This window comes from Proteiniphilum sp. LBM24028 (assembly GCF_056629195.1).
The window spans coordinates 3,517,963-3,575,633 of sequence record NZ_CM152817.1; the positions used below are offsets into that span (position 1 = coordinate 3,517,963).

A 57,671-nucleotide genomic window follows, 5' to 3' on the forward strand; every position below is an offset into this window, starting at 1 on the left:
AGAGTATGGCTGGAATCTCAACTACGGAGGAATCGCATTGATGTGGCGCGGTGGATGTATCATCCGTTCCCGCTTTTTGGGGGACATCAAAAAAGCATTTGACAACAACCCCGCACTGGAGAATTTGCTGCTTGACCCCTTCTTCAAGAATGCGGTACAGTCGGCCGAAGAGAGCTGGCGCAGAGTATGTGCCACGGCATTGTTGAACGGCATTCCCGTACCGGCCATCACCTCGGCTATGTGCTACTACGACGGTTTCCGCAGCGAGCGTCTACCGGCAAACCTGTTGCAGGCACAACGGGATTACTTTGGCGCTCATCAGTATGAACGCCTCGACAGTCCACGTGGAAAATTCTTCCATACCGACTGGACAGGTCGTGGTGGAAATACTGCTTCTACAACATACGATGTATAATTGTAAATAAACTGCGACAGACTGGTCCTCTTCATCCGATGTAACCGGCAGGTTATGCGAGGGTGACCGGTTTGTTGCAGATAAATGATCGACACAAAGCAATGATTTATTACGAAAAAGGTTCCTCTCAAACAGATTTGTCGGGTGACGATCTGCAGAAGGGGCTGTATGAAGCATTTGACAAACTGGGGGAACGGCAGAAAATTCTGGCCGTTCCGCCTGATTATACCCGTCTTCCCAGCAGAGCGGGAGAACTGACAGAAATGACATGGAAGTACTATGGTGAAAAACTGACCGATATCCTTCCTGCATTGGGTACACATACGCCCATGACAGCACACCAGATCAGCCACATGTTCGGCGAAACACCGGAAACACTTTTTCGGGATCACGACTGGCGCAACGACGTGCTCACCATGGGTGAGGTACCGGCAGAATACATCCGGGAGGTATCGGAAGGAAAGGTCGATTTCTCCTGGCCGGCTCAGGTTAACAAGCTGCTGGTGGAAGGTGGGTTCGATCTGATTCTTTCCATTGGACAGGTCGTCCCGCACGAAGTAGTGGGTATGGCGAACTACAACAAAAATATCCTGGTGGGTACCGGGGGAAGCGAAGGAATCAACAAGAGCCACTATATCGGTGCCGTCTATGGCATGGAGCGGATGATGGGGCGTGCCGATACACCGGTACGGCGCGTGTTCAACTATGCCACCGAGAAATATTTGAAAGATCTGCCCATTATCTACGTGCTCACCGTGGTAGGTGTCAATGAAAAGGGAGAACAACAGACATACGGATTGTTTGTGGGAGATGACCTCGAAGTGTTCGACCGTGCCGCAAAACTGTCACTGGAAGTCAATTTTGTGATGGTCGACAAGCCGTTACAAAAAGTAGTAGTGTGGCTCGACCCCACGGAATTCAAAAGCACCTGGCTGGGGAACAAATCGATCTACCGTACCCGGATGGCTATTGCCGATGAGGGAGAGCTGATCGTCCTGGCACCGGCACTGAAAGAATTCGGAGAGGACAAAACAATAGACCGGCTGATTCGCAAGTATGGTTATTTTGGTACACCACATACCTTGAAGGCGGTCTCCGAAGATCCGGAACTCCGCGATAACCTGGGCGCAGCCGCGCACCTCATTCATGGTTCGTCGGAAGGTAGATTTTCCATCACCTATTGTCCGGGCAAAGGAACTGAAAACCTCACCCGGAAAGAAATTGAAAGCGTGGGATTTCAGTGGGGAGACATCGATGAGACCCTGCAGAAGTATGATGTTTCCCTCCTCAAGGAGGGATTCAATACCCTTCCGGACGGGGAGGAAATTTACTACATTTCCAGCCCGGCACTCGGATTATGGGCATACAAAGACCGGTTTGAATAATCCACATTGCCCGAAAATAAAGCTTCTGGAGAGGAAATGGAATCATTCATTTTTCTCCTAAGGCTTTTTTTTATATATCTTTGAACCTCCGTATCTGGATCGGTAAATTGAAAAACAACAATTAATATAATTATCATGACAACAAGAAGAGAGTTTCTCAGAAATGCAGCATTGGCATCTGCGGGATTGGCCATGGGAGGTATATCGACCAAAATGAATGCCGCAAGCTACAACAGGGTGGTGGGTGCCAATAAGAAAGTGAACCTTGCCCACATTGGTGTCGGCAACAGAGGGTGGGAGATCATGAACGATTTCGATAAAACCGGACTGGCCAACGTGGTTGCCCTGTGCGATGTTGATCTGGGTGCAGAACACACAAAGAAAGCACTTGCCAAATTCCCCAACGCGAAACGCTTCCGGGACTTCCGCGAGATGTTCGACAAGATGGGCAACGAGATTGAGGCGGTGGCCATTGCCACGCCCGACTTTGCGCATTTTCCTGCCGTGATGATGGCGATGTCCGAAGGCAAGCATGTATATGTGGAGAAGCCGCTGAGCCGCACTTTCCTGGAGTCGGAACTGATCATGAAGGCAGCCCGGAAGTATCCCAAAGTGGTTACCCAGATGGGAAACCAGGGGCACTCCGAGGCCAACTACTTTCAGTTCAAGGCCTGGAAGGAAGCCGGCATCATCAAGGATGTGACGGCGATCACGGCCCACATGAACAACCCGCGCCGGTGGCACGGCTGGGATCCGGACATCAAGAAGTTTCCCGCCGCAGAACCGGTTCCCGAAACACTGGACTGGGATACCTGGCTAATGGCGCGCGACCATCATGATTTCAACAAGGATTTCCACTACGGGCAGTGGCGTTGCTGGTATGATTTCGGCATGGGGGCGCTGGGCGACTGGGGCGCACATATCATTGATACGGCCCACGAGTTTCTGGAGCTTGGACTGCCGGAGGAGGTAACCCCTCTGTGCCTGAGCGGACATAACGATTACTTCTTCCCGATGTCGAGCACCATTGAATTTAAATTTCCGAAACGTGGCAAGATGCCACCGGTGGTGATTACCTGGTACGATGGATTGGATAACATTCCTGCCGTACCGGATGGGTACGGCGTGTCAGAGATCGATCCCAATATTCCGACTGTGGCGGGTGGAAAGATCCAGCCGGCGAAGCTGAATCCCGGGAAAGAGATCTACAGCAAAGAACTCACCTTCAAAGGAGGCTCGCACGGCAGCACGCTGAGTATTATCCCCGGTGAGAAGGCGAAAGAGATGGAGAAGAAGCTTCCGGAAGTGCCGGAGAGTCCTTCCAACCACTTCGCCAACTTCCTGCTGGCTTGCCAGGGCAAAGAAAAAACTCGCTCCCCGTTCGAGGTGTCTGCACCGTTGAGTCAGGTGTTCTGCCTGGGTGTGGCAGCACAGCGGCTGAACCGTAAAATTGTGTTCGACAGAGAGACCAAACGAGTGACCAACGACGCCTTTGCGGATGCCTTCCTCACGGGTGAACCGCCCAGAAAAGGCTGGGAAGATTTTTATAAGATTTGAGTCGGCGGTACGGATTTAAAAAAACGGGTGCTAAAGACCAATTGTTCGCAAAAAAAGAAATTTATTGATCCATAACATAACAAGAAGAAAATGAAAAAAAACAGTTTGTTAATTTTAGTGATGACAGCATTACTCGTATCCTGTTCACAAGGACCGAAGTGGCAGGAGTTGTTTAACGGAAAAGATCTGCAAGGGTGGGAGAAGTTGAATGGTACTGCCGAGTATAAGGTGGAAGACAATGCCATCATCGGCATTTCTCAAATGAATACGCCCAATACCTTTTTGGCGACAACCGAAAAATACGACGATTTTATTCTTGAGTTTGAATTTAAAGTAGACGACGGATTAAATTCGGGTGTGCAATTCAGGAGCAATAGCCTGCCAGATTACAGGGATGGTCGCGTTCATGGTTATCAGTTTGAAATAGATCCTTCCGATCGTGCATGGACGGGCGGTATTTACGACGAAGCGCGGCGCGGATGGCTTTATCCGATGAATTACAACCCAGAAGGAATGAAGGCATTTAAGCACAGTGAGTGGAACAGTGCCCGTATTGAAGCCATTGGCAATTCTATCCGCACCTGGGTAAACGGTGTCCCTTGCGCCAATATCCTGGATGATACCACTCCGTCAGGGTTCATCGCCCTGCAGGTACATTCCATCGGGAAGGCCGAACTGGAAGGAAAGACCGTTGCGTGGCGCAATATCCGCATCCTTACGGATGAGCTTGATAAGTACAAAACAGCCGACGATGAGAATGTAATGCAGATAAACCAGGTGGCCAATACAATCTCTGACCGTGAAGCTGCCGATGGATGGAAATTGCTCTGGGATGGCAAGACCACCGAAGGATGGCGTGGTGCCAAGAGAGACGATTTTCCCGATCTGGGATGGTCGATTGACAATGGCATGCTGAAAGTACACAAAAGTGATGGTGGTGAGTCAACGAACGGCGGTGATATTGTTACGACCCGTCCTTACAAAAACTTTATGCTGAAAGTCGACTTTAAGATCACCGAAGGTGCCAACAGCGGGATCAAATATTTTGTCGATACCAACCTGAATAAAGGAGAAGGATCAGCCATAGGTTGCGAATTCCAGATTCTGGATGATCAGAATCATCCGGATGCCAAGATGGGGACCAATGGCAATAGAACGTTGGGGTCACTCTACGACCTGATTGCAGCTCCTGCGGACAAGCCATTCCGGAAGGGATTCTTCAATACCGCCATGGTGGTCGTAGAAGGCAATCACGTGGAACATTGGTTGAATGGTGTGAAAATTGTGGAATATGACCGCAACAACGATGCATGGAACAAATTGGTACAGACCAGCAAGTACAAGGACTGGCCCAATTTTGGTAATGCCGAAGAGGGTTTGATTCTTTTACAGGATCATGGAAATGAAGTCCTGTTTCAGAATATTAAAATAAAAGAATTGTAATTAGGTGTGCAATACATCATTTCCCATGAGACCGCCGGCCACCCTCCGGCGGTTTTTTGATATCTCTATATAAACTCATTTTTCAGTGATTCCACCCACTTTTCCAAACGCTCCTGCGTAAGGTCGTACTCGTTGTCCTCATCAATGGGTAAACCTATCCACGTACCCTCAATTACCGCGGTGGAACTGTCGTAGGTGTATCCTTCATCTGCTACCTGACCCACAATCCGTACTTTATCCTTTATTTCATCATATACCACTTTCATCGATTCTGCAAAACTTGTCGAATAGGATGCACTGTCTCCCAGCGCAAAAATAGCTACTTTTTTTCCGGCCAAATCCATCCTCGCAAATGAAGGAAGGAAACCTTCCCAGTCGTCCTGCAAGTCGCCTATACCTGTTGTGGATGTACCTATTACATAGTAGGGATAGTCTTTTATTTCATCGAGTGTTACTTCCAATACATTAAATATGTCTGCTTTGCCGTCGAAGAGATCCTGTACCTGCCTGGCTACCGATGCAGCATTTCCGCCTGACGAGCCGTATAATATGGCTATATTATTCATTGTTGTTTGTCTTTGCTTAGTGGATAAACATTTTAAGAAAGAAAATGTTTGTAAGGAGGACAGACAAGCATTTTTTTTCTTTTGAGTTTTACTGAAAATGTGTTACTTTTGCATCCGTTACGGCGCGGTAGTTCAATGGATAGAATAGAAGTTTCCTAAACTTTAGATTCGGGTTCGATTCCCGGCCGTGCTACTGAGGATGAATAATAAATTAAGGAAGGGGCTGTCTCAAAAGAAAGGCAGCCTCTTTTTTTAGTATCAAATTTTTCTTAAAAAAACCTCCTCAAATATTGTTATTTAAACCACTTTTTCATATCTTTATGTCTATATATCAAACACATAAGATATGGCTAAGCCTAAGTTTAAATCCTATAATCAAGGTCAAGTAAGTCTTTTCCCTCCCACTCTGGATGAAAAGGTCCCTCAAAACTCTCCTGCCCGTATCATTAATCAAATTGTGGATAACCTGGACTTGAGTAAAGTCTTCGACACGTATAAAGGTGGGGGTACAACTGCCTATAATCCACGCATGATGCTTAAAGTTGTTCTATACGGCTATCTGAACAATATTTATTCAAGTCGTAAGATCGAGCAGGCACTTACTGATCGAGTTAGTTTCATGTGGCTCTCAGGCAATCAAACACCTGACCATAACACCATAAACCGTTTTCGTTCATCCCATTTAAAAGACTCAATACATGAGGTCTTTACCCAGGTAGTGGTTATGCTTGTTGAAATGGGTTGTTTAAGCCTTGAAGTGGCATATGTTGACGGGACCAAAATTGAATCACGAGCCAACCGCTACACTTTTGTCTGGCGTAAATCCATTGAAAAATACAAAGAGAGACTCGAAGAAAAGATACTTAAAGTCCTTGGAATGATTGAGGAGGGTATCGCCCAGGATAATAACCCTGAGGATGATCCACCTACACCATTCAACAGCGAAGAGTTAAGAAAGCGTGTTGCTCAGATTAATAAAGAGAACCGGAGCAAAGAAGAACAAAAAGCAATAAAGACACTTGAGAACAAGCTTTTACCTAAACTTGAAGAGTATGAGCGGCATTTAGATACTCTGGCAAATCGTAATAGTTATTCCAAGACAGACTGCGATGCAACCTTTATGCGTATGAAAGAGGATCATATGCTCAATGGACAGCTAAAGCCTGCATATAATGTTCAGATAAGTACAGAGAACCAGTTTATAAGCCATTATGATTTTTATCCAAACCCCACCGATACATTAACACTGATTCCCTTTTTGAATGGATTTGAGAATCGTTATAATATTTTGCCCGTCAAGGTTGTGGCTGACTCAGGTTATGGTAGTGAAGAAAACTATGAGTTTATGCAGGGGAATGATATTGAGCCATTTGTAAAGTTCAACTACTTTCATAAAGAACAGAAAAGGGCATTTAAAAAGAACGGCTTTCTCTCTCAAAACCTTTATTATAACGCGGATGAAGATTACTATGTTTGTCCCATGGGTCAGCACATGAACAAGGTAGGAAAGAAAAGAAGCAAAACAGCTAGTGGGTACACATCAACAGCAACTATTTACGAGGCGAAAAACTGTAAGGGTTGTCCTTTGAAATGTCTCTGTAGTAATGCAAAAGGCAATAGAAGGGTGGAAGTAAATCATAACCTTAACCGCCATAAACAGAAAGCAAGGGAACTGTTGACATGCGAAGAAGGAATTTATCATCGAAGTCAGCGTCCTATAGAACCGGAGTCAGTGTTCGGCCAAACTAAATCCAACAAACACTACAATAGGTTCAGACACTTTAATAAAGACAAGGTTTTGATGGACTTTGCAATCTTCGCTATCGCGTTTAACCTCGGAAAACTACACTTGAAGGGATTAGCCGATAAAGAAATACTCTATTTTTTGGAGAAATATGGTCATAAAGGAGATATTATTCTGTTTTTTATAAAAATAGAGATCAACTCTAAAAGTTTCTCATCAATTAATAACAACAATCAGAAAATAGCAGCATGAAAAATTAAAAAAGGAGCTGTCCTTTTGGAACAGCCCCTTTTCTTTTTAGGGCAATGCAAGAGAAATAGCTCTTCAAACATATTTCATAATCATTTACTCCCACTTCATTCCCCACGACAAGCAACTGATTACGTATACAAGTTGTGTGCGTGGGTCTTGTGTGTTTAGCTGTTCAAAGTTTAGAAAAACAGTTGAAATGTAGGCCGGTGTCATATCTCCTGCTCTTTGTAGGTCGGTATGCAGCTCTGCCAGTTGTGGAAACTCTTTTCCCATATCGGCTAGAAAATCGATAAATTTGCTGTTTGTTGTCAAACTTGAAATCAATTTGCAATCGCATGTGTCACGGGAAGTAGAAATACCGGTAACCCAAATGGAACGAAAAGTCCCGATATGGAGTGCGTCCAGCAGTTTTGTACGCGCTTGGATGGATAGTGGAAAACTTTTTGGGCCTTCCAACATCATAAAATCCACCAGTTGTTTGTTAAACATGGTGTAGGCCTCAGATTTCGCCTTGACGGAAGCACCGGACTGAACACCGATTTCTTCTTCAAACAAATGTAACAACGTTTGCAAATCTGCCACCTCCTGTCCGGAAAAATGAACGGTTACGGAAGAGTAATCTGCCAGGTTATCTGACGGTTTCCCGCATCCCAATACGAGAAAGGCAATAAATAGTAAAATACAAGGAAACTTTCCAATCATTTTTACGGAATCTTTACTGTATGTGATATCTCAATCCTCTTCAATCCGCATGAAATCTTAAGAAGATTTGCTGCAAATTTAGCAATATATGTAATCCGAGGCAATATTAAATATTGAGAGTGACCGATGGAATTATGCGGGAAGACTTTTTCATCACCTTCTCCGAAGAATCTGAAGGCAGATGAAAGATACTCTTCAGCCACCCGGCCAGTCGACGTCCGGGTGACGACGTGACCGTTCCTACCGCCGGTTTCTGTGGTGTTGCCAAGGAGCGGATGGAAACGAAAAAAAGAAATGTACTGCTACGATTGGTCCTTCTGTACGAAAAACTGTCGAAGGAGGCGATCAAGAATGCATTGTTGAAAGGGTTACCCTCGCACCCGAACCCATTTAAGGAATCCCGCTTCGATCTAAAGCGGGATTTTTTGCGTTTGTTTTGTATCTTTGTCGGGAGTGTGAATGATAATGAAAAGCAAGTAATATTGTAACGATGAAAAGGAATCTTTTATTGATCTTTTGTGCCATGATTCTCCTGATGATGACCGCCTGCGGACAGAAGAGTGCTGAGAGCGAATGGATTTCACTCTTCAACGGAAAGGATCTGGCCGGATGGACACCCAAAATCACCGGCTATGAAGCAGGTGACAACTTCGGTAATACCTTCAGGGTGGAAGATGGATTGCTCAAGGTCCGCTATGATCAATATGATCAATTCGATGGACGTTTCGGGCACCTCTTTTATCAGGATGAACTTTCGCATTACAAGCTGCGGGTAGAGTATCGCTTCGTGGGAGATCAGTGTCCCGGAGGAGAGGGATGGGCTTACCGCAATTCCGGTGTCATGGTTCATGGTCAGCGTCCCGAGACGATGATGTTCGATCAGGATTTTCCCACCTCGGTGGAGGTACAGCTTCTGGGAAGCGACTCGCTGGTTGAAAGGACCAATATGAACGTCTGTACACCCGGCACCAATATTGTAATGAATGGTGATCTAAGGCTGGAGCATTGTATCAACTCCACTTCCGGACTCTTCTTCGGTGATGACTGGGTTACAGCAGAAATCGAAGTCAGAGGCAATGAGGTGATCTATCACGTAATAAATGGTGATACCGTGCTGCATTACAACCATCCACAATTGGATGAGCGGGATGCTACCTATGCACGGCTGATTGAGTTGAATGGAGGTGACAAGATGTTACACAAGGGGACGATTTCACTACAAAGCGAAAGCCACCCCGTCGACTTCAGGAAGGTGGAATTACTTATTCTGGAATGATTTTCCTTATTGAGCAGCGACATTGAGCGCTATCTTGCCTCGTCACCAGGTAAAAAAAGAGAAGCCGTCTTTTGGGGACGGCCTCTTAGTTATTGTAATCGAAATAGCGGGCTTAGTCTAACTGCGGTCCCGAAGGGATCAGCGCGAGGGCTGCTTCGTTATCACAGTATTGCTTGAAGTTTTCTATATACATGCCTGCCAGCTTTTTGGCTTTGGCTTCCCACTCGCTCTTATCGGCATAGGTGCTTCGTGGATCCAGAATGTCTGAAACGCCGTTCAGCTTCACGGGAGCAGTGAGGTTCATGACAGGAACATGGAATGTTTCAGCCTTTTCGATTGATCCGTCGATGATGGCATCAATGATGGCGCGGGTATCTTTCAGAGAGATGCGTTTTCCTGTTCCGTTCCAGCCCGTATTTACCAGGTAAGCTTTAGCATCATGCTCTTCCATTTTTTCGGCAAGACGTTGTGCATAGATGGTGGGGTGTACAGTTAGGAAAGCTTCACCAAAAGCGGGTGAGAAAGAAGGCTGTGGCTCAGTGATACCACGTTCGGTACCTGCCAGCTTTGAGGTAAATCCGCAGAGGAAGTGATATTGTGCCTGATTGGCATCCAGAATTGATACCGGGGGCAATACACCGAAAGCATCGGCAGAAAGATAGATGATCTTTTTGGCATGCCCTGCACGTGAAGGAAGCACAATCTTGCTGATGTGGTGGATCGGGTACGACACACGTGTATTTTCGGTAGTGGAGCCATCGGCGTAGTCGATGTTACCTTCATCATCCACTGTCACGTTTTCCAGCAAAGCATCACGGCGGATAGCTCTCCAGATGTCCGGTTCGTTTTCTTCACTCAGGTTGATTACCTTGGCGTAGCAACCCCCTTCATAGTTAAATACCCCGTTGTCATCCCAACCGTGCTCGTCATCTCCAATCAGAAAACGCTTCGGATCTGCAGAGAGTGTCGTTTTTCCTGTTCCCGACAAGCCGAAGAAAATTGCCACATCGCCATCTTTGCCTACATTGGCAGAACAGTGCATGGAAGCAATACCGCGCAAGGGCAGGTAGTAATTCATTAGCGAGAAGATGCCTTTTTTCATTTCACCACCATACCAGGTACCGCCGATCACCTGCATTTTTTCTGTCAGGTCGAACAAGGTGAAGTTTTCGGAGTTCAACCCGAATTCCTGCCATTTGTCGTTGGTTGTTTTGGAGCCGTTTAGGCAAACAAAATCGGGCTCGCCGTAATGGGTCAGTTCATAGTGTGAAGGACGGATAAACATGTTGGTCACGAAATGTGCCTGCCATGCCACTTCTACAATGAAACGCACTTTCATGCGGGTATCTTCATTTGTTCCGCAAAAAGTATCAACCACGTAGAGTTTTTCAGATTTAGAAAGCTGCTCTGTCACACGTCCTTTGCAATAATTGAATGCTTCTTTGGTGCAGGGACGGTTGATGGTACCATCCCACCAGAGCGTGTCCCGAGTTACGTCATCCTTTACAAAATATTTGTCTTTAGGTGAACGACCGGTGAATTTCCCGGTGTAAACAGCTGTGGCTCCGGTTTTTGTTAATTTGGCCTTTTCAAATCCCTCGTTTGCCGGATTCATTTCATCCTGAAACAGCGTCTCGTAGGAAGGATTGTGTACGATCTCAAAATCGCCCACAATACCATACTTGCTTAAATCTAAATTTACCATCTTGAAAAATTTTGGGTTTATTATTTATGATTGTATAAAACTCTTTTTTGATAAGTCCTAAAACAGTCGTACAAAAATATATAAATTCCTTCAAAAATAAAAGGAATTAAAGAAATATTTCTTTAATTGTAGCTCTTTTTCACCCGAAACACAGCTATGAACAAAAAAAGGCAGAAAATGTTCAATAAAAAGAAGAAAAACAATACCTTTGTTTTCCGGAAACAAAAAAGTATAGTCAGACAGAGAATGATAAAAATATACAACTTTTCGGATCATAAATCATTGCTTAATTCTTTTGTCCGTGAAATCAGAGACATCACAATTCAGGGAGACAGGCTTCGTTTTCGCCGGAATATTGAACGTATTGGTGAAATTATGGCGTATGAGATCAGCAAGGAGTTAAAGTACAGAAACCTTGAAATTACTACACCGCTTGCGGTGACAGAGGTAAATGTGCCGGATGAAGATATAGTTATTGCCACTATTTTGCGTGCCGGGCTTCCTTACCACCACGGAATGCTTAACTATTTCGATGGAGCGGAAAATGCGTTTGTTTCAGCCTACAGGAAATATAAAGAAACCGGTCATCAATCTTTCGACATTCACATAGAATATATAGCTTCCCCTTCCATTGACGGAAAAACATTGATCCTGACCGATCCGATGCTGGCCACTGGCAGCAGCATGGAACTTACCTACAGGGCGCTGCTCACCAAAGGTACCCCCTCCCATATCCACATTGCCACTATCATTGCGAGCCGGCAGGCCGTAGAGTATTGCGTAAAAATCTTTCCCCCCGAAAAGACTACAATATGGGCTGCAGCCATCGATCCGGAATTGAATGAGTCCGCCTATATTGTTCCGGGTATCGGAGATGCGGGGGATCTGGCTTACGGTGAGAAAATCTAATTGTAGAATTTTTTTTCGAATGCGCTAAAACCGGCCTGTTTCAGGATGAGACGGCGCCACACGGCCGACAGGAAGCCGCTTCCGTATCCAGTGGTTTGTATCCATGCGGCAACGATACTGTAACAGGCTATTTTGAACGATTTATACAGCCTCAGAGAATCTGTAAAGATGGCAAGGCTATAGAGAAGAGGAATAGCCAGCAGGAATGGGTAAAGCGCTGAAAGAAATAAGATAATTGTCATGACGATGACAAAAAGAGCGGGAAGGGCATGTACCGCTTTCAGTGAGCCGGGATGTTCCAGATACAGGTTTATGCGGGCTATACCGGAATTGTGGACTTGTTTAAAAAACTGTCGGTAGGTGGATCTTCTTTTATGATATACATAGGCTTCCGTAATGAGTGTTGTCCGGAAGCCGGCATCCAGCAACCGGAGACTGAAATCTATATCTTCACCGAAACGCATGCTGCCATAACCACCTAAGGCCTTAAATGCCGGTCGTGATACGCCCATGTTAAAACTGCGGGGGTAAAACCGGTCCATCGATCGTGACTTCCCTCTGATGCCGCCGGTTGTGAAAAAAGAAGTCATTGAATAGTTGATTGCCTTTTGTACAGTAGTAAATGAAGGCAGTGCGGCATCGGGACCCCCGTATGCATCTGTAAAGTTTTCTTGCAGCGAGCGGGAGACGGTCTCCATGTAATGTGGCGGGATAACACAGTCTGAATCGAAAAAAATAAGATAATCATTTTTTGCCCTCTCGGCACCTGCATTTCTGGAGAGACCAGGCCCGGAATTTGTTTTGTAAAAATAGGTAATATCCAGCCTGTCACGATATTTATCTACTACCGCATCGCTTTTCAGGGTAGAACCATCCTCCACAATAATCACTTCAAACTCCATGAAGGTTTGCTCACAAAGACTTGAAAGCAGTTCGTCCACTTCTTCGGGACGATTATAGAGCGGGATGATGATAGAGAAAGACATGCAATATTCATTTAAAACATACAAAACTAACGATTTTATTTCTAACTTACGTAAAAAAATCCCTGTCCTTATTTTTTCATCGTATTGTTTCACGAGAAAAAAACTCAACAGTTAAAAATATGTGAAAATGTTTGAATATTTAAAAAAACACTGTACCTTTGTCATTCTATATGATTTTGGGAAATTTCACGAAAATGAGACGTATAAAACCAAAAAGAATAGAATCGATAAAATAGGGTTGTATGGGTAAATGGACTAAAATATGCATCTATTGTTTCATTTTATGGAGCGCTATTTCATGTAATAGGGAGGGAGGTACCTCTATTAAAGGAAAAATAACCAGTCTTGATTTTCCCTATATTCTTGCATCTTATTTGTCGGCCGACACACTTGCCATCGATACCATTGCCATCGACAGTAGGGGAAGATTTAACTACAGATGTCATATTGATACACTGACTACCTTTTCTCTCTATTTGAATAATTACGAAAGTGCTGCGGTTGTTTTTGCCAATTCGGGAGAGAAGATCAGTGTGGATGGCGATGCACGGTTGCCTGATCTCATCAGAATAAAAGGAAATGAGATCAACAATGATCTTACCACTTTCAAGATAAACAACACCGACTTGCTTACCCAGCGGGGACAATTGTTGGCGAACCTGCTCATGGAAAAGAAATCTGACGTTGTTACAAACAACTCAATTACCCGCCATGACGAGATCGCGAAGTTGAATGTACTTAATCATGAACTGACGCTGAAGGCGGAAGAATTCATCAAAGAGCATCCGGCAAAATTTTCCAGTCTTATTCTGATCAGTAACTTTTTCATGAACAGCGATAATCCGAAGGCATTGAAAAGGGTATTGGATTATATAGAGGGTGATATAGAAAAAACACAGTTTGCAGCGAGGTTACGTTCTTATTCCGATAAGATAAATCTTTCTGCCGAAGGAGCGCAGATGCCTTATTTCCGGTTGACTGATAAAGATAATAAAGATATTTATTCTCACGATTTTCAGGGAAAATTTCTGCTTCTGTCATTTATCTCTACTGCAGGAATTGAATCCCGGGAAACGGTCGCACTTCTGAAAAATGAATATGCCAACGTGAACAAAGACAGTGTGTCGTTTGTCACGATTTATATAGATTCCGATATTTACCCCATTAACTATGCTGTGAATGACTCTATTCCGTGGACCGTTGTCCCTGAAAAGAAAAGTTGGGGATCAGATATTGTGGAAACTTTCAATGTGCAATTCATTCCTTTCAATGTGCTGATTGCACCTGACGGTACCATTAAGGTACGTAATGTTCCCGCCCAGGGAGTGGTGGATGTGATCGGAAAAAATTCCGGAAACTAAGTATCATACAACGTATGTTGCATGCTGGTCAAATTGTTTGGAGCGGCTGTACAGGGTATCAATGCCACGCTCATTACCATTGAAGTAAACTGTTCGAGAGGTATCCGTTTCATGCTCGTGGGGCTTCCGGATACATCCGTAAAAGAGAGTCATGAAAGAATTGTCTCTGCCCTGGAGGTCAATGGCTTGAAATTCCCCCGACAGCAGATAGTTATCAATATGTCGCCTGCCGATATCCGTAAAGAGGGTTCGGCGTACGATCTGCCTTTGGCTGTTGGTATTCTGGCAGCTTCAGGTTCCGTTAGCCCTGAAAAGCTGAATGATTATGTGATGATGGGAGAGTTGTCGTTGGATGGTAGTATTCTTCCGCTCAGAGGAGCTCTTCCTGTTGCCATCATGGCAAAAGAAAAAGGGTTCAGGGGATTTATCCTGCCTTCAGCCAACGCGAAAGAAGCGGCTGTAGTAAAAGGATTGACAGTATATGGCATGGACAATATTCGTGAGGTAGTCGGTTTTTTTAACGGGCTACACATCCCGGCACCCACCCTGGTAGACATAGTACGTGAATTTCAGGAAGGAGGTAATGCTTTTGATTCCGATTTCTCTGATGTGAAGGGACAGGAAAATGTGAAACGTGCACTGGAGGTAGCTGCTGCAGGCGGGCACAACATAATCATGGTGGGGCCGCCCGGGTCGGGTAAATCGATGATGGCCAAACGCATGCCGTCTATTCTTCCGCCTTTTTCGCTGGATGAAGCACTTGAGACTACCCGCATACACAGCGTAGCAGGCCAGATGGGGCTGCATAAGTCGCTGATGACCCGGAGGCCGTTTCGTTCGCCACACCATACCATCTCCGATGTGGCCATGGTGGGAGGTGGTGCTTATCCGCAACCGGGTGAAATCAGCCTGGCGCATCATGGTGTGCTTTTTCTCGATGAGTTGGCAGAGTTTAACCGGAATGTACTAGAGGTTATGCGTCAGCCACTGGAGGATCGCAGGATCACCATTTCCCGCGCCCGTTTCAGTGTGGATTACCCGGCCAGCTTCATGCTTGTGGCTGCCATGAATCCCTGTCCCTGCGGTTTTCACAACCATCCCGATAAAGAATGTGTATGTCCTCCCGGAGCGGTGCAACGCTATCTGAACAAAATATCGGGACCATTGCTCGACCGGATCGACATACAAATTGAAATTACACCCGTCCCTTTCGATAAGATTTCAGACCGTACATCGGCCGAGCGCAGTGATCACATCCGTATGCGCGTGGTGAAGGCAAGGGAAATACAGCAGGCCCGTTTTCGTGGAGTAAGGGGTATTTATTGCAATGCCCAGATGAGCGGGAAGGCGCTGCACAAGTATGTATCCCCCGACAATGCGGGATTAAGTCTTCTGAAAACGGCGATGGAACGCCTCAGCCTCTCTGCCAGGGCTTATGACCGTATTCTAAAGGTGTCACGGACCATCGCCGATCTGGAGGGGAGCGAACAGATCAAGCCGGTTCACCTGGCGGAAGCCATTAATTACCGGAATCTCGACAGGGAAAGTTGGGCGCGATAAGGTTACCTCTTTTCGAAATGATGGTCGTCGTAATACTTTGAAAAAGAATAGCCCCATCGAAATCCTCTTTTCAGGAACTCTTTTACCACCGGGTGTCCTGGATAGAATGTGCCGTTTATCGTGGTATCCTGTACGGCACCTGTTGGAATATTTGGCTGGTCACCCTTTTTCCAGCGTAAAGGATTAAATCGCGGATTTATATCGATGGCCATGCCGGAGGCATGTCTGGAGTAGGAGGTGTTACGGTAGCAGAAACTATAGCTGTTGTTATCGGCCATCGAGAGGCTGTCGTTCCAGTCGTAATGGACAACAGGAATGACTTTTTCTATCACAAATCCCTTGTCGAGCATGAACAGGAACATATGCACCAAGTCAGATGAGATTTCTTGATTCGAGAGAATCTGTCCCCTATGAATTTTTCCGTCTGTGGAGAGATAGGGTACGTTGAACAAGATCAGCTGGTCAATGATCTGTCGGGGTGCTTTGCTGCCGGCAATCGCTTCCTCAAAGGTATAATTGACATCAATGATGGTATCTTTCTTCTGCACACTCGTTTCTAAAGGGGCTTCCTTTGTTTCTGCAATTGGGTGCGATTCTTTCTTATTGTTTGTGCAGGAAAGCAGAAATGCACTGGTGCAAAGAAGAATGAAACTTGTTTTCATCAGCTGAGTTCCAGTCCGAATTCATCGGATAGTTTCAGAAGCGCCGGGTTTTGCTGTACCATCTCGTCGAATATTTCGCGCGAAGTAAGCGGTTTTTTGATGGCGTTATCTTCAGCAATGCGGATGGTCATGGTGATCTCCCCATTCTGCAAAGTTTCCCTGAGATAGGAAAGAATGGAGAGGCTGTGGTCGGTAAGGTACTGCTTGTTTAGCTCCGTATTTACTTCTACCTCAAAAATCACGTCGTTCAGCATTCTGGGCAGGTAAAGTGACATTGTATTTTTAAGCAGCACCTCCTCCTTTAGTGTTGCAGCATAAGATTCCCATGCAGTAACCAGTTCCTCCTCAGTGAACAGATTGGTTCCATTTTGCCGGACTTCTTCACCAATATTGTTTACTTCCTCTTTTTGGGTCTGATTAATTGAGGCGAGCGATACGCCCATATCCGCCATAGAGAGGCTTCTTATTTTGGTAACAGCCGGTTTATCATTCTCTTCAATGGATTGAACCTCTGTGTTGCGGTTCTGCACCTGGGATGTTTGCAACTGTCTCTCATCCTTTTGTTGCCGCCTTTCCGACTTTTCGGAAAGAATAACATTTTTTCCGGATTGTGGCAGAGTAGTCGCAGTGGGGGAGATTTTCCCCTGAGGTACTATTGGCTCAATAATCTTTTTTTTTTCTCCACTTCCTGCCGCGTTACCTTCCTTAAGCTGGCATAACTTAATCAGTGTAAGTTCCAGTAACAATCGTTTGTTCTTGCTGAGGCGGTAGTTTAGGTCGCAGTCGTTGGCAAGTTCAATGGCTTTATAAAGGAAGTCATTGCTACTTTGCTGTGCCATGGAGATATACTTTTCCCGGATAGAAGATCCCACCTGAAAAAGCTGTGCTGTAGCCCGATCTTTGCATACCAGCAAGTCACGAAAGTGGGAAGAGATGCCACTGATGATATATTGCCCTTCAAACCCCCTGTTCAGGATGTCATTCAGAATGAGCAGACAGTTTACCACGTCTCCTGCGAGGATCGCTTCAGAGAGTTTGAAATAATACTCATAATCCAGCACATTCAGATTTTCAATAACAGCCCGATAAGTGATATTCCCTCCGGTGTAGCTGACTGTCTGATCAAAAATGGACAGTGCATCGCGCATGCCTCCGTCTGCTTTCTGCGCGATGATATTGAGTGCTTCCGGCTCGGTTTGCACTCCTTCCGATTTTGCCACATATTGGAGATGTGTTACGATGTCGCCAATATGGATACGGTTGAAGTCATACACCTGACAACGAGACAGAATGGTGGGGATGATCTTGTGCTTCTCCGTGGTTGCGAGGATAAAAATCGCATGTGCCGGAGGTTCCTCCAGCGTTTTCAGGAAAGAGTTGAAGGCGGACTGCGACAACATATGTACTTCATCTATGATGTACACCTTATACTTTCCGATCTGTGGCGGCACCCGCACCTGGTCTATCAGGCTGCGTATGTCATCTACGCTGTTATTGGAGGCGGCATCCAGCTCGTGTATATTGTATGATCGTTGCTCGTTGAAGGCAACACACGATTCACACGCATTGCAGGCTTCATATTCGTGTGTAGGATTCAGGCAATTGATTGTCTTGGCAAATATACGGGCACAGGTGGTCTTTCCCACGCCACGCGGCCCGCTGAATAAGTAGGCATGCGCCAGCTTATTGCCCGCGATAGCATTTTTCAATGTCGTAGTCAGTGCTTCCTGCCCCACGACAGTGCGAAAGGTGGAGGGCCTGTATTTTCTTGCAGAAACAATGAAAGTATCCATGACTGAATAGCACAAATCGTAAATCACAAAAGTACGAAAAATATCGGTTTTTTACTACCTTTACGCCAAATTGCGACAAAGAGATTACGATGAAGAATTTCATTCTTATTATGTTGATCATGGCTATAGCGCTGCCAGCCACGATCTCCTGTTCTTCGAGCAAGACCCAATCTGAAACAAGGGCAGATATCGCGGAGCCCCGGCAGTCTATTGTTTCAGATACTTTCGTCTTGCCGGTAATTCCTGAAGCACTGACCGATCCCGGAGACCGGGCAAAATATCTGTCGTTGCATTTTTGGGACCGGTTCGATTTCACCGACAGGAAGTTGCTTGGACGTCCTGAAATTACCGAACAGGCTTTTGTGGATTACATAAATATATTACCCCTTCTCTCCAAGGAGGTTGCGGATAAGTCTCTCCTTTACACGCTGGGCAAGGTAGAGACCGATACGTTGTTTTACCGTCATTTTGCATCCCTGTTTGATAAATACTTTTACGATCCAAATTCTCCGTTTCGTAATGAAGAGTATTATCTTCCCGTTTTACAGCAGCTTGTGCAATCGTCCTTGTTGCCGGAAGAGGATGTTTCACGTTATGTCTTTCAGCTCGATATGGCATTGAAGAACCGTATCGGACAGAAGGCAAACGATTTTTATTACACGCTCGAATCAGGATTAACCTTCTCATTATACGAACTGAAAAGTGAATATACGCTGCTGATGTTCTCTAACCCTGGATGCCCAACCTGTGAAGCCGTGATGGCAAGGCTCAACGGTTCAAAACCATTAAACGATGCACTGGCTATGAACACAACTTCCCGGACCATGCTCACTATACTCACCCTGTATCCCGATAACAATCTCACCGAATGGTATAAGTATCTGCCAGAAATGCCGGTTAAATGGATTCATGCATACGATAAAGGAATGGAAGTGACGCAAAGGAAACTCTACGATATCAAGGCAATTCCCACCCTTTATCTGCTTGATAAGGACAAAAAAGTAATTTTAAAAGATAGTTCAATAGAAGCTATCGAATCATTTTTCTCGGTAACTCATTGATATTTAGAAGTCTTGATTCTTTCAAATGTTAAATTTAACATTTGAAAGGAAAGTTTTCATACATAAATGCTCCTGTTTCAAAAAAGTGACGTACTTTTGCAAACTTCAAACAAAAGCTTTTAGCGAAAAGCATTGTAATTAAGGGATATGGCATCCTGCGTGAAGCACCCGCCAGATCCAAGTAGAAACCAAAATAAGTATATATGAAGTACGTGAACTTTTGCCTTGGAGCGATATTCTCGCTCGTATTGACCGCAGGTTCTGTTAGTAACAACACCCCCTCCACAGGTTATTATCCAGGGGAATTGATTCCGGATATTACAATCACGGATCTGTCGGGTGATGTCCACCGCCTGCATGATTTTAAAGGTAAAAAAGTAGTGGTGAATTTTTGGGCTACATATGATGCCCTATCCAGAGCCAATAATGTTCAGTTGCACAATTATCTGCGAAAGCATCATGCTGATATTTCCTTTCTATCGGTTGCTTTCGATGAGAACAAGCATGTAGCCGAGAGAACATTTGTTTTGGATAATCTCGACACTACTTCCCAGTTTTGTGAAGTGAAGGGTACCAATTCGGATATCTTTCATGATTTCAAACTGAATCGTGGTTTCAGTAACTACTTAATCGATGAAAACGGAGTCATTAAGGCAATGAATGTTACTCCAGAAGATTTAGAAATCATTCTTTAAGATTGATAGATAGGTATGTAAGAGCGGGTACTGTTATTTCAGTGCCCGTTTTTTGATTCTTCGGGGGCTCTATCGTCGTCGTGACCGGTAATGGATGTGACTACAGGGAGTCGATAACAAAGGCAGGATCCAACCTGGAATCCTGCCTTTAATCATAAGATATTTAAGATGAAATCAATATCCCGGATTTTGATACATCTTCTCAGGATTCAATTTTACTTCATCAAAAGGAATGGGATAGTAGATATCCTTGGTTCCAAAGTTAAGCAAATTTGAGATTCCGTAGTCGTCCTGATTCTTTCCATGCATATACTGTACAAGCTCATTTGGCGAAAAGAAACGTAGCAGGTCATACCACCTGTGATTTTCAAAAGCCAGCTCCACGCGTCTTTCATGCAAAATAGCCAGTTTTAAAGTGGAATACTTCTTTTTATAATCTGCATTGTTTTGCATCTCCTCATAAGATGGCATTCGGGCTCTTTCTCTTACCTGATTCAGGTAGCCAATTGCAGCGGTATTGTTTCCCAAATACATCTCAACCTCAGCAAGCATTAATATGATATCGGCATAGCGCATCACAATCCAGTCATTGCCCCCGTATCCCAATGTGCCGGCAGCGGTACTGGTATCGCGAAATTTGGTAATAAACCAGTTACGGGCAACGGCATTCGAGGCGTATTTTACAGACCACTCCTTACGCAAATCGCCCTCCTCATATTCTTTTACGAGATCGGGATTCACAAATGTTCCCGCTCCCGTTGATTTATACTGGGAATTGATGGTTTCTCCTTTGGCCTGATTTGCCTGTGCTACAGAAGAGTAATAATCTTTATCGCCTTGTATATAGACAATCTGAAAAATAATCTCCGGATTTGTGGATTTCTTTTCCACATCAAACACATCTTCGTAAGGAATCTCCCTTAATTGGGTGAATTTTCTCACAGCATATGCTTCAAGCAGATACTTTTTGGCGTTGTTCAGGTAAGCCTGTTTGTCTCCTTCTTCCAGTGTGGTATACATGGTGAGATAAACCTGTCCCAAAAGACCGTTAATGGCAGCTTTGCTTGCCTTTCCCTTCCCGGAAATTGGCTGGTGATCGGGTAGATTGCTATTTAGTGCATTGGTGAGATCTTTCACAATCTGAGCGTATACGGTTTCCTTCTTTTCTCGGATAGTATGGTTTTCTATTTCATCGGTAGTAAAGAGATAGGAGGTTACCAAAGGCACATCTCCCCATTTCCTTACCAGTTGAAAATATATCAGGGCGCGCAAGAAGAGTGCTTCCGATCTATAACGGGCTCGGGTAGCGTCATCGACAAAATTTACCGTCTCAATTCCATGTAACGCAAAGTTGGTTCTGCTGATTGCTTCAAAATGGGCTGACCAATGATTCTTGAGATAGGTATTGCTGGGAAGCAGTGAGAAATCGGTAAACTGAAAAGGTTCACCGGATGAGGATTGATTGTCTAACCTTCCCATGTTATCCGATCTCTCTTCGGTGTATGCAGTGCTTCTTTCCCCTAAGAGGTAATTTGACCGGATTGACTGGTAAGCTCCGTTTAAAGCCCTCTCAACATCATTTTCATTTTGAAAATAGGATTCTACCGAAGTCTTGTTTGGATTTTCCTGATCCAGAAAATCATTGCAAGCAAATGATGCGAGTATTAATCCGATAAATATAGGCAATCTAAATAAATATTTTTTCATTTTTATAGCTGATTTATTCATTAAAATGTAATTTGAACACCCACATTATAGCCTCTTGCAAGCGGATATTTACCATAATCCACACCGGGTGTTAAGTTTGATCCGTTGTTGTAATCTACTTCCGGGTTATATCCCATATATTTAGTAAGAGTAAAGGCGTTATCTACCGCCAGGTAAATACGTGCATTTTTAATGCTATTCCGGCTGGCTACATCGATTTTAGGTATTGTGTAACCCACCGTTAAATTGGTCATTCGTAAGAACGATCCGTCTTGCAAATAAAATGTAGACAGACGTGTACTATTGCTTTGCGTACCTCCCCGTGAAGCTTTGTAAACCTTTCCGTTTCCAGGGTTTTGTTCATTCCGGTAACGTTCGGTTACTATTTTGTATTGATTTCCGGAACCTTCCATATTAAAGATGTAATAGTCCTGTCCATCCAGAATCTCATTGCCTGCAGAGCCATTGAATGATGCACTGAAATCGAGGGCTTTGTATCTCCCGCTCATATTTACCCCGAAGGTAAAGTCCGGGTGTGGGGATCCGATGATCTGTTTGTCGTCGTCATCTACGACTCCGTCACCATTCAAGTCTTCAAAATAGAGATCTCCCGGTTGAAGCTGGATGCTCTGTGAAAGCGAACGAGCCGGGCCTTTCAGTTGATAACCTTCCGGAAACGACTTGGTTGCTTTGTTGTAGAATTTATCATCTTCGGCGATATTGGCCATATCAGACTCCCGAACCATTCCTAGTACTTTAAAACCGTAAAACATTCCAATGGGTTGTCCTTCCATGGTGATATGCGTTTTGTAGGATCTTTCGGCACCATTGGTGATGATGGTGCTGGCTCCCCCAAGATCCAGTACCTTATTTCGGTTTATAGAGAGGTTGGCTCCTACTGTAAAGTTGTAATCTCTGTGAGCGAGTATACGTCCGTCAAGCTGTAAGTCGAAGCCACGGTTTCTGATTTTTGAATCTCTGAGGTTTGTGAGCATGCTGGTTGCACCAGAGAGCGCAGAAATAGACTGGTTAAATAACAGGTCGAAGGTAAGTGAGTTATAGTAGTTTGCGGAAACTGCCAGGCGTCCATTGAACAGATTCAGGTCTGCTCCTGCGTTGAACTGTGAAGTAGACTCCCATCCCAAATACTCGTCTTTAAAGTCCTGGGGGTACATTGCCGATACCACGGTCCCATTTCCAAATACAGAACCAATGGGTGAACTCATCACCTGGATAAAGTTGTAGTTACCGATGTCGTTATTTCCACTGCGTCCCCAGCTGACTCTGAATTTTAGAGTGGAGGTATCGCCGAATATATTCCGATAAAATGATTCATTTGAAACGTTCCAGGCTGCGGAAATGGATGGGAAATAACCCCAGCGATTTTTCGGACCGAAAAGGGAGGAAGCGTCACCCCTGAAAGAACCTGTCAGATAATATCTATTCTGATAGTTGTAGTTTAACCGCGTGAAATAGGAAACCATTGTCCAGATCGATTTACCGGTAGTATCTACCAGGGAAAGATCGCTCGGGTCAGCACCGTGGCCGGTCACTTCTGTAATATGATCATCCTGAAATCCTTTTGCATTTACTTCCAGGATATCAGTTTTATGGTATTGCAAAGAATAACCACCCACACCACTGAAATTGTGTATATTATTAAATGATTTATTGTAGTTTACGGTGAATTCACCCAAATAATCAGTCACGTTTGTATTTTTTGCACGTGCATAAGCTGCGGCCTTGGCTTGAGGTGAATAAGGAGGATTGGAGCCCGATGAGAGGCTTGTTGGCTGATAGAATTCATATTTTTCCGTGAAGTCATAAGTTCCCAGGTTTGCCTTGAAAATGAGATCGTCTATCAGTTCATAGGTCCCGAAAACGTTATAGGTATTCCGGATACCGTTTCTGTTGATTTTTGTTTCAGAGGCAAGCGCTACAGGATTTTCAATGGACTGTAAAGCATACATGCTCGACAATGCACCCATTTCATTTTTGGCAAATGATCCGTCTTCATTATACGCTTTAAAGATTGGGGCATATACCAGGGCACCCAGGATGGGACCCTGATGGAAGCGGCCTTCCCTTACCTCTTTGTTCCAGGTAGATGTCATTGAGACATTGGCGCCAATCTTGAACCGGTCGTTTACATTCACATCCACATTGCTACGTAAATTAAGTCTCTTCTGACCGGTTGTAACAATGATCCCTTCCTGATCCTGATAGCCAAGGCTAAGTTGGTACTGAATTTTGCTTGATCCGCCCGAAACCGAAAGATTATGACGGTGCATTGGGGCATTTTTGTATAATTCATCCTGCCAGTCGGTATCATATTGTGGATCCAACACTTTCTGCTTATTAAAATCATACATGAAATCGGGAATATTAACGCCACTCTGGCTCGAGCCTAATCGTTCAGCTCTCTGTGCGTTGGTATCGCTGAACATGGAGTCATCCCAGACTTTTCCAGCGTTTATCATCAGGTTTTTATAGTTGTTGTTCCGGCCGTCGACGTATAGTTCGGTGAACTCCCTTGCATTCAGCATATCAATCTTATCTGACAATTGAGAAACCGTAAACTGATAATCGTAATTTACCTGTGTTTTACCTTCTTGTCCCCGTTTGGTGGTGATGAGTATTACACCTCCCGCCGCACGTGATCCGTAGATGGCAGCTGAAGCCGCGTCTTTTAGCACTTCAATCGACTCAATATCGTTTGGATTAAGAAAAATGTCTTCGTTGGCCGGGTAACCGTCAATTACATAGAGAGGATCGGAACTTGCATTAATGGAAGCGGTGCCTCTTACCCTGATTTTTGTTCCTACATATGGAGCGCCACTCACCTGTGAAATTTGTACTCCCGGGATTTTACCCACCATGCTTTGTCCTACTGAGGGTGCTGTCAGACTCAGTTCATCGGCACGAATACTTGCCACAGCACCTGTCAGGTCAGTTTTCCGCATGGATTGATAGCCAACCACAACCAGTTCATCGAGTCCCTGCACATCTTCCTGAAGTACAATGAAGATGTGGTTCTTCTGATCAATGGCTACTTCCTTTGTCAGATAACCGATATATGATACTTCGAGCCTGTGGTTTCTGTTGGTAACATTTAATGTGAAATTTCCATCGAGATCACTTACAGTACCGTTTGTTGTTCCTTTTTCCAGGATGTTAGCTCCGATAATTGGGATCTCGTAGGCGTCAAGAACGGTACCCGATACCGTGATTGTTTGTTGTGGGCCGGCTTTCACGATATTGTGAAACGGGAGTAAGAACAGGACAAAAAGTGATAGTACGATGAGTGAAAGTTTCTTTTTTCGTACGATAAAATTCATAAATTTTTGATTCATAAGTAAATAATAATTTCAGTTTCAAATAAATAATTATTGTCAGGGATCCAGCGGCTCAATTGGATTAATTTGAAGCGCATTGGGCAAGGGGAAGAGTTCCACGAAGTTAAGTCCTGTTCTTTTGCCAGTTTTGTATGGTACAAGGCCAATTTCCCTTTGACATCTTTCGGCAAAGGATCCACTGAATACGGTGTTTATATGACCTTCTGATGAACTTACCAGCATGGGTTTATTCATGGGAATGCCATTTCTGAAGATAATTCTGGCTGTGTTACGGATATTTGAGGTGGTGTGACGAGCATGTGGTTCAATAATGATTTGATCTTCCGGAATTTCAAATTCATTTATTAGATATTGTTTCATATGATACGCTTCTACATTCCGGGTTTTGAAAGGATACACCTTGCCACCGGTCACTACGATAAAGGGAGCTACTCCTTCTTTATATTTTTCCAAAGCTGTCCTGAGCCGGATTTTTGCACCCGGATTGAGCGGGAAATCATAATTGTCGGGACCGAAACCCAGCACTACCAAAGCGGTGTAAGGATATTTGTCCCAATCTGTTTGTTTAATTTTTTCATATGCAGCTTTATTTTCTCCTTCCCAAAGAGGTTCATATACTACTGCATCGTCGCGGTCATTCAGATCGAGTAGTAATTCTGCAGCGGAATAAGTAAGATGGTAAAAGAGAGGATTGTTTTCTGCCTGAGATACCAATAATGACTTTGTCCAGGACATTAAATTCTGGTGTTTCCTGCTTCCAGTCGGATAACTTAACGAGTCGATACCGGGGTAGAACGGCTTAACGCCAATACCATACACATCAATGATCCGGTTCATGGCTGACGCATCCTGTTTCCATACCTTTTTAATAATATCACCCGGGTCCGACTGATCCATCAAGAGATAATAACAACCTGAGGCAATCACATGGTCATCAAAAACTTTTTTGAATGATGGTTGCTGTTCGAATAAACGAACAATCTGAATTCCGATAGTTTCTATTTCCTGCTCGGAGAATTTTAACATATTTCCTATGGAGTCATAGCTATTCCCCGATTTTCTGAGTTTCGTGTATTTATCCTCAGCTATTTTTTTTAAGATTTCATCCTCCGAAAGAATCTTTTTTAATTCATCCTGATGGTCGAGTACCGAAAAAAAATAGAAATTTTTAGTTTCTACCTTATCCGGATTAAGTAGTTTGTAGCCTACCTTCGGACTTCTTTTCTGCGAATACAGCTGACTTGAAAATGTAATCAGTAGGAAACTGATCAAGAGAGTTATTGTATGCATTTGATAACCGTTTAAAAAATCACATCTTTTTCAGAATTACAAATTAACCCCAAATTTGTTACTCCGTGATGAAGAAAAAATGAAGTTTTTGTTACCTTTATCAAACGAGATAAGCCTGCAAATGAAACCGCAACGGTTCTTATTGATATCTCTATTGCAGGACAGGTGAAATAACTTTGGTGATATCCTATTCCGGAATATGAAAGGCCTGAAACTCGAATTTAGAACAAAACTCTGGGAGGTAATAATTTTTTTATTTAAATTGCGTGCCCCGTAAATTTATCGGGTTCATTCTAAAAAAACATAATATGAGAACAACAATCATTTGGATATCCTTTATCTTATTATCTGTAACATCTCTTTCATCACAGAGCAGAAATAATGTCTCTTTAAATATAGCCACGTTTAACATCCGTATGGATACGCCAAATGACAGCCTGAATGCGTGGAAGCATCGCAGGGATATGGTAAACGGGCTCATCCGGTTTCATGATTTTGACATTTTCGGAACACAGGAGGGTTTTCATCACCAGATTAAGGATATACTTGCACCGGGCGGTTACGATTACGTGGGCGTAGGCAGAGAAGACGGGAAAGATGCCGGAGAGCATTCGGCGATTATTTTCAGGAAAGAGCGTTTCCTGGTGCTGGATAAGGGCGACTTCTGGTTTTCAGAGACACCTGATGTCCCTGGAAAAGGCTGGGACGCCACCTGTTGTAATCGGATCTGTTCATGGGCAAAATTCAAAGATATTATATCCGGCAAGGAGTTTTACTTTTTCAACGTGCACTTTGATCATCAGGGTGTTGAAGCTCGACGGCAATCATCTCTGCTTTTGCTGAAAAAGATCAGGGAGATTGCCGGCAGTTATCCGGTGATTACCACCGGTGATTTTAATGCCACTCCCGACTCCGAACCCATTCAGATCATTTTTAAAGACGGTTTGCTGAATGATTCATTTACTGCATCGCTCCAGTCTCCTTATGGAACAGTAGGTACATATAACTCATTTAATTTAAAAGCTCCGATGCAAAACAGGATTGATTATATCTGGGTAACCCGCGATATTATGGTGAAAAAGTATGGCGTGCTGAATGATGTTCATCAGGGTCGCTTTCCTTCCGATCATTTTCCGGTGATGGTAGAGGTGAGGCTCTAAGACTGTTTAAAGAAAAATTGCCGGATCACAATTATTGGATCCGGCAATTTCTAATGCCACGCAGAAAGGTGGTGTCACTTTGATTTTCCCTGATTGGCCACGGCCTCCATCAGTTTCCTGATCTCTTCCGGATCGCCCAGGAAATAATCCCTCTGCAAGTTCATTTCATCATCGAACTCAAACACGTAAGGTACGGCTGTAGGGAGGTTCAAGCTTACAATTTCCTCATCTGAAATGTTCTTGAGATGCTTGATGATACCACGCAGGCTGTTGCCGTGTGCTGCCACAATTGTTTCGTTGTATTTTGTTTTCATCTCCGGTACAATGGTGTCATTCCAGTAGGGTAAAATGCGCTCTACCGTATCTTTCAGCGCTTCAGTAAGCGGCAGATCACTTGCGTCTACTCCTTTGTAACGCGGATCCTGAAACGGAGAACGCACATCTTCCTTCTCCAGTGGTAATGGCGGCACATCGTAGCTGCGGCGCCAGATGAGTACCTGCTCGTCACCATATCTGGCAGCCGTTTCTGCCTTGTTGAGCCCCTGCAGCATGCCATAATGTTTCTCATTCAATCTCCAGGTTTTTTCTACCGGAATCCAGTCCAGATCCATCTCGTCTAGTACTACATTCAATGTTTTTACCGCCCTCTTCAGATAGGAAGTATACGCTTTTTCAAATTGAAAACCTTCCTTTTTCAGGTACTTACCTGCTTTATGGGCTTCCTCAATACCCTTTTCGGTGAGGTCTACATCTGTCCAGCCGGTAAAACGATTCTCTTTGTTCCAGGCACTCTCGCCGTGGCGAATTAAAACTACTTTTTTCATACACTTATTTTAAATATTTTGGTAAAATGAGTTTTCTTTTTTTACTGTCGGTTTTTACAAAACTATATAAAATCGGCCAGATTTGAGTTATCACCAGGTGTTTTTCTCATAGTTGTATTCACTTCCATTCGCTTTAGATGACGCAGTTGGATCATCAGCAGATAAAGTGACAGCAAGGCAGCCAGGGTGTCGGAGACAGGCATGGCGATCCACAATCCGTCGAGGCCCCATAGACGTGGAAAAAGAATGATACCCGGCACCAGAAATATCAGCTGCCGGCTAAGGCTCTGAATGATGGATTTGCCTGCAAAGCCGATGCTCTGGAAGAAACTGGAAGAAACAATCTGAAATCCTACCAGGGGTAAGGCTGCCACGGCAATGCGGATACCTCTTCCCGTAATCTCGAGTAGTTCGTTGTCGGACGTAAAGGCTGCGGCAAAAAGTCCGGGAAAGAACAAGCCGACCAGAAATCCGGCTACTGTGATAAGCGAGGCAATCTTGAATGAATAAAAGAGTGTCTCCCTTACACGCTTCAAATTACCGGCTCCGTAATTATAGCCGATGATAGGCTGTGTACCCTGGTTGAGTCCCATGATAATCATCAGGAAGAGCATCAGTACGGTATTGATGATGCCATATGCCCCCACCGCCAGGTCACCTCCGTAGCGCAGAAGAGAGGTGTTCATCAGTAGTGCCACGCCCGATGCGGTCACCTGCATGCTAAAAGGTGACATGCCGATGGAAACGATGGCACCAATGATTTTCCTGTCCAGGCGGATGTTCCTCCATCGCAACCGGATCATGCTGCTTTCCTGTAGAAAGTGATGCATCACGAAAAGCATCCCGATAAACATCGATATCACTGTTGCCCAGGCAACACCCTTGATGCCCAGGTCGAAACCATACAAAAAAATGGGCGTGAGGATCACGCTAAAAACAGCACCAATGAGCATGGTGATCATTGCCTTCCGGGGATATCCAGAAGAGCGCATCATCGCGTTAAAATTATAACAGAGACTTACGAATACATTTCCTAACAATACAATCTGCAGATAATCACGTGCATAGGGCAGGGTGAGGTCGCTGGCGCCGAATGCCCGAAGGATAGGGTCAAGATATATGAGTAGAAGGGTGATGAAGACCGCGTTCAGAATCACGGTGAGAAGCAGTGAATTGCCAAGTATCTTTTCGGATGTTTCCTTGTCCCTTTTCCCCAGACTGATGGAAATGCGGGCTGCTGCGCCGGCGCCTACGAGCATACCTAGCGAGGAGGTGAGGTTCATGACCGGAAAGGTGATGGCCAGGCCGGAAATAGCCAGTGCCCCCACACCCTGTCCGATGAAAATACGCCCGATCACATTGTAAAGGGCAGTGACTACAGTCCCTACAATGCCTGGCAATGCATAATCCCAGACAAGCTTGCTAATCTTTTTTGTCTGAAAATCAAGTTCTTTGTTTGTCTGCAAAATGAATGTAATGTAATAACCTTTTTGTCTCTGTTTCACCGGTTCTGGAGCAATGGTTTTTCTACCGAGAGTGAACTCCACCGGAAAATAACAAATCTCACAAAGTTAGTAAAATCCTGCTATTTTCAGGTATTTTTCATGGACTTTTAGTCTGCATGTTTTGTGTTTCAGATAATTAATTTTATTTTTGGATTTTAAACCTGTAGATGATGAACACCAAAGAACAACTCCTTCACTACGTGTGGAGGTTCGGGCTCTTTCCTCCTGCATCACTGAGAACGGCGGATGGACTAAAGGTGCAGGTCATTGATCCCGGTGTGCACAACAGCGATGCCGGTCCTGATTTCTTTAATGCGAAGATAAAAATTGGAGATGAATTGTGGGCCGGAGACGTGGAAATACACCGTTCTTCCGATGAATGGGTGAAACATGGTCACCAAAATGACAGGACCTATAATTCCGTCATTTTGCATCTTTCGGAAAATGTGAACGCCCCGGTAATCAATGAACAAGGACAACAAGTGCCACAGTGTGTAATTACCCGGGAGTTTGACACTTCTTTAGTTTGAAAATATTTGCAAATAATTGAAAGAGTTTTTGTTAAAACTCTTTTTTTTGTCAAACATTGTTTGTATATTTGTAGCTATATATAGCTATACATTATGAAACTGACAATAAGCAAATCGAAAAACGCAACACTTTATTATGTTCAGAAATCCTATCGCACGGATTCAGGCAAAAGCTCAACCCGAACCGTGGAACGACTAGGCACGATCGATGAAGTGAAGGCCCGCTTCGGGGAAGATAACACGATGGGGAATGTTCGAGAGTATATCAAAGGCCTGACACAAGCCGACAGGGAAGAAAACCGCGATGTCATGGTCAAGTTCTCCCAGAACAGGATCATCAAGAAAGACGATCAACGCTGTTATAACGGCGGATACTTGTTTCTTCAAAAGGTCTACTGCGAACTGGGACTGGATCGTATCTGCAAGGGCATAGAAAATAAGCACAGGAACGAGTATGACCTGAACGCCATTCTCTCGATGCTTCTCTACACCCGGATATTGTATCCCGGGTCCAAATTATCGTCCCTGGAAGATGCAAGGCGTTTTCTTGAGCATCCGCAAGCGGACATCCACCAGGTTTATCGGGCTCTGTCGCTGCTTGCTGAAGAATCGGACGTTATCCAGTCCAAAGTATACAAAAACAGCCTGAAACTTGGCAAGCGCCGTGACAAAGTCATCTACTATGACTGCACGAACTACTACTTCGAAACGGAAGAGGAGAACGGACTGCGACGGTATGGACACTCTAAAGAGAATCGGCCCAATCCCATAGTCCAGATGGGATTATTCACTGACATGGACGGCATTCCTCTGGCATTCTGCATCAATCCCGGTAACACGGCCGAGACCGTCACGTTAAAGCCCCTGGAAGACAAGTTGCGCGAGAACTTCGGCATCTCGAAAGTGGTTGTTTGCACGGACGGAGGTCTCTCCTCATATGAGAACAGGAGGAACGACGATCTCGCACAGCGAGCATTCATCACGGTACAATCTCTCAAAAAACTTGAGGGCCATCTACAGGAGTGGTCTACGGAAACCAGGGGATGGAGAATCGTAATTTTCGATGGTACGGACAATCCAAAACTCTCTACAGGGCAATACGATCTTGAGACCTTGAATCCTGAAGAGTATGAGGATTGTCTGTTCTGTCGCGAGCGCTGGATAAAGGTCGGCAAAAAAGGGATGGAGTTCGAGCAGAGACTCATCGTCACCTTCTCTTTCAAGTATCGTGAGTATCTGAAATATACCCGGGAGAAGCAGATCGCAAAGGCAGCGGGCATCATCAAACGCGGTACTGCAGGAAAATATGGCAAGAGCCAGAGCGATCCCAAGCGCTTCATAAAAACAGAGAGTTGCACCGCCGACGGCGAAGTCGCACAGTATAACAGCTACTCCTTGAATCAGGAAATGATAGACCAGGAGTCCCGCTTCGATGGATTCTACGGCATATGTACAAATCTTGAAGGCGAAGCTTCCGCAATCATAAAGATAAATAGCGGACGCTGGATAATCGAGGACAACTTCCGCATGACCAAGACCGAATTTGAGGCGAGACCCGTTTTCCTACGCAGAGATGACCGAATAAAGACCCACTTTCTTACCTGTTTCCTTGCCCTGATCGTTTATAAGTACCTGGAGAAGAAAATCAATCGTGGAACCGGGAGTTTTACACCGTATGAAATCATTGGAACGCTGCAGGATATGAACTTTGTGAGTGTGGCAGGGGAAGGATACATTCCGACATACACGCGAACAGACTTGACAAATCACCTACATGGCTCTGCAGGCTTTAGAACGGATACCCAGATCGTCTCAAAGCAGAAAATGAAGAAAATTATCTCGGATACGAAAAAAAATTCAAAAAATCAGGAATAGCAAAGAATATAGCTACAAAGTCACTTAAATGTAGAAGGTCAAAAAACAGCTTCCATAGCCGTATTGAGAATATTTTTCCTAAATTATGTGTCAAAGACGGGAAGTTAGTAAAATCCTGCTATTTTCAGGTATTTTTCATGGACTTTTAGTCTGCATGTTTTGTGTTTCAGATAATTAATTTTATTTTTGGATTTTAAACCTGTAGATGATGAACACCAAAGAACAACTCCTTCACTACGTGTGGAGGTTCGGGCTCTTTCCTCCTGCATCACTGAGAACGGCGGATGGACTAAAGGTGCAGGTCATTGATCCCGGTGTGCACAACAGCGATGCCGGTCCTGATTTCTTTAATGCGAAGATAAAAATTGGAGATGAATTGTGGGCCGGAGACGTGGAAATACACCGTTCTTCCGATGAATGGGTGAAACATGGTCACCAAAATGACAGGACCTATAATTCCGTCATTTTGCATCTTTCGGAAAATGTGAACGCCCCGGTAATCAATGAACAAGGACAACAAGTGCCACAGTGTGTAATTACCGTGCCGGAGGATATTCGCCGGGATGCCGGTTATCTCCTCTTCAATCAGAGTCATATCCCCTGTGAAAAGTTTATGGGCACCTTGCCTGGATCCATGTTGACTTCCTATCTCGATGCACTCTCTGTGGAAAGGCTGGCACGTAAAACAAATGATATTTTTACTCATCTGGTGCGTTACCGTCATTCATGGGATGAAGTATTTTATATGTTACTGTCACGTAATTTCGGTTTCGGACTGAATGCTGCAGAATTTGAGAAGCTTGCGCTTTCACTGCCTTTCAATTATATACTGCGGCACAATGACAATCTTTTTCAGATAGAAGCACTGATGTTCGGACAGGCTGCGATGCTGGAAGAGGACGGGTTGAACGATGCATACTACAATCAGTTGCAAAAGGAATATGTTTTTCTGAAAGCAAAATACAGTCTGAAGAGTCGAAAGGAATTCTTCTTTAAAAGTATGAGGACCCGCCCCCGGTCATTCCCGCAGATACGCATTGCACAGCTGGCATCTTTGTTACAGCAATCGGGACGTCTCTTCTCTCTCGTCCTCGAAAAAGAGGAACTTCATCAGTTGTACACACTTTTTCAAACTGCTCCATCTGAATATTGGAAGACGCACTACAGCTTTGGTAAAAACTCGCCGAAAGCGGATAAGCAACTGGGCAGGGCCTCAATAGATGTTCTGCTCATTAATACAGTGGTACCCATGCTGTTTGCATATGGAAAAAAGACCGATGCTGAAAAATACTGTGACAGGGCAATCCGTCTGCTGGAATCGATAAAGCCGGAAAATAACAGCATTATCCGCGAATTTAGTGAAGCGGGCATCATGCCGAGGCATGCTTTCGACTCGCAGGCGCTCATTCAATTGCGGAAAGAATATTGCGATACCCGAAAATGCCTTTACTGCAGGATAGGACACAGGTTGCTCTCATCACCACGCGCGGGCAAATAAATTCGCCTGCCGCCAGTCACCTTCGTTTCTCGATTTTCAATTCTTGCAATGAACAGAAGGCATGTTTAGTTGTCTTCTGTTCATTGCTTATCGAAAATAGTTGTACTTTTGCATGGTAAACAGGGAATGTTTGTCCAACAGCTGTAATATGCAAAAAAAAATTCTATCTCTGCTTTCCTCTTTTTTTATGATGGTGCTGACCATTGTCATGTTTCATTCTTGTGCAAACATGGCGGCACCTACAGGCGGGGCTTACGATGTGGATCCGCCGAAAGTGAGAAGGGCTACACCCGGCTTCAATTCGCTTGGTATTACTCCTTCGAGGATAGAGATCGAGTTCGATGAAAACATAAAGATTAAATCACCTTCGGAGAAGGTGATCATCACCCCGCCGCAACAGACATTGCCGGTGATCAGATCAGTCGGAAAAAAAGCAGTAGTGGAACTGAAAGATGAGTTGAGATCCAATACAACCTATACGATAGACTTCACTGATGCCATTGCCGACAACAATGAAGAAAATCCACTTGAAAATTTTGTTTTCTCGTTCTCAACCGGTGATCAGCTTGACACCCTCTCCATCTCCGGGAAGGTGCTTGCGGCCCAGGATCTTGAGCCGGTAACGGGGATTTATGTGGGGATACATTCCAATTTCGATGATACCGTATTTACCAGAGTACCCTTCGAACGTATATCGAGAACCGATTCACGGGGAAATTTTACGGTCCGTGGTATGGCGCCGGGAAAATATAAGATCTTCGCACTGAACGACCAGAACAGAGATTATAAATATGATAACCCGCAGGAAGCCATTGCCTTTCTCGATTCTATTGTTATTCCTTCCACAATGCCTGCTGTCCGCCAGGATACGGTATTTGTGGACAGTATCACCATCGATACCATTCGAACGGTTCAATATACCCGCTTTTTGCCGGACGACCTGGTACTGCGATCCTTTCAGTCGGACTTTCAGCGACAATATCTGCAAAAACAGGAACGTACGGAACGCTCCAAACTGACGCTTTACTTTGCTGCTCCTACTGCCATGCCCGAATTTAGTCTGTTACAACCATTGGTGTCAGGTGACGACTGGTATGTGATGGAGCGGAGTGCGGGAAACGATACGCTGTTGCTGTGGATCACCGATTCGCTGATTTATCAGCAGGATTCCATTACGATGAAAATTAATTATACCCGCACAGACTCGCTCAACAAAAATTATATAGAGACCGATACAATCCACTTCAACATCCGGAAATCGGCGCGTGAGAAAAGAGAGGATAAGAAGGGGGAGGAGAAGGAGGAAGGAAAACAGATTCGATACTTGGGTCTAAAGAGCAATATACAATCCTCTTTTGAGTTGTTTAATCCTATCCGGTTCGAGTTTGAACAACCTGTGGTGCGTTTCGATTCATCATTTGTGCAACTGGAGATGGTTATTGACTCATTGTTTGAGCCTGTTCCGTTTCGTGTGGAACCTGATACGCTGAATCCACGTAAACTGACTATCCGTCCCCATTGGGAACCTGGAAAGAAGTATAAACTAACGGTTGACTCGGCACGCTTAATTAGTCATTACGGACTATTGAACAACAAATATGAAGAGTTGTTCACAGTGAAGCCACTGGATCAGTACGGCAACCTCGAAGTAAACATTGGTGGATTACCCCATGGTAAAGTGGTATTTGTAGAGTTGCTGGATAAATCGGATAAACCTTTTCGGAAAAGCTTTGTCAAAGGGAACACGGTGAGATTTCAGGATCTCCCGCCCGGTGAGATCTACGCACGCATGGTAATTGACGAAAATGAAGATGGTGTGTGGACGACCGGAAATTATGAAGATAAACGACAACCTGAAATGGTTTATTACTATCCCGGAAAATGGGTGATCCGGGCATACTCAGATCATCAGGAGGAGTGGCAGCTTGATGCTATTCCTGTGATCAGGCAGAAACCGCTTGAAATCACGAAAAACAAACCGGAAGAGAAAAAGAGAAGAGATCCCAACAGAGACAGAAATGACCAGCAACAAAATCAGCAAAGCTCACCCTTTGGTTTTGGCGGAAGCCGTGGTTCAGGCGGCATTACGGGAATGTAGTAAATGAGGGAACAAGGTTGTTGGCATAAATATTTCATTAAAAAAACAGACAATGCAAAAATATATTTTTAGACTGTTTATTATTATTCTTTCATTCTCAGGCTTGTTGCCTGTAAATGCGCAGTGCAAACTTACCAACACCGCGTTTCAGAGCGGAGAGAATGTACAATACGATCTTTATTTCGATTTTGGCATCCTGAGTGCACGAGCCGGCAGAGGATCACTACAGACGATGGAAGCCAATTACCGTGGGGTGAATGCATTCAAGACGGTGATGATGCTCAACACCTCGGGTCTGGCAGGAAACCTGTATATGGTAAATGACACCCTCACCTCCTACATTGATTATAACCTGCGGCCCTTGTTGTTCACGAAGGAGGCCAAAGAGGGAAAGGACTATTCGGTGGAAAGACAATCTTTTACCTACGAGGGAGATAAGATAAATATACGCGCACTTCGCAACAGAAACCACGTGGAGAGATTCGACGAGGTAGTTACAACCGATAAGTGTACATATGATTATCTCTCCGTGATCTCTTACGTGAGAAACCTGGACTATACCGGTATGAAGAAGGGCGACAAGCATTATATCCAGTTCATTTCGGGTAAAAGACCGGTGGACATGTATGTGAACTATCTGGGCACTTCATCAATAAAAGCAAATAACGGTAAAACATACGAGGTAATCAACATTTCAATGAACATTCAGGATGATGCCTTCACCGATCCAAAAGAGTCGCTCAGCGCATCGTTGACGAATGATAAAAATCGCATCCCGGTCATCATCAATACCAGTCTGAAGCTGGGATCAGTCCGGGCCATCATGCGCGATGTCTCCGGAGTGAGGCACTGATAAAAATGGTATCAGAATTTCCATAATATAGACAGTGTCCGTAGTAAAGGATAAATTTATCCTTCCGATAAAGAAATCGCGAATGACAAAAGTGATTCCAGACGATATTAAAGAAATTTATCTTTAAACAGAATTTAAAAAATCCCAAAATTCTCCGGAAAAAATGTATCTTTGTGGGCGTTATCGTAAATTTACCCAAAGGTATGTTCGTTCAGAATGATTCCGCTAAAATACCTGAGCCGGCGCTTAGAAGGCTTCCCTGGTACTTATCGTATGTAAAACTACTGAAAAGCCAGGGAGAGACCATTGTATCCTCCACACAGATAGCAAAGAAGATCGATGTTTCCGCATCCCAGATAGCCAAGGATTTATCCTATGTTGATGTAAACGGAAAGACAAGAGTCGGTTACGATATCGATGACCTGATTTCGGTACTTGAAACCTTTCTCGGGTTCAAACAAACCCATAAGGCCGTGTTGTTCGGTGTAGGCAGCCTAGGTGCTGCCTTACTATCCGACTCGGGATTGGAGCAATATGGCCTGAAAATTATTGCAGGCTTCGATGTGAAGTCATCCATCGTGAACCAAAAAGTATACACCATTCCTGTTTTCCATACCGATGAATTTTTCGAGAAAAACAAGAAGATAAAAGCGGAAATAGGTATCCTGACCGTACCGCCAGGTTATGCACAGGAGGTGTCTGATTATATGATCAGTGGAGGTATCAAAGGGATATGGAATTTTACTCCTTTTAGAATTCGTGTACCGGAAGGTGTTGTTTTACAAAATACATCACTATATGCTCATCTGGCAGTGATGTTTAATCGTTTACGCCCATGAAGATTTTTGCTGTAGGACTTAATTACGCATCACACAATGAAGAGATGAAGCGTATGTTTGTGAGTGAGGAGCCGGTATTCTTTATGAAACCCGATACTGCGCTACTCAAAGGTGGAAAACCTTTTTATCTCCCCGATTTTTCGCAAGAGATGCATTATGAAACAGAGCTGGTAGTCAAAATAAGCCGGCTGGGAAAAAATATTGCAGAACGCTTTGCAGAGCGTTATTATGAAGAGGTTACGGTAGGTATAGATTTTACCGCCCGTGACTTGCAGAGGAAACAGAAAGAACTGGGATTGCCCTGGGAGATATCCAAGGCTTTCGACAATTCTGCTGCTGTAGGCACCTTTATCTCCAAAGAGGATGCAGGTGGAGTGAATAATGCGGATTTTCGTCTCGACATCAACCAAAAAACAGTACAGCAGGGTAACTCGGGAGATATGATTTATCCGGTGGATAAGATTATTTCGTATATTAGCAGGTTCTTTACTTTGAAAATGGGTGATCTTATCTTTACCGGTACACCCGCCGGCGTAGGTCCGGTACAGGTAAACGACCATTTGCAAGGGTATATCGGGGATAAAAAACTGTTGGATTTCAGGGTGAAATAAGTTTCGCTGCAACAAGATAATCAATCGGTATCATAATGAACAAAAGAGCAGGAGTTTTTTTGTACTGTATTCTTTATATATTATGGAGCAGTATCGTGATGGCACAGGAGTATAATCCCATACCTGTGGCTATGCCCTCTTTGCAATTTGCTCCCGATGCCAGAGGCGGGGGAATGGGAGATATAGGCGCGGCAACCATGCCCGACCTTTATTCCCAGCATTGGAATGCAGCCAAATACCCGTTTATTTCTACCCAGGGGGGTGTGGCTTTTTCCTATACACCCTGGCTGAGCAAGCTGGTGAGCGACATTCACCTGCTCTATGCTTCAGGATACTGGAAACCGGGGAACGACGATCTCGATGCGCTTAGCGCTTCATTACGTTACTTCTCGTTAGGTGACATTGACATTGCCGACATGAACGGTGAGTTCTGGCAAACTGTTTCACCACACGAGTTTGCGCTTGATCTTGCCTATTCCAGAAGACTTTCGGAAACCTTTGCCGGCGCTGTAACACTCAGGTATATCCGGGCCGATTACTCCACAGGGAACAATGAGACGACGCCCGGTAATGCATTTGCTGCAGACATAGCCGGCTACAATGAATCCTATCTTTATCCGGGACGTGCCGAGGTGCTGCTTGGTCTGGGTTTCAATCTTTCCAACATCGGTACAAAAATCTCATATGACGGGGGTGGCAATTCCTATTTCCTCCCTGCAAACATGCGGTTGGGAGCCTCCCTGGGGTATCCTATAGCAAAAGACCACACCCTTTCATTCAGTGTGGATCTCAACAAACTGCTCGTTCCCACACCACAATTGGCGAAGGAAGGGGAGACTGCGGAAGAGGCACAACAGCGCATTGAAGATTATCAGGGTATCTCTTCAATCGCCGGCATTTTCAAGTCGTTTGGAGATGCACAGGGCGGCTTGAAAGAAGAACTGCAGGAGGTCATGTGGTCTCTGGGAATGGAGTATACCTATCTGAATCAATTTTCCGTGAGAACAGGTTACTACCATGAGGCAGAGAACAAGGGTAACAGGCGTTATTTTACCTTTGGTGCCGGATTCAGAATGAAATCTTTTCAGATTGATGCAGCCTATCTGATCTCCACCGCGCAGTCGAACCCGCTGGATCAGACACTGCGTCTCTCTTTAGGATTCGACATTGAGGGGATCAGAAACTTAATGCGGTGATTATGAATATGCGGATTGGATTTGGCTACGATATGCACCGTTTTGAAAAGGGACGCCAGCTGTGGATTGGCGGCGTTCAACTTGATCATCATTCGGGATTACTTGGACATTCCGATGCAGACGTTTTGATCCATGCCATTTGTGATGCTCTTCTGGGGGCAGCAGGTCTGCGGGATATCGGTTATCATTTTCCCGATACTTCACCCGGTTACAAGGACGCCGACAGCAAGATACTGTTGAAAAAATGTATCTCCTTGTTGCACGACAAGGGATATCGTGTGGGAAATATTGATGCAACGGTTTGCACTGAACGGCCAAAACTGAATCCCTACATCCCTGGAATGCAACAAAAGCTGGCCGAGGTAATGGAGCTCGACGGCGATGCCATTTCCATTAAAGCAACGACTTCCGAAAAAATGGGATTTGTAGGTCGGGAGGAAGGTATTACCGCTTATGCAGTTGCGCTAATCGAAAAAATATAACGGTACGATGTGGCACTTCAGGTGGTGGCTTCGTTTAAAACAATCCCGGGGACACGGTGTTCATTCATCTTTTGACTTTAACTTGATAACTAATGTGTTATGTAAAAAACACAATTATTATGCTTTTTACGATATCCCGAAAATACTAAGGGAAAACGGCCTACAAAGTTTTGATAATGACCTCAATCATCTCTCCTTTCGTCTTGTCAATCATTTCAATTCAAAACGTATTCTTGAAATAAATTCGGGTATTGGGATAAATACATGTTATCTTACATCAGTGGCTTCCGATATTCATTGTACCTGTATAGAGAAGGAGGTGTATCGGGTGGAGGCAGCGAAAAAGCTGCTGGCAGATATCGGAAACAGATGTGAGTTTGTGACAGTACTGAAAGAAAACGGTAGAGAGCCCTACGATGCCATCTTTATCAATCTGAAAGAGAGAGAATCGATACGGGATCTTACTATTGACAACTTGCTCCACCTGAGCCATGAGAATACCTATTGGGTTGTTTTTCCAATAAACAGCAGACAAAATAAACAATTTTGGTCTGCCATCGTTAAAGATGAACGGATCAACATCACCTTCGACAGGAAGACAACAGGTATTGCCTTTTTGCACTCTACCTTTCACAAAATGCACTATCTCGTATGATTATAGTGCCCGTTTCGAGGAACAACAGAGAAAATATCCTGTAAACCGCTGTGAAGAAAGTTTGTTAGTAAAGAACGGATAGCTCGCTGCTGACCATATACAAAAAAACAAACAATGAAAAAAAGTATTATATACACAAAGACTGGCGATAAGGGAACTACATCGCTAGTCGGTGGAACGCGGGTACGTAAGACACATATCCGACTTGAGGCCTACGGCACTATTGATGAATTGAACAGTTTTATCGGCTGGTTAACTTGTGAAGTCAAAGAGAAGGAGCATCATGATTTCCTGCGCTACATACAACATAAGCTCTTTACCGTGGGTTCGTTTCTGGCGACGGAGACCGAAAGCAAACTGCCAAAGGCTGCAAGCATTGTCAACGACCACGATATTGCCCGTATCGAAGCACAGATCGATCAGATCGATGCGATCCTGCCACGCCTGAACCGCTTTGTGCTACCCGGCGGCAACGAAGCTGCTTCAAGGGCTCATATCTGCCGGACGGTTACCCGCAGAGCAGAGCGTATTGTTTACCGTGTAGCGGAGGATTTTCCCGTTTCGGAGAAAGTGGTTGTCTTTCTCAACCGGCTTTCAGACTACTTTTTTGTACTTGCACGACTGGAAAGCTGCAAAACATCGGAAGAAATATACTGGGAACAGGGAGATATATAAAAACTTTTTATACATTTGCGGAAAATTTGGAACAAACAACTAAAAATTTTTTTTCAATGTATTGGACACTAGAACTGGCATCGAAGCTGGAGGATGCTCCCTGGCCCGCTACAAAGGATGAATTAATCGATTATGCACAACGTTCAGGCGCACCGTTGGAGGTTATCGAAAATCTGCAGGAAATAGAGGAAGAAGGTGAAATATTTGAATCAATAGAAGATATTTGGCCCGATTATCCGAGCAAGGAGGATTTCTTTTTCAACGAGGACGAATATTAAATGTGAGCATCCCATAAAAAAAGCATCCCGGTCTATAAAAGAAAACGGGATGCTATTTTATTTTGTGTCTGCCGGTCAGATCAGCTTGTCGATTTTATCAGTGAAAAGGCTCTTGGCGCCTGCCCCCACCACCTTATCTATCACCTCACCGTTTTTAATGAAGAGCACCGTGGGTATGTTGCGGATCCCGTATTTTGATGTAGTATCGTCGTTGTTGTCCACATCAAGTTTTCCGACTACCACTCTGTCCTTATATTCCTCGCTGATTTGTTCAATGATGGGTCCCACCATCTTGCAGGGGCCACACCATTCGGCCCAGAAATCAATAACTACCAGTTTGTCTGTCTGCAACACCTCGTTAATGGTTGCATCTGTAATTTGAAGCGCCATATTTTTCCTTTTTTAATTATGTGATTAATTGATTTTAAAATCGATCAGTAGATTATCTCTCAGATAATCGATAAAATGTCTGTTCACCTGAATCCGCGCCGGGCGTGAAAAAAGCTCTATGCGCATGTGGGACTCTTCACCGATAATCTGGAAGTATAACAATGAATTTCCCGAATTGTTTTTCACCAACGCTGATAATTCTGTCACCGTAGTTTCATCCAGTTCGGTAAGCGGAATCTGAAGTGTGATCTTTGAAACCAGTTTTTCCCTCATCTCCGACAGCAATCCAATGGAGTTGATTTTTACTTCAAGTTCCTCCTGCCTGAATCGTTTGGGTTGAACTTTCGCCTGAATATAAACCGACAACCCAATGCGTGCATACCTGCCGAAATTGACACTGTCTTCGCTGAAGAGTGCAATTTCATAGCTGCCGGTATAGTCCTCTATTTTGAAAATCGTATAAGGAGATCCCCTTTTGGTTTGTCCCTCACGCACAGCCGTGATGATTCCTCCAAACGAGATATCCATGCCATTCAGGGTTTCAAGGTCCTGTAGTTTGACCGTGTCGGCATTGCATACATATTTCAGAATAAACTCGTAGTCGTCGAGCGGGTGAGCCGATAGATAGATACCGATAAGTTCACGTTCCTTGTTCAACCTTTCGAGGTCGGACCATCGCTTTGCGTGCGGAATTTCCGGCCGCGCGATCTGAAATGAAGTATCGTCGCCAAAGAGGGAATTTATTGATTCCTGTTTATCCTGTTGATATTTGTTCCCGTAACGAATGAGCGTTTCCAGAAATTCTTCGCCTCTGCTATTCATGGCGAGGAACTGCTCCCGATGGATGCCCGGCAAGGAATCGAAGGCGCCCGATAATGCCAGCGCTTCAATATTCTTTTTGTTACAGGAGGAAAGATTTATCCGTTCCACAAAGTCGAAGATATCTGCAAAAGGCCCGTTTTTTGTGCGTTCCTCAATGATGTCAGCCACCGCACCCTGTCCCACACTCTTGATTGCAGCAAGACCGAAACGTACGTCTCCTGCTTTGTTCACTGAGAACTTGAGAAACGATTCGTTAATGTCGGGGCAGAGTACGTTCATACCCATTGCCTTGCATTCGTCCATGAACTTGGTAATCTCGGTGATGTTGTTCAGGTTGTTGGAAAGCACTGCAGCCATATACTCCGACGGGTAGTTGGCCTTGAGCCAGGCCGTCTGGTAAGCCACCCATGAATAGCAGGTAGCATGCGATTTGTTGAAGGCGTAGGAGGCAAACTTTTCCCAGTCGGCCCATATCTTATTCAGGGTCTTCTCATTGTATCCGTTTTTCTTTCCTCCTGCCAGAAACTTCTCTTTCAGGGCGTTCATCTTGTCGATCATCTTCTTTCCCATTGCTTTACGCAATTCATCGGACTGGCCCCTGGTGAAGTCGGCCAGTAGACGGGAGAGAAGCATCACCTGTTCCTGATAGACCGTGATGCCATAGGTCTCGCTCAGGTATTTCTCCATGATGGGTAAGTCATATCTGATCTCTTCCTTGCCCTGTTTACGGGCGATAAAGGAAGGTATGTAATCCATGGGCCCCGGTCGGTAGAGCGCATTCATCGCAATCAGATCCTCAAACTTGCCGGGTTGGAGTTCCTTGAGATATTTCTGCATGCCGGCCGATTCAAACTGAAAGGTACCGGTAGTCTGTCCGTTGCAATAGAGGCGGTAGGTCGCCGCGTCATTCATGTCGATGGTATTGATGTTGATCCTTTTGCCATGGGTTAACTCAATATTGGTAAGTGCATCCTTGATGATGGACAGTGTTTTGAGGCCGAGAAAGTCCATTTTGATCAGTCCCGTCTCTTCAATCACCGAACCTTCGTATTGTGTGACCAGCATCTTTTCCCTGGTCTCTTTGTCTTCCGCCGTACTGATGGGAACCACGTCGGATATGTCGGTCTGGCCGATGATTACGCCGCAGGCATGCACACCGGTATTGCGCACGTTTCCTTCCAGCATGGCAGCATATTTAAGCGTATCTTTCACCAGGGAATCGTTGCTATTGGCTGCCTCCTTGAGTTCCGGCACGTTGTCGATGGCTGTCTGTAGAGTGATTTTTTTTACGTTTGGAATCCTGTCGGGGACGAGTTTTGCCAGTCGGTTCGACTCGGAGAGGGGAAGTTTATGTACCCTTGCCACATCCTTGATCGAAGACTTTGTAGCCATGGTGCCGTAGGTAATGATGTGGGCCACTTTCTCGCTGCCATATTTTTCGGTTACCCAGCGGAGCACCTTACCCCGCCCTTCATCGTCGAAATCGATATCGATATCGGGCATCGATATGCGGTCCGGATTCAGAAAACGCTCAAACAGCAGGTCATATTTTAAAGGATCGATATCGGTAATGCCCAGACAGTAAGCCACTGCAGATCCTGCTGCCGAACCACGGCCTGGCCCAACAGCCACATCCATCTCGCGGGCTGCGGCAATAAAATCCTGTACGATGAGGAAATAACCGGGGAAACCCATGTTCTTGATGGTGTCCAGCTCAAATTGCAACCGTTCAATGATTTCTTCACTGAGATTGTCCCCATACCGTTTTTGGGCGCCCATTTTGGTGAGATGTGTCAGGTAGTCCGCTTCCAGCTTCACCCTTATCACCTTGTTATAATCGCCCAGACGATGAAAGGTCTCATTACCGAACTCTTCAACAAGTACTTCCTCGGGATATTGTGTCTTGTATGACTCTTCGGTGCCGAATGCCGGATCGATGGGATAAAAGGGCATCAGCGGAGAGTGGTCTATCGAGTAGAATTCCACCTTTTCAGCCACCTCAAGCGTATTGGAGAGAGCCTCGGGAATATCAGAAAATATACGGTTCATCTCCTCCGTGGTTTTGAGCCACTCCTGCTTGGAGTATCTCATCCTGTCGGGGTCATCAAAATCTTTACCGGTACTAAGGCAGATAAGGCGGTCGTGTGCATCTGCATCCTCTTCGTTTACGAAATGGACATCATTGGTGGCGATCAGCTTCACATCATATTTCTTTGCAATGCGGATCAATTCTTTATTCACACTTTCCTGTTTGGGATAGGTGGTCTGATCGGCATCGGGACGATCTGTTTTATGGCGCTGCAGCTCGAGATAATAATCGTCGCCAAACACTTTTTTGTACCACTGTACAGCTTCTTCTGCCTCAGCGATTTGCCCGCCATCTACCTTCCTCGATATCTCTCCTCCCAGGCATGCCGATGAGACGATCAATCCCTCGCTATACTGCTCCAGCAGTTCCTTGTCGATACGCGGGCGGTAGTAGAAACCTTCCGTCCAGCTCTTGGAGACGATCTTGATGAGATTTTTATAACCCTGCATGTTCTTGGCCAATACCACCAGGTGCCATCCGCTGCCGTCTATCTTGTCCGCCTGCTGAAACCGGTCGCGGCGCGCCAGATAACACTCACAGCCGACGATCGGCTTGAAGAGTTTTTTTTCTGTTTCTGAGAGTTTCTTGACTAGCAACAGGAGTTGATTTTCTTTCTCGCGTTCAATCTTTGGAGTTTTTGATCCGCTTTCCTGAGATTTTCCGGCAGCATCTTGGGCAATCAGATTTTCCAGTTTTTTTATCTCATTTTTTATTTTCCCTATTTCTGTTTTGACCGGACCATTTTTTTTATTGACATAATTGAGAAACTCCTTGATGCCGTACATGGCGCCATGGTCAGTGAGTGCGATGGCCGGCATGCCGTCATCGTAGGCTTTGTCTACCAAACGCTGGATGCTGGCCTGCCCATCGAGCAGCGAGTACTGTGAGTGAACATGCAGATGTATAAAAGGGTGCATATCGGTTACCTGATATTTTTGGAATCAATATTGGCAAATATACGGAAAATAGAGCCAAAACCGATTGAGTTATTATCATAAGTTATCAACCGATGATGTTATCTATCAAAAAAAGAAGAGGTTTGTGGGTAGGATATTTTCCACAAAAAAAGCCGGTGGGGTACCCACCGGCCGTAAGACTTCTGTCGTGCCAATAACGTCATTTGGCAACTTTTTCGAGCCATTTGATCATTGCCAGCATGGTGAACATGGACATGAGGCATGCAACTACGAAAACCATCCAGGTAGCCGACATGGAAAAGGAAGTATAAAAGATGGCGCCGATGAAGAGCAGACTGTTACCGGCCGCTGTTGCTCCCAGCCATGCCCCTTGCATAATACCCTGATATTTTGGTGGGGCCACCTTCGATACGAAGGAGATACCAAGAGGGCTTATGAAAAGTTCAGCCACAGTGAGTATGAAGTAGGTGCCTATGAGCAACCAGGGCGTTACACGGGCTAAATCGGGCAGTCCACCCATGGCATCCACCTCTCCCTTCAGTGGTAGTCCCATCGACCCGAATGTCATTACTGCATATGCCAATGCTGCAATTCCCATCCCAATGGCAATCTTCCGGGGTGTGGAAGGTTCTTTGCCTTTTGCACGCAACCAACCAAAAAATCCCACGATGATGGGTGTCAGGAACACCACGAAGAAAGGGTTGATCGACTGGAATATTTCAGCACCCTGTAGGGTGGCAAATCCCAGGTTGACCTTAATCTGGCTCAAGTCTGTATAATCCTTGGCAAAATAGGTGAGGGTAAGGCCGTTCTGGTGAAAAGAGAACCAGAAGAAAATGACTACGGCAAACACTGCGAACAGGGCGTATAGCCTCTGCTTTACCTCTTTGATATCCATTTCTTCTACCTCTTCGATGCCTGAAGCGGTAGCTTGCTTGTTTGCGGGGTCAGGAAATCTGTTCTTGTTAAATGTGTATATCACCAGAGAGATCAGCATGGCGAAAATAGCCACAGCAAAGGCATAGTGAAACCCGGTAGTAAAAACATTCAGATATTCATTTGCAAAGGCAGTGAGGTCGGTGCCGGAATATCCAACTTCAGCAGCGAGGCGTTGTAATCGTTCCATCCCCTCGCCTGTGATCTTGTTTCCCAACAGCTGGTGGGCAAGAGCAGGCAGGTCGGCATTATACAGAAAGCCGTTTTTTTCCACCCACCAGTTTCTGACACCTACAGCCAGGAACGGAGCAAAGATGGCACCCACGTTGATAAACATATAAAATAACTGGAAACCGGAATCGCGCATCTTGCTGTACTTCGGATTGTCGTACATCTGTCCTACCAATGCCTGCAGATTACCTTTGAACAACCCATTGCCCAAAGCAATGACGAGGAGCCCCAGGCAGGTAAACGCCAGTAAAAGTCCGAACTGACCAGCAGGTACAGGAGTGGGTGTGGGAATGGAGATGATTACATAACCCAGTGTCATCAACAGCAAACCTCCCAGGATAACACCTTTATAGTTACGGGTTTTATCGGCCAGCAGCCCGCCCACGAGTGCCAACAGGTAGATGGAGGCATAAAAAATAGAGTAGATGATGCCGGTTTTGGTTTCGTCCAGGCCAAACTTGGTCATAATAAACAGCGAGAGAATAGCCATCATGGTGTAAAAACCAAACCGCTCCCCCATGTTTGCCAACGATGCTGCCAGCAAACCTTTTGGATGATTCTTGAACATGCTTCAATTATTTAGAGTTGTAAATATTAGTTTTCGGTTTTTTTAAATCTGCAAATATAAACTTTTCGTCAGATATAAACACTGTTTCAGTAAAAAATGGATATTTTTTTTCGTGTGTCGGAGTCATATTTTTTCTTCCTTTTATTTGTATATATAAAAAAATTTGTACATTTGCATCCACCATTTGGGTTGCTTTATTATTTTAAGAGAATAATTATAATGAATAGTTCGGTATTTGCATTTTCTTTCTGGTTTTACTTTTACTTTAGTAGGTGAAGGCAGGATTTTATATGCAAAGAGAAGAAATTAAAAAGTCATATCAGATAAAAAAATCCTGTCGATCATACGGCGGGATTTTTTTTTGAAAAAAAAGAATCTATGAAAAGAGTTGCAATACAAGGGGGGTTGGGTGCTTATCACGAGATCGCAGCACGCGAATATTTTGAGGATGAAGATCTGGAAATAGTGGTATGCAACACCTTTCGCGATATTTTTACAGAGGCAGAGAAAGACCCGCACCTGGTAGGTGTGATGGCCATCGAGAATACCATTGCCGGCAGTTTGCTGAAGAATCACGACCTGTTGAAAATGCACAGTCTGAAGATTGCCGGAGAGCATAAACTTCGTATTACCCATTCACTGGCGGCTCTCCCCGGGCAGACAATCAGTGATATCAGAGAGGTGATGTCGCATCCTATGGCGTTGATGCAGTGTGAGGATTATCTGGACACCCTCCCCGGCATCAGGGTGGTGGAGCACGATGATACAGCACTTGCAGCCAGGGACATTCAGGAGAAAGGATTGGTTGGCACAGCTGCTATTTGCAGCAGTCTCGCGGCCGAAATATACGGACTGGAAATCCTTGCAGCGGGTATAGAAACAAACAAACGTAATTTCACCCGTTTTTTTATACTCGCACGTGAAGAGATGCTACGCGAGATTCAGAAAGACAATCATATCAACAAATCGTCACTGGTATTTGTATTGCCACATGCCGAGGGCAGCTTATCCCAGGTACTCTCTGTTTTATCGTTTTACGGTATCAACCTCACCCGTATTCAGTCGCTCCCGATCATTGGCAGGGAGTGGGAGTATCAGTTCTATATCGACCTGACCTTTAGCGATTACAATAGATACCGACAATCGATTGATGCAATTTTACCGCTGATCAGTGGCCTGAAGATACTGGGTGAATACAGGGCGGAGAAACACCGGAAGGATCAGGGACCAGAAAATAAGGACAACAGAATTAATAATTTATGATGATGCATATAGAACCTGCCGAACATATCAAGTCTATTCAGGAATACTATTTTTCTGTAAAACTGGCTGAAGTGGCCCGCATGAATGCCGAAGGCAAGGATGTAATCAGTCTGGCCGTGGGAGCACCCGACCGGATGCCGTCGCCAGAAACCATCGACACGTTGTGTGAGACTGCGCGGCGTCCCGATGTACATGCCTATCAGCCTTATGCGGGTATACCCGAATTGCGGCGTGCCTATGCTGAATGGTACAAAAACATCTATGGTGTGTCACTGGCTCAGGATGAGGTGTTACCGCTTATCGGATCAAAAGAGGGTATTCTCCATATCTCAATGACATTTTTGAATTTCGGGGATGCAGTACTGGTACCCAATCCAGGCTATCCCACCTATATTTCGGTGTCGGAGCTGCTCAGAGCCCGGATCATTCAGTACGACTTAAAGGAAGAGGATGGATGGCAGCCCGATTTTGAGGCGCTGGAGAGGCTTGACCTCACGGGGGTAAAGCTGATGTGGGTGAACTATCCGAATATGCCTACCGGTGCCAATGCAACCCCATCACTGTTTGAGAAGCTGGTAGCTTTCGGCAGAAAGCATGGCATCATTATTTGCCACGATAATCCATACAGCTTTATTCTGAATGACACTCCCATGAGTATCTTATCGGTGCCCGGAGCTAAAGATATCTGCATTGAATTGAACTCATTGAGTAAGTCACATAACATGTCGGGCTGGCGCATGGGAATGCTGGTCTCCAACCCGCAGTTTGTAAAGTGGGTGCTCAGGGCCAAGAGCAATATCGACAGCGGTCAGTTTAAACCAATGCAACTGGCTGCGGTGGCTGCGCTGTCGAACAGTGCTGCCTGGCATGCCGATATGAATCGTATCTATGCCGAACGACGCATATGGGCAGAGAAAATTATGGAACTGTTGAATGCTTCCTATGACAGGAGTCAGGTGGGACTGTTTGTCTGGGGCAAGCTACCCGACGCATCGCCGGGGAGTGAAGCATTGGTGGATGAGCTGCTGCAGGGAGCGCGGGTATTTATTACTCCCGGTTCTATCTTCGGCAGCAATGGCGCACGATTTATCCGCATCTCACTCGGTTCTTCCGTGGAGAAAATGCAGGAAGCATGCAAAAGGATTGAAACCTATTTACAACTTTGAATGTTTGCGATCAGTGAGTGTAAAATCAAACTTGTTTGAATTTTACCGAACGCAGCAAACATCTAAATTTACGCAGTAAATTTGAATTACAACTGAATAACAATAAGACAATGGAATTTGAATCAATTTTATTACCGGGAATAGACGCGAAGAGGCCGCTTGTGATTGCCGGACCCTGCAGTGCCGAGACAGAAGAGCAGGTGATGACTACTGCCCGACAGCTCGCTGCCACCGGAGTGAAAATATACAGAGCTGGCGTGTGGAAACCCCGTACCAAACCGGGAGGCTTTGAAGGAATTGGAAGTCCTGCCCTGAAATGGATGATGCAGGCAGAAAAGGAAACCGGCATGTATATGGCTACCGAGGTAGCCACCGAGAAACATGTCTATGAGGCACTAAAGTATGGCATAGATATGCTCTGGATTGGTGCCCGCACGACTGCCAACCCTTTTGCCGTACAGGAGATTGCCGACACCCTCAAGGGGGTGGATATCCCCGTTCTGATTAAAAATCCCGTGAATCCTGATCTGGAGCTTTGGATCGGGGCACTTGAACGTCTTTACAATGCGGGAATCAGGAGGCTGGGTGTAATCCACAGAGGATTTAGCACCACTGATAAAACAATTTACCGAAATATCCCCCAGTGGCATATACCCATTGAATTGAAACGCCGCTTTCCCACGCTGCCCATTCTCTGTGATCCAAGTCACATTGGCGGAGCACGTAATCTTATACAGAAGTTAAGCCAGCAGGCGATGGATCTTAATTATAGCGGATTAATCATCGAATCGCACTGCTCTCCCGATGAAGCATGGAGCGATAAGGCACAGCAGGTTACTCCGGCAGCGCTCAAAGAAATTCTTCAGAATCTGGTGATCCGTGATACCACCCAGACCACCGAAGATTTGTCGGTTTTGCGCGATCAGATCGACGACCTCGACAACGACCTTTTGCAGTTACTGGCCAAGCGTATGCGTGTCTCACGTGAGATAGGGCATTATAAACTGGAGCACAACATGCCCATCCTGCAGACGCAACGTTACGACCAGATACTGACCGACCGTGCTTACCAGGGTGAACGGATGGAAATGTCGGGCGAATTCATTAAAAAGGTGCTTGAGGCCATCCATTCCGAATCGGTGCGTCAACAAATGGTAATTATGGAGCGGGAGAAAAACAACCAAATAACGATTGAATAATAGTCAACAGATGAAGATATTGATACTTGGAGCCGGCAAAATGGGATCATTCTTTGCCGATGTGCTCAGTTTTGATCACGAGGTGGCTGTGCTGGATACAGATCCCAGAAAGCTGCGTTTTATCTATAACACACAGCGGATGACAGTTGCAGCGGAAGTGGAAGCATTTGCTCCGGAAATGGTCATCAATGCCGCCACGCTTAAGTACACCATTCCCGCCTTCGAATCGGTGCTCCCTTACCTGCCTGCTAGCTGTATCCTGAGCGATATCGCCTCGGTAAAAACGGGTCTGGAGGAATTCTACAAAGAGCGTACCCGTCCTTATGTTTCCACCCATCCCATGTTTGGCCCTACCTTTGCCAGTCTGAGCGACCTGAGCACACAGAGTGCCATCATCATCTCGGAATCATCCCATCTAGGCAAGGTTTTTTTCAGGGATCTCTATCATCATCTCAAATTGAATGTATTTGAATATTCGTTCAGGGAGCATGATGAGACCATTGCCTACTCCCTCTCCATCCCCTTTGCCTCAACACTGGTGTTTGCGTCGGTGATGAAACACCAGGATGCACCAGGCACCACCTTCAAAAAACACATGAATATTGCGCAGGGATTGCTTTCGGAAGATGACTTCCTCCTTAGCGAAATCCTGTTTAATCCCTACACTCCCGGTCAGTTGATCAACATAAGGGAGAGACTCGGGGAGTTGCTGGCCATCGTGGAGCAGAAAGATAGCGAGGGCATGAAGAGGTTTCTCAGCGAGGTGCGAAAGAACATTGAGTAATTATTTGGTAGTCGATAAAATATACAAGAAAAGAGAGATAGTCAATCCGGTCAACAATAAAAAATACTTTCTTTATTGTAATATTTTTTTGTCACAAAACCTACTCTGTATAAATCCGGATGATCTTCGCGTCGCTTATAGGGCGACTGTTGCCGTCTACAGGCAGGGCTGCGATTTTATCGATCACATCCAGTCCCTCGGTCACCTCGCCAAAGACTGTATATTCTCCATCGAGGTGGTGAAGACCACCGTAAGTAGTATAAGCCTCTTTCAGACCTTCCGGCAGAAAGAATTTTCCCGGTGCCAGTGCATAGAGTGAATCCACTACCCCCAACAGGGAGTCGAGCAGTGCGTTAAAACCTCTCGGGTTGCTATCTTTCAAACGGGCCAGCTCCTCCTTGTGTGGCGCATAGTGGGTACGGATAAGCTGGTTTTTTATGGGGACATTCACAGCCATTTCCATGGTATCGAGCTTACCTTGCGTGTATTCCTTTCCATGGACGAGATAAAACTGGGAGGCATCTGATTTTTTTTGCGGATTCTCGTTGTCGCCCTTTCGGGGAGCAGCCAATGCTCCTTTTTTGTGAAACCTGTTCTCGCGGAATTCAGGCATCAGCTCCATGTCGGTACGTCCACTTCCTATTTGTATGCCGGCAGGTGCGTTGCGTGAGTCCTGAGCACCGCCCTGAATCACAAAGTTCTTTACCACCCGGTGAAAAAGTGTTCCGTTGAAGTATCCCTCCCTGATCAGTTTCAGGTAGTGGTCGCCATGTCGTGGCGTGTCGTCGTACAGCATCGCCTTCATGGTGCCGTAGTTGGTTTCTATTACAATGACGGGATATCGGTTCTGTGCCTGCAAAAGTGTTGCGGAGGCCATCCACAGGAAAATGAGTAAAGTTCGGTTCATAATTTAATTTTTTTAGCTGTCATCAATCAGTAATCATCTCTGCAGAAGTAAATTTCGGACTTGGAGTGGTAAGCAGGCATGTATTCCACTGAACGCTGGTCACTGGGCACTTGCCGTTTTTTAATTTGGCGCCCGCTTGTAGAGATACAATGCAATGAGGATGAAAATAATATTGGGTATCCACGCAGCGATGAAAGGGCTCATGCCTCCCTTCACAGCGAAGGTGGAGCTCACCGTCATGAAGAGAATGTAAGCCATGCTTAGCGCCAGCCCGATACCAATATTCAAACCCATACCTCCCTTTACTTTTCGTGCCGAGAGTGCGGCGCCGATGATGGTGAGGATAAAGGCCGAGAAAACTGAAGCGATGCGGGAGTGATATTCAATCTGAAATGATTGGATATTGCCCATACCGCGCTCTTTCTGACTTTTCACATAGCTGCGCAGCTGAGGCGAAGTCATCATCTGCTGGTCACTGTTGGCGATGATGAAATCGTTTGGCACAATCTGCAGGATGGTATCGATGGAAGTGCCCTTGGTAATGGTTTCTTTCAGGCCGTCGAAGTCTCGTATCTGATAGTTGTTGATGGTCCACTGAAAGGCCGAGTCGTAACGGATCGACTGGGCTGTTAGTCGCGACACCAGTTGAAGGCTGTCAAAGTGATCGATGGAAAAGTAATAACCGGTCTTGCTCGACATGTCAAAATTACCGAAGTAAACAATGGTACCCGGACCCACTTTAAACTGGATATCGCGGTCGCCTGTTTTTTTCTTGCGTGGATCTATATAATTCTGTTCAAATTCGATGCGTGTGGCATTGGCCGGCGGAATCACATAGCTACCGAAAACAAAAGAGAAGGCAGCGATAACAAGTGCCGAGATCATATAAGGTTTCATTAATCGTCTGAAACTAATACCATTAGATAGTATGGCTGTGATTTCAGAGTTGAGTGCCATCTTGGAGGTAAAAAAGATCACTGCAAGGAAGACAAACAAAGGGCTGAAAAGATTGGTGTAGAAAGGTATGAAGTTGAGATAATAATCGAAGATAATATCACGCAACGAGGCGTTATGGGTCATGAACTTATCAATTTTTTCATTGATGTCGAAAACCACCGCAATGGAAATAATGAGCACAATCATGAAAATATAGGTGCCCAGAAACTTCTTGATGATATATCGATCCAGACGTTTAATTGCCAGTGGATTATCTCTTTTTATCATAACCTTCTTGTGACGTTTTCTATCATCTTTGGTTTCCATGTTGAAAAGTTCCCGGCAATAATGTGTTGCCGGGCTTCTTCCACCAGCCATATGTAAAATGCCAGGTTGTGGATGGATGCGATCTGTAGGCCCAGTATCTCGTTTACATTGATAAGGTGCCGCAGGTACGCCTTGCTGTAGAGTGTGTCCACAAACGATGCTCCCCCCTCCTCTATCGGGGAGAAATCGTTTTTCCATTTTTCATTTCGCATGTTTATGATTCCCTGCTTGGTGAATATCTGTCCGTTGCGGCCGTTACGGGTAGGCATGATGCAATCGAACATATCCACGCCGCGTTCAATGGCCTCAAGGATATTCTCCGGCTTACCCACTCCCATCAGATAGCGTGGCTTGTCGGGTGGCAGAATCTCGTTCACGAGTTCCACCATCTCGTACATTTTTTCGGTGGGTTCACCCACAGCCAGACCGCCAATGGCATTGCCGTCCGCATCTTTTAAAGCCACGTTCTCTGCCGCCCGGCGTCGCAAATCGGGATAAACGCAGCCCTGCACAATGGGAAAGAGCGCTTGGCTGTGGTTGTAGGGGCATTCTGTCTCGCCAAAGCGTGTCAGGCAACGGTCGAGCCACCGTTCCGTAAGTTCAAGCGATTTTTTTGCATAGGCATAATCCGCGTCGCCGGGTGTGCACTCATCAAAAGCCATCATGATGTCGGCGCCGATGACGCGTTGGATATCAATTACCTTCTCGGGAGTAAAGAAATGGCGTGATCCGTCGATGTGAGACTGAAACTCAGCTCCTTTTTCCGAGAGTTTCCTGTTGTCTGTCAATGAGAAAACCTGAAAACCACCGCTGTCGGTCAGCATCGGCTTGTTCCAGCTGTTAAACCGGTGCAGGCCGCCTGCCTGTTGCAGAATTTCAAGTCCCGGCCTGAGATAAAGGTGATAGGTGTTACCCAGAATGATCTGAGCCCCTATGTCTTCTTTCAGTTCACTGATATGTACCGCCTTCACACTGCCTGCAGTGCCGACAGGCATAAAAACCGGTGTTTGTACCACGCCGTGGTCGGTGGTAATGAGCCCGGCCCTGGCATTCGTCTTCGGGTCGGTATGTAGCAGTTGGAATTTCAAATTACTTTGTTTCGTGGCGTTTTGATGGCAAAGATAGAATTTTTTGCTGTTATAAACAGAATAGTAACTGTTTAAAAATAGTTAGGAGTGGGAGGGATATGCCTGTGATGATAAATACGGGAAAAATCCAAATTTAATGAACCTATATGCGATGATAATTAGAAATATTCAAAGAATATCGTACTTTTGCCTTTGTATTGACATTTTATTGAATCACATGTTGTCGTGTCCGGAAGAGAAAATGCAGATTATGATGCTTTTTAACAAGGTCATGGCATTTAAGGAATAATCATTATGGAGAGTAAACCAGAGTTGATGGCGAGAAAGCCTGAATGGCTGAAGATTTCCCTGCCTCAGGGAAAACAATACCTGGATGTAAAAGAGATTATCGCAAGAAAACAACTACATACCATTTGTGTGAGTGGCAAGTGTCCCAATCTGGCGGAATGCTGGGGCAGGGGAACAGCTACATTCATGATACTGGGAGATATCTGTACCCGCGCCTGCAGATTTTGTAACGTAAAAACAGGCAGCCCGCAGGGAATTGTCGACTGGGATGAGCCGGACCGACTGGCAGATACCATTGAGGGAATGAAACTCCGGCATGTGGTGCTGACAAGTGTCGACAGGGACGATCTGCCCGATGGTGGTGCAGCGTTGTGGGCGAAAACGGTGCAACGTGTGAAGGAGAGAAACCCGCGGGTGACCATTGAAACGTTGATCCCCGATTTTAACGGGGTCGCCGAACATATAAACCTTGTGATTGATGCTGGTCCCAACATCGTATCACACAATATGGAAACGGTGAGAAGACTGACGCCGAAAGTGCGAAGCCGCGCCAGATACGACGTGAGCCTGAAAACAATTGAAACAATTGCGAAACACGGCAAGGTGAAGGCAAAATCAGGAATCATGGTCGGCCTGGGAGAAACGCCCGAGGAAATCATCGAGACAATGGACGACCTGAGGAGTGTGGGGTGCAAAGTCCTGACAATTGGCCAATACCTGCAACCCACCCGCAAACACCTGACCGTAAAAGAATATGTCTCACTCGAACAGTTTCAAGAATACAAGAGAATCGGTCTGGAGAAAGGATTTCAATTCGTCGAAAGTGGTCCGCTGGTACGTTCCTCCTATCATGCGGAGAAACATATTTAATTCAATGTGCCAATGAGCCAATATGATAATGAGCCAGTTGAAAAAGGTGCTTTATGGGAAAGACAGTAATTTTTGAAGATCTGGGAAGAATCCGCTACAAGGAGGCATGGGATTATCAGGAAAAGCTGTTTCAACAGGTTATCCGTAACAAACTGGAAAGGAAAGAAAATAAGCATCAGTACCTGCTTTTTTGCGAACACGAACATGTTTACACCCTCGGAAAAAGCGGTGACAGACGGAATCTGCTGATCGCCAAAAACCTGTGTGAAAGCCGGAATATCGATCTGCATGCAATCGACCGGGGAGGAGACATTACTTACCACGGTCCGGGTCAGCTGGTAGCTTATCCGATCATTGACCTTGAGAATTTTCAGATTGGTATCAAACGATATATCTCTCTACTGGAAGATGTGGTAATTGAAACATTGAAATCCTTCGGTATTTTAGGTGTAAAAGATGAAAAGGCAATGGGAGTATGGTTAGATCCCGCTCTGCCGGACAGGGCAAGAAAGATATGTGCCATCGGAGTAAGGGCCAGTCGCTTTGTAACGATGCACGGACTGGCTTTGAATGTGAACAGTGACCTTTCCTATTTCAATTACATCAATCCCTGTGGATTCACCGACAGGGGCGTTACATCCATGCAGAAGGAGCTGGGTAGAAACGTGGATTTTCAAGCTGTCTCCGACGTGATGAAAAATGCCTTCGCTGCCATTTTCGGGATGGTATACCGGTAATCCGGTAAATGGTTACACACGAATGGCTGTATTGCAAACATTTGTTGCACATTCTGCCGGAATACTTAAACATTTTTAACGGCGTTTCCTATCGAAACCGCTTTAACATTTCTATTTTTGTACCCCATAACAAGAATCCATTATTAACAGTCTAAAAATATGAGCCAAGTAGTCGATATCAAAGAACTCAATGAGCGTATTGAACAGAAGAGCGCTTTCGTGCAAACGCTGGTGACCGGGATGAACAAAACAATCGTAGGACAGAAACACCTCGTGGAATCTCTGCTGATCGGACTGCTTTCCGATGGTCATATTTTGCTCGAGGGTGTCCCCGGTCTGGCAAAGACGCTGGCCATAAAAACGCTTGCTCAGTTAATCGATGCCGGTTACAGCCGTATTCAATTTACGCCCGACCTGTTGCCTGCAGACGTCGTAGGAACCATGATATATAGCCAGCGTAACGAAGAATTCCTCGTGAAGCATGGTCCTGTATTTGCCAACTTTGTGCTGGCCGATGAAATAAATCGTGCTCCGGCAAAGGTGCAAAGTGCCCTGCTTGAAGCGATGCAGGAAAGGCAGGTTACGATTGGCGAACAAACCTATAAACTGCCCGATCCCTTTCTCGTGATGGCCACGCAGAATCCGATTG

At 45.1% G+C, this 57,671-nt stretch carries 48 protein-coding genes and 1 tRNA gene (2 of these 49 only partly in view); 32 read left to right on the forward strand and 17 right to left on the reverse strand.

Annotation, left to right across the window (positions count from 1 at the left end; genetic code table 11):
- The 4 genes from gnd to AC1HCU_RS14000 form a co-directional block, all read left to right on the forward strand.
- Positions 1–415: the end of a decarboxylating NADP(+)-dependent phosphogluconate dehydrogenase gene (gene gnd, locus AC1HCU_RS13985; protein WP_480366895.1), read on the forward strand. It extends 1,040 nt beyond the left edge of the window; only the last 415 of its 1,455 coding nucleotides appear in the window; its start codon lies off the left edge, out of view; its stop codon occupies positions 413–415.
- Positions 416–516: 101 nt separating this feature from the next.
- Positions 517–1,800, forward strand: a complete 1,284-nt coding sequence (locus AC1HCU_RS13990) for a nickel-dependent putative hexonate epimerase (protein WP_480366897.1) — start codon at positions 517–519, stop codon at positions 1,798–1,800.
- Between the two features lie 135 nt (positions 1,801–1,935).
- Positions 1,936–3,357 carry a Gfo/Idh/MocA family oxidoreductase gene (locus tag AC1HCU_RS13995; protein ID WP_480366899.1) on the forward strand — a complete coding sequence of 474 codons (1,422 nt, stop codon included), beginning with the start codon at positions 1,936–1,938 and terminating at the stop codon, positions 3,355–3,357.
- 90 nt (positions 3,358–3,447) lie between these two features.
- The gene (locus AC1HCU_RS14000) at positions 3,448–4,800 is read left to right on the forward strand and encodes a 3-keto-disaccharide hydrolase (RefSeq protein WP_480366901.1); all 1,353 of its coding nucleotides are present in this window, start codon (positions 3,448–3,450) and stop codon (positions 4,798–4,800) included.
- Positions 4,801–4,865: 65 nt separating this feature from the next.
- Here AC1HCU_RS14000 and AC1HCU_RS14005 read toward each other — a convergent pair whose 3' ends face one another.
- The gene (locus AC1HCU_RS14005) at positions 4,866–5,366 is read right to left on the reverse strand and encodes a flavodoxin (RefSeq protein WP_480366903.1); all 501 of its coding nucleotides are present in this window, start codon (positions 5,364–5,366) and stop codon (positions 4,866–4,868) included.
- Positions 5,367–5,487: 121 nt separating this feature from the next.
- On the opposite strand from AC1HCU_RS14005, the gene AC1HCU_RS14010 reads away from it, so the two are divergent.
- Both AC1HCU_RS14010 and AC1HCU_RS14015 read left to right on the forward strand, forming a co-directional pair.
- A tRNA-Arg gene (locus AC1HCU_RS14010) sits at positions 5,488–5,559 on the forward strand.
- A 153-nt stretch (positions 5,560–5,712) separates the two neighbouring features.
- A complete protein-coding gene (locus AC1HCU_RS14015) occupies positions 5,713–7,362 on the forward strand; it encodes an IS1182 family transposase (RefSeq protein ID WP_480366905.1) in 1,650 nt (549 codons plus the stop codon).
- A 93-nt stretch (positions 7,363–7,455) separates the two neighbouring features.
- Here the strand turns inward: AC1HCU_RS14015 and AC1HCU_RS14020 are convergent, their stop codons facing one another.
- The gene (locus tag AC1HCU_RS14020; protein ID WP_480366907.1) at positions 7,456–8,064 is read right to left on the reverse strand and encodes a hypothetical protein; all 609 of its coding nucleotides are present in this window, start codon (positions 8,062–8,064) and stop codon (positions 7,456–7,458) included.
- Between the two features lie 490 nt (positions 8,065–8,554).
- Here AC1HCU_RS14020 and AC1HCU_RS14025 point away from each other — a divergent pair, with 490 nt between their 5' ends.
- On the forward strand, positions 8,555–9,340 hold the full coding sequence (locus AC1HCU_RS14025) for a 3-keto-disaccharide hydrolase (protein WP_480366909.1): 786 nt from the start codon (positions 8,555–8,557) through the stop codon (positions 9,338–9,340).
- A gap of 112 nt (positions 9,341–9,452) precedes the next feature.
- On the opposite strand, the gene pckA is transcribed toward AC1HCU_RS14025, so the two are convergent.
- Positions 9,453–11,045 (reverse strand): phosphoenolpyruvate carboxykinase (ATP), encoded by a 1,593-nt coding sequence (pckA, locus tag AC1HCU_RS14030; RefSeq protein ID WP_480366911.1) that lies wholly within the window; start codon positions 11,043–11,045, stop codon positions 9,453–9,455.
- Positions 11,046–11,294: 249 nt separating this feature from the next.
- On the opposite strand from pckA, the gene upp reads away from it, so the two are divergent.
- Positions 11,295–11,954, forward strand: coding sequence for a uracil phosphoribosyltransferase (gene upp, locus AC1HCU_RS14035; protein ID WP_480371229.1), 660 nt, complete (start codon positions 11,295–11,297; stop codon positions 11,952–11,954).
- Here upp and AC1HCU_RS14040 read toward each other — a convergent pair.
- Positions 11,951–12,940, reverse strand: a complete 990-nt coding sequence (locus AC1HCU_RS14040) for a glycosyltransferase family 2 protein (RefSeq protein WP_480366913.1) — start codon at positions 12,938–12,940, stop codon at positions 11,951–11,953. The two genes, upp and AC1HCU_RS14040, sit on opposite strands and share 4 nt — an antisense overlap.
- Positions 12,941–13,182: 242 nt before the next feature.
- Between AC1HCU_RS14040 and AC1HCU_RS14045 the strand changes: the two genes are divergently transcribed.
- Both AC1HCU_RS14045 and AC1HCU_RS14050 read left to right on the forward strand, forming a co-directional pair.
- Positions 13,183–14,301, forward strand: a complete 1,119-nt coding sequence (locus AC1HCU_RS14045; RefSeq protein ID WP_321722034.1) for a thioredoxin-like domain-containing protein — start codon at positions 13,183–13,185, stop codon at positions 14,299–14,301.
- A gap of 21 nt (positions 14,302–14,322) precedes the next feature.
- Complete coding sequence (locus AC1HCU_RS14050; RefSeq protein ID WP_480366915.1) at positions 14,323–15,861, forward strand: YifB family Mg chelatase-like AAA ATPase; 1,539 nt, start codon at positions 14,323–14,325, stop codon at positions 15,859–15,861.
- A gap of 2 nt (positions 15,862–15,863) precedes the next feature.
- On the opposite strand, the gene AC1HCU_RS14055 is transcribed toward AC1HCU_RS14050, so the two are convergent.
- Together AC1HCU_RS14055 and AC1HCU_RS14060 are read right to left on the reverse strand one after the other, a co-directional pair.
- The gene (locus tag AC1HCU_RS14055; protein WP_480366917.1) at positions 15,864–16,523 is read right to left on the reverse strand and encodes a M15 family metallopeptidase; all 660 of its coding nucleotides are present in this window, start codon (positions 16,521–16,523) and stop codon (positions 15,864–15,866) included.
- On the reverse strand, positions 16,523–18,316 hold the full coding sequence (locus AC1HCU_RS14060) for a DNA polymerase III subunit gamma/tau (RefSeq protein WP_480366919.1): 1,794 nt from the start codon (positions 18,314–18,316) through the stop codon (positions 16,523–16,525). The genes AC1HCU_RS14055 and AC1HCU_RS14060 overlap by 1 nt, the downstream gene beginning before the upstream one ends.
- A gap of 89 nt (positions 18,317–18,405) precedes the next feature.
- On the opposite strand from AC1HCU_RS14060, the gene AC1HCU_RS14065 reads away from it, so the two are divergent.
- Entirely contained in the window at positions 18,406–19,377 is a 972-nt protein-coding gene (locus tag AC1HCU_RS14065) for a DUF5106 domain-containing protein (protein WP_480366921.1), read from the forward strand.
- Between the two features lie 203 nt (positions 19,378–19,580).
- Positions 19,581–20,072, forward strand: coding sequence for a TlpA family protein disulfide reductase (locus AC1HCU_RS14070; RefSeq protein ID WP_480366923.1), 492 nt, complete (start codon positions 19,581–19,583; stop codon positions 20,070–20,072).
- A 174-nt stretch (positions 20,073–20,246) separates the two neighbouring features.
- On the opposite strand, the gene AC1HCU_RS14075 is transcribed toward AC1HCU_RS14070, so the two are convergent.
- The 3 genes from AC1HCU_RS14075 to AC1HCU_RS14085 are packed head-to-tail and all read right to left on the reverse strand — an operon-like array spanning position 20,247 to position 26,425.
- Positions 20,247–21,779 (reverse strand): RagB/SusD family nutrient uptake outer membrane protein, encoded by a 1,533-nt coding sequence (locus tag AC1HCU_RS14075; protein WP_480366925.1) that lies wholly within the window; start codon positions 21,777–21,779, stop codon positions 20,247–20,249.
- 20 nt (positions 21,780–21,799) lie between these two features.
- Positions 21,800–25,117, reverse strand: a complete 3,318-nt coding sequence (locus AC1HCU_RS14080) for a SusC/RagA family TonB-linked outer membrane protein (protein WP_480366927.1) — start codon at positions 25,115–25,117, stop codon at positions 21,800–21,802.
- 54 nt (positions 25,118–25,171) lie between these two features.
- Entirely contained in the window at positions 25,172–26,425 is a 1,254-nt protein-coding gene (locus AC1HCU_RS14085) for a YdcF family protein (protein ID WP_480366929.1), read from the reverse strand.
- Positions 26,426–26,733: 308 nt separating this feature from the next.
- On the opposite strand from AC1HCU_RS14085, the gene AC1HCU_RS14090 reads away from it, so the two are divergent.
- Positions 26,734–27,585 carry an endonuclease/exonuclease/phosphatase family protein gene (locus AC1HCU_RS14090; RefSeq protein ID WP_480366931.1) on the forward strand — a complete coding sequence of 284 codons (852 nt, stop codon included), beginning with the start codon at positions 26,734–26,736 and terminating at the stop codon, positions 27,583–27,585.
- Between the two features lie 74 nt (positions 27,586–27,659).
- Here AC1HCU_RS14090 and gpmA read toward each other — a convergent pair whose 3' ends face one another.
- Together gpmA and AC1HCU_RS14100 are read right to left on the reverse strand one after the other, a co-directional pair.
- Positions 27,660–28,409: a 2,3-diphosphoglycerate-dependent phosphoglycerate mutase gene (gene gpmA, locus AC1HCU_RS14095; protein ID WP_480366933.1), complete on the reverse strand. Its 750-nt coding sequence runs from the start codon at positions 28,407–28,409 to the stop codon at positions 27,660–27,662.
- A gap of 62 nt (positions 28,410–28,471) precedes the next feature.
- Positions 28,472–29,878, reverse strand: a complete 1,407-nt coding sequence (locus AC1HCU_RS14100; protein WP_480371232.1) for an MATE family efflux transporter — start codon at positions 29,876–29,878, stop codon at positions 28,472–28,474.
- 203 nt (positions 29,879–30,081) lie between these two features.
- On the opposite strand from AC1HCU_RS14100, the gene AC1HCU_RS14105 reads away from it, so the two are divergent.
- The 12 genes from AC1HCU_RS14105 (at position 30,082) to AC1HCU_RS14160 (ending at position 41,504) form a co-directional block, all read left to right on the forward strand.
- Positions 30,082–30,444, forward strand: coding sequence for a DUF2851 family protein (locus AC1HCU_RS14105; protein WP_480366935.1), 363 nt, complete (start codon positions 30,082–30,084; stop codon positions 30,442–30,444).
- 93 nt (positions 30,445–30,537) lie between these two features.
- Positions 30,538–32,319, forward strand: coding sequence for an IS1634 family transposase (locus AC1HCU_RS14110; RefSeq protein WP_480366937.1), 1,782 nt, complete (start codon positions 30,538–30,540; stop codon positions 32,317–32,319).
- A gap of 205 nt (positions 32,320–32,524) precedes the next feature.
- Complete coding sequence (locus tag AC1HCU_RS14115; protein WP_480366939.1) at positions 32,525–33,817, forward strand: DUF2851 family protein; 1,293 nt, start codon at positions 32,525–32,527, stop codon at positions 33,815–33,817.
- 148 nt (positions 33,818–33,965) lie between these two features.
- Positions 33,966–35,915, forward strand: a complete 1,950-nt coding sequence (locus tag AC1HCU_RS14120; protein ID WP_480366941.1) for an Ig-like domain-containing protein — start codon at positions 33,966–33,968, stop codon at positions 35,913–35,915.
- A gap of 52 nt (positions 35,916–35,967) precedes the next feature.
- Entirely contained in the window at positions 35,968–36,768 is an 801-nt protein-coding gene (locus AC1HCU_RS14125) for a DUF3108 domain-containing protein (protein WP_480366943.1), read from the forward strand.
- Positions 36,769–36,971: 203 nt separating this feature from the next.
- Positions 36,972–37,607: a redox-sensing transcriptional repressor Rex gene (locus AC1HCU_RS14130; RefSeq protein WP_480371235.1), complete on the forward strand. Its 636-nt coding sequence runs from the start codon at positions 36,972–36,974 to the stop codon at positions 37,605–37,607.
- Positions 37,604–38,218, forward strand: a complete 615-nt coding sequence (locus AC1HCU_RS14135) for a fumarylacetoacetate hydrolase family protein (RefSeq protein WP_480366945.1) — start codon at positions 37,604–37,606, stop codon at positions 38,216–38,218. The genes AC1HCU_RS14130 and AC1HCU_RS14135 overlap by 4 nt, the downstream gene beginning before the upstream one ends.
- A gap of 35 nt (positions 38,219–38,253) precedes the next feature.
- The gene (gene porV, locus AC1HCU_RS14140; protein ID WP_480366947.1) at positions 38,254–39,414 is read left to right on the forward strand and encodes a type IX secretion system outer membrane channel protein PorV; all 1,161 of its coding nucleotides are present in this window, start codon (positions 38,254–38,256) and stop codon (positions 39,412–39,414) included.
- Between the two features lie 2 nt (positions 39,415–39,416).
- Positions 39,417–39,896 (forward strand): 2-C-methyl-D-erythritol 2,4-cyclodiphosphate synthase, encoded by a 480-nt coding sequence (gene ispF, locus AC1HCU_RS14145; RefSeq protein WP_480366948.1) that lies wholly within the window; start codon positions 39,417–39,419, stop codon positions 39,894–39,896.
- Between the two features lie 94 nt (positions 39,897–39,990).
- Complete coding sequence (locus AC1HCU_RS14150; protein ID WP_480366950.1) at positions 39,991–40,551, forward strand: O-methyltransferase; 561 nt, start codon at positions 39,991–39,993, stop codon at positions 40,549–40,551.
- Positions 40,552–40,665: 114 nt separating this feature from the next.
- A complete protein-coding gene (locus AC1HCU_RS14155) occupies positions 40,666–41,226 on the forward strand; it encodes a cob(I)yrinic acid a,c-diamide adenosyltransferase (protein ID WP_480366952.1) in 561 nt (186 codons plus the stop codon).
- A gap of 56 nt (positions 41,227–41,282) precedes the next feature.
- Positions 41,283–41,504, forward strand: a complete 222-nt coding sequence (locus tag AC1HCU_RS14160; protein WP_294072882.1) for a DUF2795 domain-containing protein — start codon at positions 41,283–41,285, stop codon at positions 41,502–41,504.
- A 75-nt stretch (positions 41,505–41,579) separates the two neighbouring features.
- Here AC1HCU_RS14160 and trxA read toward each other — a convergent pair whose 3' ends face one another.
- From trxA to AC1HCU_RS14175, 3 genes are all read right to left on the reverse strand, one after another.
- A complete protein-coding gene (gene trxA / locus AC1HCU_RS14165) occupies positions 41,580–41,894 on the reverse strand; it encodes a thioredoxin (protein ID WP_480366955.1) in 315 nt (104 codons plus the stop codon).
- Positions 41,895–41,918: 24 nt separating this feature from the next.
- Positions 41,919–45,722, reverse strand: a complete 3,804-nt coding sequence (gene dnaE, locus AC1HCU_RS14170) for a DNA polymerase III subunit alpha (RefSeq protein WP_480366957.1) — start codon at positions 45,720–45,722, stop codon at positions 41,919–41,921.
- Positions 45,723–45,921: 199 nt separating this feature from the next.
- Positions 45,922–47,457 (reverse strand): peptide MFS transporter, encoded by a 1,536-nt coding sequence (locus AC1HCU_RS14175; protein ID WP_480366959.1) that lies wholly within the window; start codon positions 47,455–47,457, stop codon positions 45,922–45,924.
- Between the two features lie 378 nt (positions 47,458–47,835).
- Between AC1HCU_RS14175 and AC1HCU_RS14180 the strand changes: the two genes are divergently transcribed.
- The 4 genes from AC1HCU_RS14180 (at position 47,836) to AC1HCU_RS14195 (ending at position 51,869) form a co-directional block, all read left to right on the forward strand.
- The gene (locus AC1HCU_RS14180) at positions 47,836–48,720 is read left to right on the forward strand and encodes a prephenate dehydratase (protein ID WP_480366961.1); all 885 of its coding nucleotides are present in this window, start codon (positions 47,836–47,838) and stop codon (positions 48,718–48,720) included.
- On the forward strand, positions 48,720–49,886 hold the full coding sequence (locus AC1HCU_RS14185; protein ID WP_480371238.1) for a pyridoxal phosphate-dependent aminotransferase: 1,167 nt from the start codon (positions 48,720–48,722) through the stop codon (positions 49,884–49,886). The genes AC1HCU_RS14180 and AC1HCU_RS14185 overlap by 1 nt, the downstream gene beginning before the upstream one ends.
- A 110-nt stretch (positions 49,887–49,996) precedes the next feature.
- The gene (locus AC1HCU_RS14190) at positions 49,997–51,085 is read left to right on the forward strand and encodes a chorismate mutase (protein WP_480366963.1); all 1,089 of its coding nucleotides are present in this window, start codon (positions 49,997–49,999) and stop codon (positions 51,083–51,085) included.
- Between the two features lie 10 nt (positions 51,086–51,095).
- The gene (locus AC1HCU_RS14195; RefSeq protein WP_480366965.1) at positions 51,096–51,869 is read left to right on the forward strand and encodes a prephenate dehydrogenase/arogenate dehydrogenase family protein; all 774 of its coding nucleotides are present in this window, start codon (positions 51,096–51,098) and stop codon (positions 51,867–51,869) included.
- A 100-nt stretch (positions 51,870–51,969) separates the two neighbouring features.
- On the opposite strand, the gene AC1HCU_RS14200 is transcribed toward AC1HCU_RS14195, so the two are convergent.
- The 3 genes from AC1HCU_RS14200 to tgt all read right to left on the reverse strand — a co-directional run bounded on the left by AC1HCU_RS14200 (position 51,970) and on the right by tgt (position 55,127).
- Positions 51,970–52,776, reverse strand: coding sequence for a peptidylprolyl isomerase (locus tag AC1HCU_RS14200; protein WP_480366967.1), 807 nt, complete (start codon positions 52,774–52,776; stop codon positions 51,970–51,972).
- Positions 52,777–52,896: 120 nt separating this feature from the next.
- A complete protein-coding gene (locus AC1HCU_RS14205; RefSeq protein WP_480366969.1) occupies positions 52,897–54,000 on the reverse strand; it encodes an LptF/LptG family permease in 1,104 nt (367 codons plus the stop codon).
- A complete protein-coding gene (tgt, locus tag AC1HCU_RS14210; RefSeq protein WP_480366971.1) occupies positions 53,997–55,127 on the reverse strand; it encodes a tRNA guanosine(34) transglycosylase Tgt in 1,131 nt (376 codons plus the stop codon). Before tgt ends, AC1HCU_RS14205 begins: the two co-directional genes overlap by 4 nt.
- Positions 55,128–55,421: 294 nt before the next feature.
- Here tgt and lipA point away from each other — a divergent pair, with 294 nt between their 5' ends.
- From lipA to AC1HCU_RS14225, 3 genes are all read left to right on the forward strand, one after another.
- Complete coding sequence (lipA, locus tag AC1HCU_RS14215) at positions 55,422–56,285, forward strand: lipoyl synthase (RefSeq protein ID WP_480366973.1); 864 nt, start codon at positions 55,422–55,424, stop codon at positions 56,283–56,285.
- A 53-nt stretch (positions 56,286–56,338) separates the two neighbouring features.
- Entirely contained in the window at positions 56,339–57,022 is a 684-nt protein-coding gene (lipB, locus tag AC1HCU_RS14220; protein ID WP_480366975.1) for a lipoyl(octanoyl) transferase LipB, read from the forward strand.
- Between the two features lie 159 nt (positions 57,023–57,181).
- On the forward strand, positions 57,182–57,671 hold the start of the coding sequence (locus AC1HCU_RS14225) for an AAA family ATPase (RefSeq protein WP_480366977.1). The gene runs 506 nt beyond the window's last position; only the first 490 of its 996 coding nucleotides appear in the window; it begins with the start codon at positions 57,182–57,184; the stop codon falls past the right edge of the window.

What these genes read in the sequence shown, in the direction of transcription:
- AC1HCU_RS13990 (WP_480366897.1), top strand. Translation starts at nt 517, where the DNA reads ATGATTTATTACGAAAAAGGTTCCTCTCAAACAGATTTGTCGGGTGAC.
- AC1HCU_RS13995 (WP_480366899.1), top strand. Translation starts at nt 1,936, where the DNA reads ATGACAACAAGAAGAGAGTTTCTCAGAAATGCAGCATTGGCATCTGCG.
- AC1HCU_RS14000 (WP_480366901.1), top strand. Translation starts at nt 3,448, where the DNA reads ATGAAAAAAAACAGTTTGTTAATTTTAGTGATGACAGCATTACTCGTA.
- AC1HCU_RS14005 (WP_480366903.1), bottom strand. Translation starts at nt 5,366, where the DNA reads ATGAATAATATAGCCATATTATACGGCTCGTCAGGCGGAAATGCTGCA.
- AC1HCU_RS14015 (WP_480366905.1), top strand. Translation starts at nt 5,713, where the DNA reads ATGGCTAAGCCTAAGTTTAAATCCTATAATCAAGGTCAAGTAAGTCTT.
- AC1HCU_RS14020 (WP_480366907.1), bottom strand. Translation starts at nt 8,064, where the DNA reads ATGATTGGAAAGTTTCCTTGTATTTTACTATTTATTGCCTTTCTCGTA.
- AC1HCU_RS14025 (WP_480366909.1), top strand. Translation starts at nt 8,555, where the DNA reads ATGAAAAGGAATCTTTTATTGATCTTTTGTGCCATGATTCTCCTGATG.
- pckA (WP_480366911.1), bottom strand. Translation starts at nt 11,045, where the DNA reads ATGGTAAATTTAGATTTAAGCAAGTATGGTATTGTGGGCGATTTTGAG.
- AC1HCU_RS14040 (WP_480366913.1), bottom strand. Translation starts at nt 12,940, where the DNA reads ATGTCTTTCTCTATCATCATCCCGCTCTATAATCGTCCCGAAGAAGTG.
- AC1HCU_RS14045 (WP_321722034.1), top strand. Translation starts at nt 13,183, where the DNA reads ATGGGTAAATGGACTAAAATATGCATCTATTGTTTCATTTTATGGAGC.
- AC1HCU_RS14050 (WP_480366915.1), top strand. Translation starts at nt 14,323, where the DNA reads ATGCTGGTCAAATTGTTTGGAGCGGCTGTACAGGGTATCAATGCCACG.
- AC1HCU_RS14055 (WP_480366917.1), bottom strand. Translation starts at nt 16,523, where the DNA reads ATGAAAACAAGTTTCATTCTTCTTTGCACCAGTGCATTTCTGCTTTCC.
- AC1HCU_RS14060 (WP_480366919.1), bottom strand. Translation starts at nt 18,316, where the DNA reads ATGGATACTTTCATTGTTTCTGCAAGAAAATACAGGCCCTCCACCTTT.
- AC1HCU_RS14065 (WP_480366921.1), top strand. Translation starts at nt 18,406, where the DNA reads ATGAAGAATTTCATTCTTATTATGTTGATCATGGCTATAGCGCTGCCA.
- AC1HCU_RS14070 (WP_480366923.1), top strand. Translation starts at nt 19,581, where the DNA reads ATGAAGTACGTGAACTTTTGCCTTGGAGCGATATTCTCGCTCGTATTG.
- AC1HCU_RS14075 (WP_480366925.1), bottom strand. Translation starts at nt 21,779, where the DNA reads ATGAAAAAATATTTATTTAGATTGCCTATATTTATCGGATTAATACTC.
- AC1HCU_RS14080 (WP_480366927.1), bottom strand. Translation starts at nt 25,117, where the DNA reads ATGAATTTTATCGTACGAAAAAAGAAACTTTCACTCATCGTACTATCA.
- AC1HCU_RS14085 (WP_480366929.1), bottom strand. Translation starts at nt 26,425, where the DNA reads ATGCATACAATAACTCTCTTGATCAGTTTCCTACTGATTACATTTTCA.
- AC1HCU_RS14090 (WP_480366931.1), top strand. Translation starts at nt 26,734, where the DNA reads ATGAGAACAACAATCATTTGGATATCCTTTATCTTATTATCTGTAACA.
- gpmA (WP_480366933.1), bottom strand. Translation starts at nt 28,409, where the DNA reads ATGAAAAAAGTAGTTTTAATTCGCCACGGCGAGAGTGCCTGGAACAAA.
- AC1HCU_RS14105 (WP_480366935.1), top strand. Translation starts at nt 30,082, where the DNA reads ATGATGAACACCAAAGAACAACTCCTTCACTACGTGTGGAGGTTCGGG.
- AC1HCU_RS14110 (WP_480366937.1), top strand. Translation starts at nt 30,538, where the DNA reads ATGAAACTGACAATAAGCAAATCGAAAAACGCAACACTTTATTATGTT.
- AC1HCU_RS14115 (WP_480366939.1), top strand. Translation starts at nt 32,525, where the DNA reads ATGATGAACACCAAAGAACAACTCCTTCACTACGTGTGGAGGTTCGGG.
- AC1HCU_RS14120 (WP_480366941.1), top strand. Translation starts at nt 33,966, where the DNA reads ATGCAAAAAAAAATTCTATCTCTGCTTTCCTCTTTTTTTATGATGGTG.
- AC1HCU_RS14125 (WP_480366943.1), top strand. Translation starts at nt 35,968, where the DNA reads ATGCAAAAATATATTTTTAGACTGTTTATTATTATTCTTTCATTCTCA.
- AC1HCU_RS14130 (WP_480371235.1), top strand. Translation starts at nt 36,972, where the DNA reads ATGTTCGTTCAGAATGATTCCGCTAAAATACCTGAGCCGGCGCTTAGA.
- AC1HCU_RS14135 (WP_480366945.1), top strand. Translation starts at nt 37,604, where the DNA reads ATGAAGATTTTTGCTGTAGGACTTAATTACGCATCACACAATGAAGAG.
- porV (WP_480366947.1), top strand. Translation starts at nt 38,254, where the DNA reads ATGAACAAAAGAGCAGGAGTTTTTTTGTACTGTATTCTTTATATATTA.
- ispF (WP_480366948.1), top strand. Translation starts at nt 39,417, where the DNA reads ATGAATATGCGGATTGGATTTGGCTACGATATGCACCGTTTTGAAAAG.
- AC1HCU_RS14155 (WP_480366952.1), top strand. Translation starts at nt 40,666, where the DNA reads ATGAAAAAAAGTATTATATACACAAAGACTGGCGATAAGGGAACTACA.
- AC1HCU_RS14160 (WP_294072882.1), top strand. Translation starts at nt 41,283, where the DNA reads ATGTATTGGACACTAGAACTGGCATCGAAGCTGGAGGATGCTCCCTGG.
- trxA (WP_480366955.1), bottom strand. Translation starts at nt 41,894, where the DNA reads ATGGCGCTTCAAATTACAGATGCAACCATTAACGAGGTGTTGCAGACA.
- dnaE (WP_480366957.1), bottom strand. Translation starts at nt 45,722, where the DNA reads ATGCACCCTTTTATACATCTGCATGTTCACTCACAGTACTCGCTGCTC.
- AC1HCU_RS14175 (WP_480366959.1), bottom strand. Translation starts at nt 47,457, where the DNA reads ATGTTCAAGAATCATCCAAAAGGTTTGCTGGCAGCATCGTTGGCAAAC.
- AC1HCU_RS14180 (WP_480366961.1), top strand. Translation starts at nt 47,836, where the DNA reads ATGAAAAGAGTTGCAATACAAGGGGGGTTGGGTGCTTATCACGAGATC.
- AC1HCU_RS14185 (WP_480371238.1), top strand. Translation starts at nt 48,720, where the DNA reads ATGATGCATATAGAACCTGCCGAACATATCAAGTCTATTCAGGAATAC.
- AC1HCU_RS14190 (WP_480366963.1), top strand. Translation starts at nt 49,997, where the DNA reads ATGGAATTTGAATCAATTTTATTACCGGGAATAGACGCGAAGAGGCCG.
- AC1HCU_RS14195 (WP_480366965.1), top strand. Translation starts at nt 51,096, where the DNA reads ATGAAGATATTGATACTTGGAGCCGGCAAAATGGGATCATTCTTTGCC.
- AC1HCU_RS14200 (WP_480366967.1), bottom strand. Translation starts at nt 52,776, where the DNA reads ATGAACCGAACTTTACTCATTTTCCTGTGGATGGCCTCCGCAACACTT.
- AC1HCU_RS14205 (WP_480366969.1), bottom strand. Translation starts at nt 54,000, where the DNA reads ATGATAAAAAGAGATAATCCACTGGCAATTAAACGTCTGGATCGATAT.
- lipA (WP_480366973.1), top strand. Translation starts at nt 55,422, where the DNA reads ATGGAGAGTAAACCAGAGTTGATGGCGAGAAAGCCTGAATGGCTGAAG.
- lipB (WP_480366975.1), top strand. Translation starts at nt 56,339, where the DNA reads ATGGGAAAGACAGTAATTTTTGAAGATCTGGGAAGAATCCGCTACAAG.